The following is a 55,763-nucleotide window of genomic DNA, read 5'->3' on the forward strand; positions in this document are numbered from 1 at the left end:
TACACCGGCAGCGGCGTGCTCGGCTCGGCGCTCGGGCTCGACAAGTTCCGCACCAAGCTGGTGTGGCAGCAGACCGGCGTGCCGACGCCGCCGTTCGAGACGGTGCTGCGCGGCGATGCCTACGATGCGCGCGCGCAGGAGATCGTCGCGAAGCTGGGCCTGCCCTTGTTCGTGAAGCCGGCGAGCGAAGGCTCGAGCGTCGCGGTGCTGAAGGTGAAGGACGCCGCTGCGTTGCCTGTCGCACTGGCCGAAGCGGCGCAACACGACAAAATCGTGATCGTCGAGAAGAGCATCGAAGGCGGCGGCGAGTACACCGCGTGCATCGCGGCGGATCTCGACCTGCCGCTGATCCGCATCGTGCCGGCGGGCGAGTTCTATGACTATCACGCGAAGTACGTCGCCGACGACACGCAGTATCTGATCCCGTGTGGCCTCGGCGAGGCGCGCGAGGCGGAACTGAAGCGGCTCGCGCGGCGCGCGTTCGACGTGCTCGGCTGCACCGATTGGGGCCGCGCGGATTTCATGCTCGACGCGGCGGGCGACGCGTATTTCCTCGAAGTGAACACGGCGCCGGGGATGACCGATCATTCGCTGCCGCCGAAGGCGGCGCGCGCGGTCGGCATCAGCTACTCGGCGCTGGTGGTGAAGATCCTGTCGTTGACCCTGGAAGACTGAAGCGGAACCGGATGTGAGTCATGTGGAATAACGTTCGCCAACTGAACCTTGCCGCCAGCGCGTTGTACGCGCTGTTGCTGCTCGCGTTGGCGGCCGCGGGGTGCTACTGGCTGATTCAGCGTCCGACTTTCGCGCTGCGCGCGATCCAGATCGACGGCGATACCGAGCACATCAACGCGCCGACGGTGCGCGCGGGCGTGGTGGGCCGGCTCAAGGGCAATTTCTTCACGGTCGACCTGGACACCGCGCGGGTGGCGTTCGAGCAGATGCCGTGGGTACGGCACGCGAGCGTGCGGCGAGTGTGGCCGAACGCGCTCGCTGTCACGCTCGAGGAGTACAAACCGTTGGGCACCTGGGGCAGCGATCAGCTGGTCAGCACCGACGGCGAGCTGTTTACCGCGAACCAGGGCGAGCTGGAGGAAGGCCTGCCCGCGTTCGACGGTCCGGAAGGCAGCGCGAAGGAGGTGGTCGCGCGCTATCGCGATTTCAAGAAGTGGTTCGCGCCGCTCAAGGCGACGCCGGAGGAGGTGACGCTGTCGCCGCGCTACGCGTGGACGGTCAAGTTGTCGAACGGCATGCAGGTGGAGCTGGGCAAGGAGCGCAACGGCGGGACGCTGTTCGACCGCACGCAGCGCCTCGTCGCCGCGTGGCCGGCCGTCACGCAGCGCTGGGGCGGCGACATCGAGTATGCGGACCTGCGTTACCCGAACGGGTTCGCGGTTCGTGCGGCGGGCATGCGCTTCCTGAGCGAACCCGACAAGGGCAAGAAGTAACAGGACATCACACGCAAGAGCACTTTATGAGCAAAGACTACAAGGATCTGCTGGTTGCCCTCGACATCGGCACGTCGAAGGTGGTGGCCGTCGTCGCGGAACTGAAGGGCGAGGGGCACTACGAGGTCATCGGCCTCGGCCAGAGCGAGTCGAAGGGCTTGAAGAAAGGCGTGGTGGTGAACATCGAGGCCACCGTGCAGTCGATCCAGCGCGCGCTCGAGGAAGCCGAGCTGATGGCCGACTGCAAGATCACCAACGTCTTCACCGGGATCGCCGGCAGCCACATCCGCAGCTTCAATTCGAGCGGGATGGTCGCGATCAAGGAAAAGGAAGTCACCCAGACCGACGTCGCGCGCGTGATCGAGACCGCCAAGGCGATCAACATCCCGACCGACCAGCAGGTGCTGCACATCCTCACGCAGGAATTCATCATCGACGGCCAGGAGGACGTGCGCGAGCCGATCGGCATGAGCGGCATCCGCCTCGAGGTGAAGGTGCATATCGTGACGGGCGCGGTCAGCGCCGCGCAGAACATCGTGAAGTGCGTGCGCCGCTGCGGGCTCGAGGTGAACGACCTGATCCTGCAGCCGCTCGCGTCGTCGCTCGCGGTGCTGACCGAGGACGAGAAGGACCTCGGCGTGGTGCTGGTCGACATCGGCGGCGGCACGACCGACATCGCGATCTTCGCGGAAGGCGCGATCCGCCACACGGCCGTGATCCCGATCGCGGGCGACCAGATCACGAGCGACATCGCGATGGCGCTGCGCACGCCGACGCCGGATGCGGAAGACATCAAGGTGGGCTACGGCATCGCGAAGCAGGCGCTGGCCGATCCGGACGAGATGGTCGAGGTGCCGGGGCTGGGCGAGCGCGGTCCGCGCACGCTGTCGCGGCAGGCGCTTGCCGCGGTGATCGAGCCGCGCGTCGAGGAGCTGTTCTCGCTCGTTCAACAGGTCGTGCGCGAATCCGGTTACGAAGAGTTACTCAGTTCCGGTGTTGTGCTGACTGGCGGCGCGGCGATGATGCCGGGAATGGTCGAACTCGGCGAAGACATTTTCCTCAAACCGGTGCGCATCGGCGCGCCGGAATACGCGGGCGGTCTCGCGGACGTGGTGCGCAATCCGCGCTACTCGACCGCGATGGGGCTGCTCGTCGAAGGCAGCGCACAGCGCACGCGCGGCCGCAAGGTCGCGGTGCAGTCCGGCTCGGCCGGCCAGATCTTCACGCGGATGAAGGACTGGTTCCTGAGCAACTTCTAATCGATTTGAAACTCGCGCCGGTACTGGTGGCCGGCGCGCGACAGAGGGTTGCCCGATCTTCTGCCGAATAACGCCAGAGTTTTTTTCTTGACGGAGGCAACAATGGAATTCGAAATGCTGGAAACCGAAACCAACGGCACGGTCATCAAGGTGATCGGCGTTGGCGGCGCTGGCGGCAATGCCGTGCAGCACATGATCAACCGCGGAGTGCAGGGCGTCGACTTCGTCGTGATGAACACGGATGCGCAGGCGCTGTCGCGTTCGCGCGCGCCGAACGTGATCCAGCTCGGCGGCACCGGCCTCGGCGCCGGCGCGAAGCCGGAGATGGGCCGTGCGTCGGCGGAAGAGGCGCGCGAGCGCATCGCCGATTCGCTGCGCGGCGCGCACATGGTGTTCATCACCGCAGGCATGGGCGGCGGCACGGGCACGGGCGCGGCGCCCGTGGTCGCGCAGATCGCGAAGGAAATGGGCATCCTGACGGTGGGTGTCGTGAGCAAGCCGTTCGAATTCGAAGGCGGCAAGCGGATGCGCGTGGCGGAAGCCGGCGCGCAGCAACTGGAGGATCACGTCGACTCGCTGATCGTCGTGCTGAACGACAAGCTGTTCGAGGTGATGGGCGACGACGCCGAGATGGACAAGTGCTTCCAGTGCGCTGACGACGTGCTCAACAACGCCGTGGCCGGCATCGCCGAGATCATCAATGTCGATGGTCTGGTGAACGTCGACTTCGAGGACGTGAAGACGGTGATGGGCGAGCAGGGCAAGGCGATGATGGGCACGGCGACGGTCGCCGGCGTCGATCGCGCGCGCCTCGCCGCCGAGCAGGCGGTCGCGAGCCCGCTGCTCGAGGGCGTCGACCTGTCGGGCGCGCGCGGCGTGCTGGTGAACATCACGTCGAGCCGTTCGCTGCGCCTGTCGGAAACCCGCGAAGTGATGAACACCATCAAGAGCTACGCGGCCGACGACGCCACGGTGATCTTCGGTGCGGTGTACGACGACGCGATGGGCGATGCGCTGCGCGTGACGGTGGTCGCGACGGGCCTCGGCCGCGCGGCGAAGAAGCAGCAGTCGGCGCCGATGACGCTGCTGCGCACCGGCACCGACAACCAGCCGATCAGCGCGGTGGCGCACAGCTACGCGCCGGCGCACGTGAGCGCGGCCGACTACGGCGCGCTCGACACGCCGGCCGTGTGGCGCAATTCGCGCGAGACGGCGGCGTCGCACGTGCAGGCGCTGCAGGAAAAGGGCGTCGACACGTACGACATCCCGGCCTTCCTGCGCAAGCAGGCGGACTGACGCACGGGCAGGCCGGGCCGCCTCGCGGCCGGGCCGACGTGACGGATGGAAACGGCGCATGACAGGCCGCGTCGCATGCGACGCCGGGCCGGGCATCGTGCCCTCTTCGCGGCTGCGAAGCGGGCAGGCGTCGTGCCGTCTGTCGCGGTTGATCAAGGTATCGCCATGAAGGACCAGGCATGATTCAAGTGGGCGACACGCTGCCCGACGCGCAGCTCTTCGAGTTCATCGACGAAGCGCGCGCAGGGTGCACGCTGGGGCCGAACGCCTGCAGCGTGCGCGAGCAGACGGCGGGCAGGCGCGTGGTGATCTTCGGATTGCCGGGCGCGTTCACGCCGACCTGTTCGGCGCAGCATGTACCGGGCTATCTCGAGCACGCCGACGCGCTGCGCGCGGCGGGCATCGACGAGGTCTGGTGCGTGGCCGTCAACGACGCATTCGTGATGGGCGCTTGGGGACGCGATCTGCACACCGCGGGCAAGGTGCGCATGATGGCGGACGGCAGCGCGGCTTTCACTCATGCGCTGGGACTTACGCAGGATTTGTCCGCGCGTGGCATGGGGGTTCGATCCCTGCGCTATGCGATGGTGATCGACGACGGCGTGGTCAAGACGCTGGCGATCGAAGCGCCGGGCAAGTTCGAAGTCAGCGATGCAGCCAGCGTGCTGGCAGGCATGATGCGGTGAAATCGGGGCCGGCGTTGCTCGACGGCAACGCCCGGGCTCCCCGACAACGTGGCTTTATTACGGGCCGATGACCGGAAACGCCTCCGTTCCGGGCATCGGCCCGTCCCGCATCCGCGCGGGTAACGTGTCGAAACAGTTTGATACGGCGATGCAGCCGACGTGAAATAGGGAATTACGCTATACTCTCGTCTATTGAATAAAACTCCCGATTGAAATCTTCAATCGCGAAGAAGATCACCATGTTGAAGCAGCGCACCATCAAGTCGATCGTCAAGACCGTAGGCATCGGTCTTCACTCCGGTCGCAAAATCGAACTCACGCTCCGCCCCGCTGCCGCCGGCACGGGCATCGTGTTTTCGCGCATCGATCTGCCGACGCCCGTGGACATCCCGGCCTCGGCGATGTCGATCGGCGATACGCGGCTCGCGTCGGTGTTGCAGAAGGATGGCGCGCGCGTGTCGACGGTCGAGCACCTGATGTCCGCGTGCGCGGGCCTCGGGATCGACAACCTGTACGTCGACGTGACGGCCGAGGAAATCCCGATCATGGACGGCAGCGCCGCCTCGTTCGTGTTCCTGATCCAGTCCGCCGGCATCGAGGAACAGAACGCGCCGAAGCGCTTCATCCAGGTGAAGAAGCCGGTCGAGATCCGCGACGGCGACAAGTTCGCGCGCCTCGACCCGTACTTCGGCTTCAAGCTCAAGTTCACGATCGATTTCCGCCATCCGGCCGTCGACAAGACGGGGCAGGAGCTGGAAGTCGATTTCGCGAACACGTCGTACGTGCGCGAGATCGCGCGTGCGCGCACCTTCGGCTTCGCGCACGAGGGCGAGATGCTGCGCGAGCTGGGCCTCGCGCGCGGCGCCACGATGGACAACACGATCGTGCTCGACGAGTACCGGATCCTGAACAACGACAACCTGCGCTACGACGACGAGTTCGTGAAGCACAAGATGCTCGATGCGATCGGCGACCTGTACGTGGTCGGTCATCCGCTCCTCGCGTCGTACACCGCGTACAAGTCGGGCCACGGCCTGAACAACCAGCTGCTGCGCGCACTGCTCGCGGACGAAAGCGCCTACGAGATCGTGTCGTTCGACGATCCGAAGGCCGCGCCGCGCGGCTTCGGCTTCGACGCGCAGGCTGCGTTCGCGTGACGCGCGCCGCGCCATGGCGCCGCGCCATGAAAAAAAGCGACCCGAGGGTCGCTTTTTTTTTGTCCCGGCGGCGCTCAGCGCGGCGGTTTCGCGTGCCGGGCGGCCATGCGCGCGAGCGCGATCTGCAGCGGCGACGGTTCGAGCGCGTCGGCGAGCGTGCGCAGCGCATCGGCGCCCGCCGCCGACAGGCGCGCCTCCTTGATGCGTGGCGGTTCGGGCGCGTGCTGCGGGCGCACCCGCAGTTTCAGCGCCGTGACCGGCCAGCCGCGCGCCTGCAGGTCGCCGAGCAGGCGCGGCTCGACTTGCCGCAGGCGCGCGGCGAGCGCGTTGTGCGCGGCGAACAGCGTGAGCACGCCTTCCTTGATGAAGCCGGGTTCGATATTGTTCGCGAGGTAGTCCGGCAGCAGGCTGGCCAGATCGCGACGCAGCGCGGCCACCTGCTCGACGCCCGCGCGCAGCGCCGCATAGGCGTCGCTGCGGTTCAGCACGTCGGCTGCGGCCTGCGGGCGCGAGAAGCTCGACGGGAAGCGCGACGAGGAACGGTTCATGGACTCGGTGACGGCGTGGAGCGGCAAAGATGACGCGATTGTACCGCGCGAGGCAGGCGTCGGCGGAGGACCGCGGCGCGGGCGGGCGCGCGTGCTAAAATTCCTCGTTTGAATTCACTCATACGTTAAGCCGCCGAGGCTCGGCGCGCCGGGGGAGGTCAGCCGTACTCCGGGGCCGTTGCAGCGACGCACACCCGATCCGATGACAACCGGTTTTCTCCAGAAGATTTTTGGCAGCCGCAACCAGCGGCTCGTCAAGCAATACCAAAAGACCGTCGCTACGATCAATGCGTTGGAAACGCAGATCGAGCAGCTGACGGACGACCAGTTGCGCGGCAAGACGGATGAGTTCCGCCAGCGTGTCGCGGGCGGCGAGTCGCTCGACAAGCTGCTGCCCGAGGCGTTCGCCGTGTGCCGCGAGGCGAGCCGGCGGGTGCTGAAGATGCGGCACTTCGACGTGCAGCTGATCGGCGGCATGGTGCTGCACTACGGCAAGATCGCGGAAATGCGCACCGGCGAGGGCAAGACGCTCGTCGCGACGCTCGCGGCCTACCTGAACGCGCTGTCCGGGCGCGGCGTGCACGTCGTCACCGTGAACGACTACCTCGCGCAGCGTGACGCCGAGTGGATGGGGCGGCTCTACAACTTCCTCGGGCTCTCGGTCGGCATCAACCTGTCGCAGATGGAGCACGACCAGAAGCAGCAGGCCTACGCGGCCGACATCACCTACGGCACCAACAACGAATTCGGCTTCGACTACCTGCGCGACAACATGGTCTACGAGACCGAGGCGCGGGTGCAGCGGCCGCTCAATTTCGCGATCGTCGACGAGGTCGACTCGATCCTGATCGACGAGGCGCGCACGCCGCTCATCATCTCGGGCCAGGCGGAAGACCACACCGAGCTGTACGTGCGCATGAACGCGCTGCCGCCGCTGCTCGAGCGCCAGATCGGCGAGGAGAAGGCCGACGGCACGGGCGTCGAGAAGCCCGGCGACTACACGCTCGATGAAAAGGCCCGCCAGGTGTTCCTGACGGAATCGGGCCACGAGAAGGCCGAGCGCCTGCTTTCCGAATGGGGCCTGATCGGCGAGGGCGAGAGCCTGTACGCACCGCAGAACATCACGCTGATGCACCACGTGTACGCGGCGCTGCGCGCGCACACGCTGTTCCACCGCGACCAGCATTACGTGGTGCAGAACGGCGAGGTGATCATCGTCGACGAATTCACGGGCCGCCTGATGGCGGGCCGCCGCTGGTCCGATGGTTTGCACCAGGCGGTCGAGGCGAAGGAACACGCGAAGATCCAGAGCGAGAACCAGACGCTCGCGTCGATCACGTTCCAGAACTACTTCCGGATGTACGTCAAGCTGTCCGGGATGACCGGGACGGCGGACACCGAGGCGTTCGAGTTCAACGAGATCTACGGCCTCGAGACGGTCGTGATCCCGACCAACCGCGTGCCGAAGCGGATCGATCGCCAGGACCAGATCTACAAGACCGCGAAGGAGCGCTACGACGCGGTGATCCGCGACATCCACGAGTGCTACGAGCGCGGCCAGCCGGTGCTGGTCGGCACGACCTCGATCGAGAACTCCGAGCTGCTGTCGCACCTGCTCAAGCAGGCCGGGCTGCCGCACGAGGTGCTGAACGCGAAGCAGCACGCGCGCGAGGCGGCGATCGTCGCCGAGGCCGGCCGGCCGAAGCGCATCACGATCGCAACCAACATGGCGGGCCGCGGCACCGACATCGTGCTGGGCGGCAATGCCGAGAAGCAGGCGAGCCTGATCGATGCCGACGACGCGATCCCGGCCGACGAGAAGGCGCGCCGGATCCAGCAGCTGCACGACGAATGGGAAGCGCTGCACGAGCAGGTGAAGACCGCAGGCGGCCTGCACATCATCGGCACCGAGCGCCACGAATCGCGCCGGATCGACAACCAGCTGCGCGGCCGCGCCGGCCGCCAGGGCGACCCGGGTTCGTCGCGCTTCTACCTGTCGCTCGAGGATCCGCTCCTGCGCATCTTCGCGGGCGACCGCGTGCGCGCGATCATGGATCGCCTCAAGATGCCGGAAGGCGAGGCGATCGAAGCCGGCATCGTGACCCGTTCGATCGAATCCGCGCAGCGCAAGGTCGAGGCGCGCAACTTCGATATCCGCAAGCAGCTGCTCGAATACGACGACGTGTCGAACGACCAGCGCAAGGTGATCTACCAGCAGCGCAACGAACTGCTCGAGGCGCACGACATCGCCGAGACCATCGGCGCGATGCGTCATGGCGTGGTCACCGAGGTGGTGCGCCAGTTCGTGCCGGCGGGCAGCATCGAGGAACAGTGGGACCTGCCCGAGCTGGAAGAGGCGCTGCGCAACGACTGGCAGCTCGATCTCGCGATTCAGGAAATGGTGAACGAATCGTCGTCGATCAGCGCGGACGAGATCCTCGACGCGGTCACGACGGCCGCCGACGAGCACTACGAGGCGAAGGTCGCGCTGGTCGGCCGTGAATCGTTCAGCGCGTTCGAGCGCTCGATCATGCTGCAGACGCTCGATCGCCTGTGGCGCGAGCACCTGGCGGCGCTCGACCACCTGCGCCAGGGCATCCACCTGCGCGGCTACGCGCAGAAGAACCCCAAGCAGGAATATAAGCGCGAGGCGTTCGAACTGTTCGCCGCGATGCTCGATGCGGTCAAGCAGGAAGTCACGCGGGTCGTGATGAACGTGCAGATCCAGTCGCCGGAGCAACTCGAGGAGGCGGCCGAGCAGCTCGAGGAGCAGGGCGGCCATCTCGAGAACGTCGAGTTCCGGCACGCCGACTATGCGGATACCGGCGCGGCTGCTGCTGCGGTCGGCGGCATCGCGGTGGCCGAGATCGCGGCGGCGGTGGGCGGCGCGGCGGCGGTGGACGGCGACGTGCCGAAGGTCGGGCGCAACGATCCGTGCCCGTGCGGCAGCGGCAAGAAGTACAAGCACTGTCACGGCAAGCTGTCATGATCGTGGGCGGCGCGCCGTGCGTGCGTCCGCCATCCGAAGTATGAGCGGCGGCCCGCCCAGGCGGGCCGCCGGTCCGTTCAATCCTGCGATGCCGGCCCGGGCCGGCATCGCGCTTTCCGGCAGGTGTTTCACATGGCTGTGAACTTCCCCCCGATCGATCCCGCGCAACTGCATCCCGTCGCCGGCGTCACGCTGGGCTGGGCCGAGGCCCGGATCCGCAAGCCGAATCGCAAGGATGTCCTCGTCGTGTCCGTCGAAGACGGCGCGACCGTCGCGGGCGTGTTCACCGAGAATCGCTTCTGCGCCGCGCCGGTGACGGTCTGCCGCGAGCACCTGGCCAAGGTGCGCGCCGGCGGCGCCGGCATCCGCGCGCTCGTCGTCAATACCGGCAACGCGAATGCGGGCACGGGCGAGCCGGGTCTCGCGCATGCCCGCGAGACCTGCGAGGAACTCGCGCGGCTCGCCGGCCTCGAGCCGGCGCAGGTGCTGCCGTTCTCGACCGGTGTGATTCTCGAGCCGCTGCCGATCGAGCGCCTGATGGCGGGCCTGCCCGCCGCGCTGGGCAGCCGGGCGGGCGCGCACTGGTATGAAGCCGCGCAGGCGATCATGACCACCGACACGCTGCCGAAAGCCGCGTCGCGGCAGGTGACGATCGACGGCCACACGGTCACGCTGACGGGCATCAGCAAGGGCGCCGGGATGATCAAGCCGAACATGGCGACGATGCTCGGCTTTCTCGCCTTCGATGCGGCGGTCGCGCAGCCGGTGCTCGATACGCTCGTGAAGGAAGTGGCGGACCGTTCGTTCAACTGCATCACGATCGACGGCGATACCTCGACCAACGACTCGTTCATCCTGCTGGCGTCGGGCAAGTCGAGCCTGCCCGCGATCACCTCGACCGCGTCGCCCGCCTATGCGGCGCTGCGCGACGCCGTCACCGAGGTCGCGCAGACGCTGTCGCAGCTGATCGTGCGCGACGGCGAGGGCGCGACCAAGTTCATGACCGTGCAGGTCGAGGGCGGCCGCGACGTCGCCGAATGCCGGCAGATCGCCTACGCGATCGGCCACTCGCCGCTCGTGAAGACCGCGTTCTACGCGTCGGACCCGAATCTGGGCCGGATCCTCGCGGCGATCGGCTACGCGGGCGTGACGGATCTCGACGTCGGCACGATCGACCTGTATCTCGACGACGTGCTCGTCGCCAAGGCGGGCGGGCGCAACCCGGCCTACCAGGAAGAAGACGGCCAGCGCGTGATGAAGCAGAGCGAGATCACGATCCGGGTGCTGCTCGGTCGCGGCGACGCGCAGGCGACCGTGTGGACCTGCGATCTGTCGCACGACTACGTGAGCATCAACGCCGACTATCGCTCGTAAGCGTCGCGAGGACCCCCGGATGGACAAGCTCGATCAATTCCTGGCGCGCGCGGACGCGCTCCTCGCCCGCGTGGAGGCGCTGTTGCCGCCGTCGCCCGCCACGATCGACTGGAGCGCGGCCCACGCGTTCCGCTGGCGCAAGCGCCAGGGGCGCGGCTATCTCCAGCCGGTGCCGGCGGTGTCGGCGATCGCGCTCGACGACCTGCAGAACATCGATCGCCAGAAGGGCCTGATCGAGCGGAACACGCGCCAGTTCGTGCAGCGCAAGCCCGCGAACAACGTATTGCTGACGGGCGCGCGCGGCACCGGCAAGTCGTCGCTGATCAAGGCCTGCCTGAACGCCTATGCGGGCGACGGCCTGCGCCTCATCGAAGTCGACAAGGACGACCTGCACGACCTCGGCGACATCGTCGACCTGATCTCGGCGCGTCCGGAACGCTTCATCGTGTTCTGCGACGACCTGTCGTTCGAGGAAGGCGAGTCGGGCTACAAGGCGCTCAAGGTCGCGCTCGACGGCTCGGTGGCCGCGCAGTCGGACAACGTGCTGATCTACGCGACCTCGAATCGCCGGCACCTGCTGCCCGAGTACATGAGCGACAACGAGACCTACAAGCACCTGCCCGACGGCGAGATCCATCCGGGCGAGGTGGTCGAGGAGAAGATCTCGCTGTCGGAGCGTTTCGGGCTGTGGGTGAGCTTCTACCCGTTCAAGCAGGACGATTACCTGGCGATCGTCGGCCATTGGCTGCGCCATTTCGGCTGCGGCGGCGACGAAGTCGAGGCGGCGCGCGGCGATGCGCTCGTGTGGGCGCTGGAGCGCGGGTCGCGTTCGGGGCGCGTGGCATGGCAATTCGCCCGCGACTGGTCGGGCCGCAAGGAGAATGCATGACCGAAGGATCGAAGCCGGCCGCGCCGGACGGCCGCAAGGTGACCGAGGTGGCGGTGGGCGTGCTGGTGCAGCCGGACGGCCGCTACCTGCTCGCGCAGCGGCTCAAGGGCAAGCCGTATGAAGGCTACTGGGAATTCCCGGGCGGCAAGCTCGAAGCGGGAGAAAGCGTCGAGGAGGCGCTCGCGCGCGAGCTGCACGAGGAACTGGGCATCGTCGTGACCGAGAGCGCGCGCTGGCACACGCTCGAACACGATTATCCGCACGCGTACGTGCGGCTCTACTTCTGCAAGGTGACGGGCTGGACGGGCGAACCGCACAGCCGCGAAGGGCAGGCGTTCGTCTGGCAGCGGCTGCCGGTCGAGGTCGCGCCGCTGCTGCCGGCGGCCCTGCCGGTGCTCGAACGGCTCGCGCAGGACGAGGCGCGCCGGTAAGCGGCGCCGCGCCGCCGCGCGATGCGGCGGCGTCAGTTGTGCCGGTCGTCCGGTTCGGACGACGGCGTTTCCTCGGACGACGGCTCGTCGTCCGTCGTCCCGATCCGGTACTTTTCCGCGGCCCAGGCGCCGAGGTCGAGCTGCTTGCAGCGGGCCGAACAGAAGGGACGGAAGCGATTCTCGGGCGTCCAGCGCACTTCGGCGCCGCAGGACGGACATTTCACGACGGTAGTCATACGAAAGAAAAACGGTCGGTGCGGCGCGAGGCCGCTACAGGTTGCAAAGCGTGAGCTGGAACGGCACGTCGATATCGACCGCGCGCGGCCGGACGTCGCCATCCTGCACGGTGAAGCGCACCCACAGCATGTATTTGTTCGCGCTGGCCTCGGGAATCACGCGCAGCTCGGATGGCACCCTGACCTGCATGAGCTGGTAGGAGCGGCCGGACAGCATCTGCTGATAGCTGCCCTGCATCGCCATCACCTTCGACGCCTGGCCGGATTCGCGCGCGAGGCGCAGCACGATCGTCGCGGCGTCGCGCAGCGGCAGGAGCGGCATCGCCCATTTCGCGATGTCGTGGCGGCGCTGCTCGGCCGGCCATTGCTGCCATGCGTAATAGGACGGGAGGTCGAACTTGCAGGTGCCGCCGGGAATCACCGCGCGGCTGCGAATGCTGGCGAGCCATTCGTTGTCGGTCAGATGCTGGCCGGTCTTGCCCTGCATCTGCGCGAGATGCGCGAGCGTCTGCTCGATCTCGCCCAGCACGGCTTCGAGTGCGTTCTGCTCGATGCCGGGATTGCCGCGAAACGGCGTGAGTGTCTGGCGCTGGCGTTCGAGTTCCTTCATCAGATCCGATTTCAGATCCGCGCGGCCGGCGACCTCGGCGATTTCGAACAGCGTCGTCAGCGCGACATGGTGCTCTCTCGCGTCTTCTTGTGCCATGAAGAACGCGAAGCGCTCGAACAAATCTTCGAGACGCAGCAGCGTGCGGATTCGTTCGTTGAACGGATACTCGTAAAGGATCAAGCGCGCATGCCTCTCGCGATGGGGGTGACGGAACTGCAGGACATTCTAATGCCCGCGACCTACCCTAGCAATCGCGCCTTTTCGGGCCGCATGCGCCGCATGGCGCGCAACAAGCTGACGGCCGCGTCAGTTTGTGGCGGCGGCGTACGCGAGATAGCGCTGGTGCAATGCCGCGACGCGCGCCGCGAGTTGCGCGCGCGGCGCGTCCTCGTTGACGATCACGTCATCGGCCGCGGCGAGCCGCGCGGCGCGCGTCGCCTGGCGTGCGACGATCGCTTCCACCTGCGCGCGCGCGAAGCCGTTGCGCTGCATCACGCGGCGGATCTGGGTCTCGACTTCGCAATCGACGACGAGCACGCGCGCGACGCGCGCCCGCCATGCACCGGATTCGATCAGCAGCGGCACCACATAAACGAGATAGGGCCCCTGCGCTGCGCGCGCCGCGTCGTCGGTGGCGGCGCGGATCAGCGGGTGCGTGATCGCTTCGAGCCGGCGGCGCGCGGGTTCGTCGCTGAACACGAGTGCGCGCATCTTCGCGCGATCGAGCGCGCCGTCGGGCGTCACGAAGCCGGGCCCGAACTCGCGCGCGATGTGCGGCATCGCAGCGCCGTGCGGCGCGGTGATCCGGTGCGCGATCTCGTCGGTATCGACGAGCGAGGCGCCCTGTTCGCCGAACAGGTCGGCGACGGTCGTCTTGCCGCTGCCGATGCCGCCTGTCAGTCCGATCGAATACATGCGGTCAGCCTCCGAGCACGAGATAGAACGGGGTGCCGGCGAACAGCGTGGCCACGCCGCCGAGCGCGAGGAACGGGCCGAACGGCAGCGGTTCCTCGAAACGCATCCGGCCGCGCCAGGTGGCGATGAGCCCGATGGCCGCGCCCGCGACCGCGGAGATCAGCACCACCTGCGGCAGCGCTTCCCAGCCGAGCCAGGCGCCCAGCGCGGCGAGGAGCTTCAGGTCGCCGTAGCCGATGCCCTCGATGCCGCGCAGCCATTTGAACAGCCAGAAGATGCCCCACAGGAACAGATAGCCCGCGATCGCGCCGATCACGGCTGCGTGCAGGTTCGCGAAGGTGCCCCACAGATTGACGGTGAGCCCGGCCCACAGCAGCGGCAGCGTCAGCGAGTCGGGCAGGAAGCCGGTCTGGATGTCGATCGCGCTCATCGCGAGCAGCGTCGCGCACAGACCGAACGCGGCGAGCGCCGCGCCGCCCGGGCCGAACACCGCGAGCGACCCGGCCGCGAGCGCGCCGCTCGCCAGCTCGACGAGCGGGTAGCGCGCCCCGATCGGCGCGCGGCATTGCGCGCAGCGGCCGCGCAGCGCCAGGTAGCCGAGCACCGGCACGTTCTCCCATGCGCGCAGCACATGGCCGCAATGCGGGCACGCGCTGCGCGGCACCCACAGGTTGTAGCGCGCGGGCAGGCCGTCGTCGGGCTCGACGGGCTCGCCGGTCGCCTCGCCGATTTCGGCCTGCCAGGCGCGCTTCATCATGATCGGCAGGCGGTGCGCGACGACATTGATGAAGCTGCCGATCACGAGCCCGAGCATGATCGCGAAGCCGTAGCGGAATCCGGCCGGCAGCGCGGCGAAGGCGGCCAACGGCCCGCTGGCGGGCGCGAACGGGTCGGCGTAGAGCGGCGTGAAGATCATCGATGAAAGGGCCATGGCAAATAGGAGACAGATTCGGCTGCGATGCTACACCACGTTGCCGAGCTGGACGATCGGCAGGTACATCGCGATCACGAGCGCGCCGACCAGCGCGCCCAGCACCACGATCACGAGCGGCTCGCACACGCTCGCGAGCAGGTCGATGCGCTCGTCGACCTGACGATCGCACAGGGTCGAGATATCGACCAGCATTGCATCGAGCGTGCCGGTTTCCTCGGCCACGCCGATCGGCTGGACCACCGGATCGGGAAAGCAGGCCGCGGCGCGCATCGCATTCGCGAGTCGTTCGCCGCGCTGCAGCCGCCGCGCGATATCGGCCGTGGCCTGATCGAAGACCGGATTGCCGCTCGCCTGCGCGAGCGACGCGAAGGCGTCGACGAGCGGCGTGCCGGCGCCGAGCAGGGTGCCGAGCGCGCGGCTCCAGCGGGCGGCGGCGAGGGTGCGCAGCAGCGGCCCCGCGAGCGGAATCCGCAGGGCGAGCCGGGCCGCGGCGAGCCGCGCGGCGGCCGAGCGCCGCCGTGCGTGACCGGCGGCGACGACGGTGAGCGCCGCCCCGAGCGCGGCGGGCGGGCCCCAGCGCGCGAGCCCGCCCGACAGCGCGAGGACGATGCGTGTCGGCGCGGGCAAGGTGGCGCCGAAACCTTCGAAGATCTGTGCGAAGGTTGGCACGACCCACAGCAGCAGCGCGGCGGTGAGCGCGCACGCGAACGACAGGACCGCGCCGGGGTAGGCGAGCGCCGCGCGCACCCGGCTGCGTTGGGCCGCTGCGCGTTCGCGGTCGTCGGCGAGGCGCGCGAGCACGGTGGCGAGCGTGCCCGATTGCTCGCCGATCAGGATCAGTTGCCGGAACAGGGGGCCGAATTGCCGCGGATAGCGGCGCAGCGCGTCCGACAGCGGGCGGCCCGCGACGATGTCGCGCCCGAGCCCGTCCGCGATGCGCGCGATGCCGTCGCGCGCGGTGGCCTGCGCGAACAGGTCGAGCGCCGGCGCGAGCGGCAGGCCCGCCTGCAGCAGGCTCGCGAGCTGGCGCGCGAAGCGGGTGACGTCGTGTGCGCGCACGCGCGGGGGCGGCGCGGCCCCGCGCGCTTCCAGCGCGACCACGGTGATGCCGTCGCGCCGCAGCGCGGCGCGCGCGCTGCCCGGCGTCGCGGCGATCAGGGTGCCGCGTCGCCGTGCGCCATCGACGCCGAAGCCCGACCAGCGAAAGCGCGATTCGAGCGGGGGCGGCTCGGGCGCGCTCATGGCGCCGCCGTGGCCGCAAGCGCTTCGCTGAGGCTCGTCGAGCCGTCGGCGACGCGCGCGAGCGCCGCGTCGCGCAGCGAGCGCATGCCGTCGTCGCGGGCCTGGCGGGCGAGCGCGTGATGGCTCGCGCGCGCGACGATCAACTCGCGCAGCGCGGGCGACAGCGGCATCACTTGATGGATGCCGATGCGTCCCCGGTAGCCGATGCCGTGACAGGCCGCACAGCCGACCGCGCGGAACGGCCGCCAGCCGGCCGCCAGCGCGGCGGCGTCGAGGCCGGCTTCGCGCAGCGCGGCGGGCGGGGCGTCGGATGGCGTGCGGCAGCCGGTGCAGAGCTGCCGCAGGAGCCGCTGGGCGGTGGCGAGGTGCAGGGCGGCGGCGAGGTTGTAGGGCGCGACGCCGATGTCGAGCAGGCGGGTGATCGCGGCGGGCGCGTCGTGCGTGTGCAGCGTCGAGAGGACGAGGTGGCCGGTTTGCGCGGCCTTGAGCGCGACGTCGGCGGTTTCGAAGTCGCGGATCTCGCCGACCATGATCACGTCGGGATCCTGGCGCAGCAGCGCGCGCAGCGCGACGGCGAAGGTGAGCCCGGCCTTGTCGCGCACGCCGACCTGGTTGACGCCGTCGAGCTGGATCTCGGCCGGGTCCTCGACCGTGCAGAGGTTGCGCGAGGTGTGGTTGAGCCGCTGCAGGAAGCTGTAGAGCGACCGTGTTTTGCCGCTGCCGGTCGGCCCGGTGACGAGGACGAGCCCGTGCGGCGCATCGAGCGCGGCCTCGATCGCGCGTGCGCCGGCCGGCGCGATGCCCAGCGCGGGCAGCGACAGGACGGCGGGCAGCGTGTCGAGACGGCGCAGCACGAGCTTTTCGCCGTACAGCGTCGGCAGCGAGCTGACGCGGTAGTCGCCGCGCTGCCCGGGCGCGAGCGCGAGACGCAGGCGGCCGTCCTGGGGCACGCGGCGCTCCGCGATGTCCATGCGCGCGAGCACCTTGACGCGCGTGACGACTGCGTCGCGCAGGTGCGCGGGCGGATGCGCGAACTCGTGCAGCACGCCGTCGATGCGGAGCCGCACGCGCCAGGCGTGCTCGGACGGTTCGAGATGGAGATCGGATGCGTTGCGCTGGTGCGCGGCCTGCAGCAGGCCGGCCAGCAGCGCGACCGCCGGCGCGTCGTCGGCGCGCGCGGCGGCGGCCTGAACCGGATGGAGGGAGGGCGTGGCCGGCGAGGCGGCCGGCGCGAACGGAATGGACGACATCGGAACCGGCCTCGCGGCCGCCTGCTGGGGGCGATGCGTCGATCATCGCGCGCGTGCGCCGCGCGCGGCAGTCGGCCGTTCGGTCAGGCGCGCAGCGTGCGGCCGGCGCGCGGCGCGCGCGGCTTGAAGAGCTTGACCGTGCGCACGGCCTGGTCGTCGCTGCGCATCACCTCGAGCATCACGTCGCCGATCTTCAGGCATACGTCGTCGTCCGGGATCTCCTCGAGCACTTCGAGGATCAGGCCGTTGAGCGTCTTCGGGCCGTCGGTGGGCAGGCTCAGGCCCAGCCAGCGGTTCAGCTCGCGCAGCGGCATGCTGCCGGACACGATGCATTCGCCGTCGGCGTTCCAGCCGCCGTTCGCGCCTTCGGTGCGCGGCATCGACGTGGTGAACTCGCCGATCAGTTCCTCGATGATGTCCTCGGGCGTGACGAGCCCTTCCAGTTCGCCGTACTCGTTGACGACGAGGGCGGTGCGCTGGCGGCTTTCCTGGAAGTACTTGAGCTGCTGGAACACCGGCGTGCCGGACGGCACGTAGTATGGCTCGGCGAGCAGCTCGCGCAGCGTCTCGCGGTCGAAGTCCTGGTTGTGCAGCGCGGTCAGCGTCTTGCGCACGTGCAGCACGCCGAGCACCTTGTCGATGTCGCCTTCGTAGACCACGAGGCGGTTGTGATAACAGGTCTCGAGCTGGTGCAGGACGTCGTCGAGCGGCGCGTAGAAGTTGAGCGACTCGATCTGACGGCGCGGGATCATCACGTCGTCGACGGTGATGTTCTCGAGGTCGAACAGGTTCAGCAGGATGCTGCGGTGCTGGGTCGGCATGAAGCTGCCCGACTCCAGCACGACGGTGCGCAGCTCCTCGGCCGACAGCCGCTGGTCGCGGGCGCCCTTGGTATTGATGTGCAGCAGCGCGAGGATCGCGCCGGCGAGCGCATTGACGAACCACACGAGCGGCATCAGGAGGCGCATCAGCGGCGCGATCACGACGCTGGCGGGCAGCGCGATCCGCTCGGGAAAGCTCGCGCCGACGATCTTCGGGGTGATTTCCGCGAACACGATGATCAGGAACGCAACGAGGCCGGTCGCGATCGACAGCACGAAGTTGTCGCGGCCGAAGGTATGCAGCGCGATCGAGGTGGTCAGGACCGGGATGATCGTGTTGAGCAGGTTGTTGCCGATCAGGATCACGCTCAGCAGCTGGTCGGTGCGCGCGAGCAGCCGCTGCGTCGTCTTGGCGCCGAGTGCGCCCTGGCTCGCGAGATGTTTCAGCCGATGGCGGTTGAGCGCCATCATCGCCGTTTCAGAGATGGAGAAGAAGCTGGAGCAGAGGAGAAGCAGGAAGACGGCGCTGATTTGCGCCCATAAGGGAATTTGGTCCACGCGTCAGGTCAGTGCAGGCAGTGAAGGGCAGGAATGGAAAGGAACTATAGCAGAGGGGCGGGAGTGGATTGTGTCACGCGGGCCACGTCCCCTGAGCACCGGAAACAAAAAAGCCGTCCAGATCGCTGGACGGCTTTTTCAAGGCCGGATGGGCTAAGCCGCAATTATAACACTCGGCGAACGAAGCGTGCGATTGGCCGGCGTTGGGGGGCGTTGACCACTGTTGTGGTAAAAGGGGATGGATGGCCATGTTGCTGCCGCGTGATCAGGCTTCAGTTCGTCATATCGCCTAGCTGCGATGTTGATCTACAGGTTGTTCAGATTTCCGACTGCCATAGGCAATTCGCTTCTCGTTCAGTTCTGCATGCTTGAAGCTCCGGAAGCCGGTTCGGCAGATGTGGAGCGACGGTCATGTCGGGTTGCGGCGTAGCCGTGCCTTCATCAATCAGGTATCTATTGTCGAGGGCCAACAGTGACGACTTTCCAAGAACTACAAAACCAGATCCGGCAATTGCAGCAACAGGCGGAGACGATGCGGAGGGAGCAGGCAAGCGTGGTCATTGCCGAACTTCGCGCTGCCATCCTCGAATTCGGCATTACGCCCGACGACGTATTCGGCGCACGGGCAAAACTGGTCCGGCGCTCTACGAGAGGTCGCGCCATTCAGAAGTACCGTGATCCATTGTCAGGAGCGACATGGAGCGGGCGCGGGCGAGTGCCCCGATGGATTGCCGGCCGTAACCGTGAGGACTTCCTCATTGCCCCCGGGCCCAGTAGCCGGCTCGCTCATTGCCGCTACATGCCGCAGCGAACTCAAAGCGCGGCAGCCCGGAGATACTCCGATGAGCGGGTCTTCGGGCATTCATGCGTGTACTGACCTCTCGGTAGACCAGATCAATGGTTGCAGATCACATCAGCCGGTGTCGATCCGGACTAGATGGCCTAGGAGCGCGAAGGAGATCGAGGTGTCAGGGCGTTCCCACGGAAAATCTAAACACGTTTCCACTGTCCGGGGCCTCGAAGAGTAGGCGCGTGGCCTCGCCTGTCGGCACGAACACCCCGTCGGCTATTTTGTAGTAGCGCGAAATCACTCCGATTCGGCTCTTGTCAGTGGCGTTGGTCAGATAATCATTGGCCGGAAACGCAATGCCATTGCTGCCAGTGCGGACCAGCGCCTTGCAAGATGCGAACAAGCTCGCCAAGTGGTACACCGCCGCTCTCTTCGGGGCAGTTGGATTGACGATTAGGTACACCTGCTTGTAGCGGTCGTACTCTCCGGACCCATTGGCGACACCTTCGAGGCAAATAAGCGGCTTCGCATCCCTCTGTTTGACCGAGATATAGACGTTGAAGCCGGTGGGTGGGATGGTGCCCGAGCTGGATTCGCCCTGAAACGTCACCGCATCCTTGAATGCATGTCTGACGCCATTCAGTTCGAAGAAGCCATCCCCAATGACGATGGACATCTTTCTGCCGCCCACGGTCGTATCCAACTCGACCTCCAGGCCATCCTTCTCGTCATAAAACGAAGACTCGAAACCTTCCTTGGTGGCCTTGTGAAAGATCGCATTCGGAAGGGAGGTGTAGTACGAGTCGTAGCCATCAAATATCTTGGCGTCGCTGGCGCACGCGGCGGATGCCAAAAGCGTGAGAGCCGCAGCACAAAGAAGGGATCCAGTTCTCATTTGTAGGGTAGGCATCCAGTTGCCTTGACGTAATCGGGGTTGTGGGTCCAGAAACGGCACGATCGGGGCAGGTTGATCCTTCGCCCTGAGCGCATCGAATTTCCGTTGCCACTCCGCGATGATCTCGTGCGCCCGCGTGCCGGCTTCGGCGCGATTGCTCGTTCTGAGGCTCGCGCGGAAAGCGTCGGCCTTCGGCTTGCCGGTCTTCGGGTTGCGGAAGTGTTGCTGAAGGTCTTTGGGTACGCCGATCCGCAGTTGGAACACGGATGAGCCAGGGCGCAGATGGACGCCGGAGGGAAGGGATGCCAAGTCAGTCACTCCCCGCATTTTCGCACGGTGGAATTGACACACCAAACTGGCACACCCAGAAACGAGAAAGCCCGGAAAGCTTTGCCAGACAAGAGATCTCTTTATCTGACAGGCTTTCCGGGCCTTAAATCTGGTCGGGGTGAGAGGATTCGAACCTCCGGCCTCTACGTCCCGAACGTAGCGCTCTACCAGGCTAAGCTACACCCCGATTTGGACTCTTTCGTCGCTTCAGTCTCGTTCAAGACTGCCGTGACGTCGAGTAAGAGCATAATTCTAGCAGGCTATTTTTAAAGATGGAAGAGGGAAATGAAGAAATTGCTTCAGCGGCTGCCTGAGCCTCTTGCCGTGCGCATTCCAGCGTATGGTCGAGCGCGCCCGAACGCGTGATCGCGTCGAAGATCGTGTCGAAGCGGTCGGTGCCGCCCTGTTCGATCGCTTCGCGCGCGAGCGCCGCCTGTTCCGGCGTGCCGCGCTCGATCAGATAGATGAGCGGCAGGGTCGGCTTGCCTTCGCGCAGGTCGTCGCCGGCGTTCTTGCCCATCGATTCCGCGCTGCCCGTGTAGTCGAGCCAGTCGTCCATGATCTGAAAGGCGGTGCCGATGCGGCGGCCGTATTCGGCGGCCGCGGCCTCGGTCGGCGCGTCGGCGCCCGCGAGCACCGCGCCGAGCCGGGCCGAGGCCTCGAACAGCTTCGCGGTCTTGTAGCGGATCACCTGCATGTAGCGGGTCTCGTCGACGTCGGCGTCGTGCATGTTCAGCAACTGCAGCACCTCGCCCTCGGAAATGATCGTCGTGGCTTCCGACAGGATCTCCATGATGCGCATCTTGCCGACGCCGACCATCATCTCGAACGAGCGCGAATACAGGTAGTCGCCCACGAGCACGCTGGCCGCGTTGCCGAACAGCGCGTTCGCGGTCTTGCGGCCGCGCCGCAACTCCGATTCGTCGACGACGTCGTCATGCAGCAGCGTGGCGGTGTGGATGAACTCGACGACGGCCGCGAGCGTGTGGCGATGCGCCGTGCTGTCGCCAAGCGCGCCGGCCACGAGCAGCAGCAGCGCCGGACGCAGCCGCTTGCCGCCCGCTCCGATGATGTACTCGGCGATCTGGTTGATCAGCAGCACGTCGGACGCGAGGCTTTGCCGGATGACGCGATTCACCTGTTCCATATCGCTGGCGATCGGAGCGAGCAGGTGGGCGGCGCTGAGGGAAGGGGTGGCGGTCGACGACATGATGATGAAAATGGGTAGTGCGGCGGATTATAAGGCGAATCACCCGTTCACCGGGCTGTTGCGCGCGCGGCGCCCGCGCGCAGTCCCATTCCCCGGCCCCCGCCGAGGGCCGGGGAATGGGAGCCGTCGGCAGGTTTTGACCTCGGTGCTAACTCTATGTATAATCACGCGTTTTCCGTGCGTGGTGCGCGGAAAAATAGATCCAGAGTGAGGTTCTCAATGTACGCGGTCATAAAAACCGGCGGCAAGCAGTACAAGGTTGCCGTTGGCGAAAAATTGAAAGTAGAACAGATACCGGCAGACATTGACGCTGAAATCACGCTCGACCAGGTTCTCGCAGTGGGCGAAGGCGAATCGATTAAGTTCGGTACGCCGCTGGTCAGTGGGGCTTCCGTCAAGGCTACCGTCGTATCGCACGGTCGTCATGCCAAGGTCACCATCTTCAAGATGCGTCGCCGGAAGCACTACCAAAAGCACGCTGGCCACCGCCAGAACTACACCGAGCTGCGCATCGACGCGATCAACGCGTAAGCGCCTCGGGCAAGGAGCAAACAGATGGCACACAAAAAGGCAGGCGGCTCTTCCCGGAATGGCCGCGACTCCGAGTCGAAGCGTCTCGGCGTGAAGGTGTACGGCGGCCAGGCAATCAACGCCGGCGGCATCATCGTGCGTCAGCGCGGTACGCGCATGCATCCCGGCGACAACGTCGGCATGGGCAAGGACCACACGCTGTTCGCACTGGTCGATGGTCACGTGACGTTCGGGACCAAGGGCGCAGACAAGAAGCACATGGTCAACGTCGTTCCGGTCGCTGCCTAAGTCAGGCAGCCCGGGCTTCGAAGCCGAAAGGCCCCGCAGCTTTGGCGGGGCCTTTTTCATTGGCGCGCCCGCAGGCGCGCTTCCGCGACCGATTGGTCAAGCACGGCGGCTCGCGGCACAATATCTGGAAATACTGGACGGAGTAACGAATGAAGTTCATTGACGAAGCGCGAATCGAAGTCATCGCCGGCGACGGAGGCGATGGCAGCGCGTCGATGCGCCGCGAGAAATTCGTTCCGTTCGGCGGACCGGACGGCGGCGACGGCGGGCGCGGCGGCAGCGTGTACGCGATCGCCGATCGCAACATCAACACGCTGATCGACTACCGCTACGCGAAGAAGCACCTCGCGCGCAACGGCGAGAACGGCCGCGGTTCCGACTGCTACGGCAAGGGCGGCGACGACATCACGCTGCGCATGCCGGTCGGCACCGTGATCACCGACATGGACACGGGCGAGCTGATCGCCGACCTGACCGAGCACGAGCAGAAGGTGCAGGTCGCGCAGGGCGGCGCGGGCGGCCTCGGCAACCTGCACTTCAAGTCGAGCACGAACCGCGCGCCGCGCCAGAAGACCGAGGGCAAGCCCGGCGAACGCCGCATGCTGCGCCTCGAGCTGAAGGTGCTGGCCGACGTCGGCCTGCTCGGCATGCCGAACGCGGGCAAGTCGACCTTTATCTCGTCGGTGTCGAACGCGAAGCCGAAGATTGCCGATTATCCGTTTACGACCCTCGCGCCGAATCTCGGCGTGGTGCGCGTCGGTCCGAGCAAGAGCTTCGTGATCGCCGATATTCCGGGCCTGATCGAAGGCGCGGCGGAAGGCGCGGGGCTCGGTCACCAGTTCCTGCGTCACCTGCAGCGCACCGGCGTGCTGCTGCATCTGGTCGATCTCGCGCCGTTCGACGAGAGCGTCGACCCGGTCGCGGAGGCGAAGGCGATCGTCGGCGAGCTGCGCAAGTACGACGAGGCGCTGTATGAAAAGCCGCGCTGGCTGGTGTTGAACAAGCTCGACATGGTGCCCGAGGACGAGCGCCGCGCGCGGGTCGCCGATTTCGTCGAGCGCTTCGGCTGGCAAGGCCCGGTGTTCGAGATCTCGGCGCTGACCGGGCAGGGCTGCGAGAACCTCGTCTACGCGGTGTACGACTACGTGGCGGCCCATTCCGACGCGCATCGCGCGGCGGAGGCGGAAGACCTCGCATCCGACGTGCGTTTCCGCGACGAGCCGGGCGCGGCCAAGCCCGATGCGGAGCCGGACGCCTCCTGACCCGATCGTCCGCGGCACGTCCTGACGGCCCGCGCCGGCCAGGCGGGCGGTTGCCCGATTCAATCGCGCATCATCCAAGGAGACCAAGCACGATGCGTTCGATCATTGCCGATTCGAAGCGGCTGGTAGTGAAAGTGGGGTCCAGTCTCGTCACCAACGACGGACGGGGGCTCGACCATGCCGCGATCGGCCGCTGGGCCGCTCAGATCGCCGCGTTGCGCGCGAACGGCAAGGAAGTCGTGCTGGTGAGTTCGGGGGCGATCGCCGAGGGGATGCAGCGTCTCGGCTGGAGCAAGCGGCCGCGCGAGATCGACGAATTGCAGGCGGCGGCGGCCGTCGGGCAGATGGGGCTCGCGCAGGTCTACGAGAGCCGTTTTGCCGAGCACGGCATCCGCACCGCGCAGATCCTGCTCACGCACGCCGACCTGGCCGACCGCGAACGCTACCTGAACGCACGCTCGACGCTGCTGACGCTGTTGCGGCTGGGCGTCGTGCCGATCATCAACGAGAACGACACGGTCGTCACCGACGAAATCAAGTTCGGCGACAACGACACGCTGGGCGCGCTCGTCGCGAACCTGATCGAAGGCGACGCGCTCGTGATCCTCACCGATCAGTCGGGTTTGTTCACCGCGGATCCGCGCAAGGATCCGGCCGCGACGCTGGTCGCCGAGGCGAGCGCGGGCGCGCCGGAACTCGAGGCGATGGCGGGCGGCGCCGGTTCGAGCCTGGGCCGGGGCGGGATGCTGACCAAGATCCTCGCCGCGAAGCGCGCGGCGCACAGCGGCGCGAACACCGTGATCGCGAGCGGCCGCGAGGCGGACGTGCTGGTGCGGCTCGCGGGCGGCGAGGCGATCGGCACGCAGCTGATCGCGCGCACGGCGCGGCTCGCGGCGCGCAAGCAGTGGATGGCCGATCACCTGCAGGTGCGCGGCCACGTCGTGATCGATGCGGGCGCGGTCGACAAGCTGACGGCGGGCGGCAAGAGCCTGCTGCCGATCGGCGTGGTGGCGGTGCAGGGCGTGTTCGCGCGCGGCGAGGTGATCGCCTGCGTCGACGATGCCGGCCGCGAGGTCGCGCGCGGGCTCACCAATTACAGCAGCGCCGAGGCCAAGCTGATCCAGCGCAGGCCGAGCGGCGAGATCGAGTCGGTGCTGGGCTACATGCTCGAACCCGAGCTGATCCATCGCGACAACCTCGTGCTCGTCTAGCGGCGCGCAGGCGAGCGTCGGCGCGACACGAAAAAAAGCCCGCATGCTAGTGCGGGCTTTTTGCTGGCGCAGCCGGTTTTGCGCTTCAGCGGATCTGGTTCAGCGCGGTGCGGTGATAGCGGATGTTCTCGATGATCGTCGCGGTCTTGCCGAGCGGCATCTTGTTCGCGCAGAAGTAATCCTGGTAGAGCGCCGCGTGGTACGCGTTCAGCTCGCCGTTCTCGATGCGCCGCCAGTCGTTCTCGACGGTGCGGTCCCAGCCGTCGTGGTCGGCGTTCAGGCTCGCGTACTGGCGCCATTCGTAGGTGTCGCAGCGAATCCCTTCGTAGTTCACGTTGCGCGCGCCGGCCGGGCTCGTGACGACCACCGTGTAGCGCACCACGCCGTCGGTGCCGACCTCGAGCGACTTCGCGTCGACGGCGAACGCGAGCGGGGTGTTCTGCGAGACGTTGAAAGGCAGCAGATTGCCGTTCTGCGGCAGGGGCGGGAGGGAGTCGACCTTGTTCTCGGTCCACTGGGGCTGGCGGTCGAGAAGGTAGACGAACGCGCTGTCATCCTTGTTGGACGGGGTGTTCGAGTGCGCGCAGCCGGCCAGAACCGCGACCGCGGCGACCGACGCCACGGCGAGAGCCATCGCTTTCAATATGCATTCCTCGTAAAAAAGGGCGCGGCATTGGCGCCGCGCCCGGTCATGCAGGTTCAACTCGATTGGGCCCGCGCGTCAGTCGCGCAGGGTCAGCCGGGGCGGTTCGTCCAGCGTGTTCGCGCCGATCTCGACTTCGGAACAGATCACCGTCGTGTCGATCACGGTCACGCTCACATCGACCGCCAACGCATCCGCATCGTGCGGCGCATGGGAGCCGCGCGGATGGCGCGGCTTGTCGGGCCGCTGCGCCGGTCGGCGCAGAAAACGCGACAGTTCCGTCAACGCCAGCTGATACACATCCCGCTTGAACTCGATCACCGCGTCAAGGGGTACCCAGTACTCGTTCCAGCGCCATGCATCGAACTCCGGATGATCCGTCGCCCGCAGGCAGATGTCGCAATCGCGGCCAACCATGCGCAGCAGGAACCAGATCTGTTTCTGCCCGCGATAATGGCCGCGCACCTCGCGCTTGATGAACTTGTCAGGCACCTCATAACGCAACCAGTCGCGTGTGCGGCCGATCACCTTGACGTGTTCCGGATGCAGCCCGGTTTCCTCGTGCAATTCCCGGTACATCGCCTGCATGGGGGTCTCGCCATACTTGATCCCCCCTTGAGGAAACTGCCAGGAATGCTCGCGGAGCCGCTTGCCCCAAAACACCTCGTTGCGCGCGTTCAAGAGGATGATGCCGACGTTCGGGCGAAAGCCTTCACGATCCAGCATACAACCACCTTCGAATCCTTTAAAATTGCTTTGATTATAAACAGATAACGGGCGCCGCGCACCGGAACGGAGCGATTCCGGGCGGGGTGCGTCAACTAAACTGTCCCCGAATTGTCTGTCAGTCGTCTGCGCCATCGTCGTTCGTCGCGCGCAGCCTTTAATCCTTCTTGGCCTTTTTCGGGCGGCTCCCGTGGAGCCGCCGTTTTTGGAACCCTTCGCATGAAAGCTTCCCGTTTCTTCATCGGCACCCTGAAAGAAGCACCCGCCGACGCCGAGATCGTCAGTCACAAGCTGATGATGCGCGCCGGCATGATCCGCCGCGTCGCCGGCGGCATCTATAACTACCTGCCGGTCGGCCTGCGTTCGATTCGCAAGGTCGAGGCGATCGTGCGTGAAGAAATGAACCGGGCCGGGGCGATCGAGCTTCTGATGCCCGCCGTGCAGCCCGCGGAGTTGTGGCAGGAGTCGGGCCGCTGGGAGCAGTACGGCCCCGAGCTGCTGCGTTTCAAGGATCGCAAGCAGAACGATTTCGTGATTGGGCCGACGCACGAGGAAGTGGTCACCGATATCGCGCGCAACCAGATCAAGAGCTACCGGCAGATGCCGGTGAACTTCTATCAGATCCAGACCAAGTTTCGCGACGAGATCCGGCCGCGCTTCGGCGTGATGCGTGGCCGCGAGTTCATCATGAAGGACGCGTACTCGTTCGACAAGGACAGCGACGGCCTGAAGGCCTCGTACCAGAAGATGTACGACGCCTACGTGCGGATCTTCACCCGCCTCGGCCTCGAGTTCCGCGCGGTGGCGGCCGACAACGGCTCGATCGGCGGCAGCGGCTCGCATGAATTCCACGTGATCGCCGAGACCGGCGAGGACGCGATCGCCTACTGCCCGACCTCCGCGTTCGCCGCGAACGTCGAGGCGGCCGAGGCGCTGCCGCTGCTCGCGAGCCGCGCGGCGCCCGCCGAGGCGATGCGCAAGGTCGCGACGCCCGGCAAGGCGAAGTGCGAGGCGGTGGCCGACCTGCTGGAGATCCCGCTCGATCGCACCATCAAGTCGATCGTGCTCGCGACCGACAACGAAGGCGCCGAGCCGACGATCTGGCTGCTGATGCTGCGCGGCGACCACGAGCTCAACGAGATCAAGGCGGGCAAGCAGCCCGGCCTCGCGGGCTTCCGGTTCGCGACCGAGCAGGAGATCGTCGAGTGGTTCGGCACGCCGCCGGGCTACCTGGGGCCGGTCGGCACGAAGAAGCCGGTGCGCGTGATCGCCGACAGCACGGTCGCGAACATGGCCGACTTCGTGGTCGGCGCGAACGAGGTGGATTACCACATCGCGGGCGTGAACTGGGGCCGCGATCTGCCCGAGCCGACCGTCGCCGACCTGCGCAACGTGCGCAAGGGCGATGCGTCGCCCGACGGGCAGGGCGTGCTCGACATCTGCCGCGGGATCGAGGTGGGCCACGTGTTCCAGCTCGGTACCAAGTATTCGAAGGCGATGAACGCGACCTTCCTCGACGAGTCGGGCAAGCCGCAGCCGATGGAGATGGGCTGCTACGGGATCGGCGTGTCGCGGATCCTCGGCGCGGCGATCGAGCAGAACTTCGACGAGCGCGGGATCATCTGGCCGGAGGCGATCGCGCCGTTCGAGGTCGTGCTGTGCCCGATGGGCTACGATCGCAGCGACGCGGTGCGCGAAGCAGCCGACGCGCTCTACGCGGCGCTGGCGGCGGCCGGCGTCGACGTGATCCTCGACGATCGCGGCGAGCGCCCGGGCGTGATGTTCGCCGATTGGGAGCTGATCGGCGTGCCGCACCGTCTCGTGATCGGCGAGCGCGGCCTGAAGGACGGCAAGCTCGAGTACCAGGGCCGCCGCGACGCGGAAGCGACGCTGCTGCCGGCCGAGACCGCCGCGGCCGCGGTCATCGACAAGGTGCGCGCGGCGCTCGCGCACTGAGCGTCAGCGGCGCTCGCGACCCGGAGGCGGGATGGAATACAACTTCGTGTCGGCGACGGTGCTGCTGCTCCTCATCACCGATCCGCTCGGCAACATCCCGCTGTTCATCGCGGCGTTGCGGCAGGTGCCGGCCGAGCGGCGGGTGCGGGTGATCCTGCGGGAAGTGGCGATCGCGTTCGTGATCCTGCTGTTCTTCATGCTGATCGGCGATCGCTTCCTGCGGATGATGAGCCTCACCGACCTGTCGCTGCGGCTCGGCGGTGGCATCGTGCTGTTCCTGATCGCGCTGCGGATGATCTTTCCCCATCCGGACGGCGCGCTCGGCAACGATCCGCGCGCGGGCGGCGAGCCGTTCATCGTGCCGCTCGCGATTCCCGCGCTGGCCGGCCCGTCCGCGCTCGCGACGGTGATGCTGCTGACCTCGCAGGCGCCCGGCAAGACGCTCGAATGGGCGGGCGCGCTGACCGTGACGATGGCGGCCTGCGCGATCGTGCTGGTGCTCGCGGAGCGGATCCAGACGTGGCTCGGCGAGCGGACGGTGATGGCCTTCGAACGCCTGATGGGGCTCGTGCTGGTGGCGATCTCGGTCGAGATGCTGCTGGCCGGGATCCGCGCGTTCGTGCATCAGCTGTAGCGTTCCCGGTGCGGTTTCCATGCAAGAACGGCTCGCGCAGGCGAGCCGTTCTGTTTTCGGGCGTGGGCCGGTCGGGTGCCGGCCGCGTGGCGCGTCAGGCGCCCGCGGTCAGCGCGCGGATCGTCGGCAGGTTGCGCCAGTAGCCCTTCGCGTCCATCCCGCAGCCGAATACGTAGCGGTCCGGCACGGCGAAGCCGCAGAAGTCCGGATGCAGCGGCTTCGATTTCGCGAGGGTCTTCTCGCACAGCACGGCCGACAGGAAGCGCTTCGCGCCCATGTCGAGGATCCGGTCGCGGATCGCGGCCATGGTCTCGCCTTCGTCGAGGATGTCGTCCAGCACGAGCACGATGCGGTCCTTGACCGATTCGCGCGGCGCGACGCGCCACTGCATCTCCGGGCTGCCCTGCGTGGTGTTGCGATAGCGGGTCAGATGGATGTAGTCGAACTCGAGCGGGAAGTCGAGGTGGGGCAGCAGCATGCCGGTGAAGACCGCCGCGCCGCCCATCACCGACAGCACGAGCGGGAATTCCTCACCGACCTGGCCGCGGATTTCCTCGGCCATCTTGCCGATCGACGCGTTGACTTCGTCGGCGGAGACGATCTCTTCGGAATGTTTGAAAATGTGGAGGGCTTCTTCGCGATTCATGGTTCTGGCGAGCAGTCTGGGTACAAATAAGAATGAAACAAAAACGGCGGCGCGCGGCCTAGCATAAACCCGCGCGCCGGGTCGGTGGCGCTCAGCGCATGCCGGGCATCATGCCTTTCAGGCCGCGCATCATTTTCTGCAGGTTGCCGCCCTTCAGCTTCTTCATCATCGTACGCATCTGGTCGTACTGGTTCAGCATCCGGTTGACTTCCTGCACCGGCACGCCGGCACCCGCGGCGATGCGGCGCTTGCGGGTCGCCTTGATCAGTTCCGGCTTCGCGCGCTCGGTGGGCGTCATCGAGTTGATGATCCCCTCCATGCGGCGCATCTGCTTTTCGGCCTGGCCCATGTCGGCGCCCGACGCGGCCTGCTGGAACTGGGCCGGCAGCTTGTCCATCAGCGACGACAGCCCGCCCATGTTCTTCATCTGGGAGATCTGGGCGCGGAAGTCGTTCAGGTCGAAGTCGCCGCCCTTCTTGACCTTGTCGGCGAGCTTCTGCGCGGCCTGCACGTCGACGCCGCGCTGCGCTTCCTCGACCAGCGCGAGGATGTCGCCCATGCCGAGGATCCGGTTCGCCATCCGGTCCGGGTGGAACACCTCGAGGCCGTCGAGCTTCTCGGCGACGCCGACGAACTTGATCGGCCTGCCGGTGATGTGCCGCACCGACAGCGCCGCGCCGCCGCGCGAATCACCGTCGAGCTTGGTCAGCACGACGCCCGTGAGCGGCAGTGCGTCGTTGAAGGCCTTGGCGGTATTGACGGCGTCCTGGCCCAGCATCGCGTCGACCACGAACAGCGTCTCGGCGGGCTTCAGCAGCGCGTGGAGGGCGCTGATCTCCTGCATCATCGCTTCGTCGATGCCGAGCCGGCCGGCGGTGTCGACGATCAGCACGTCGTGGTAGTGGCGCTTCGCCCAGTCGACCGCGGCGTGCGCGATGTCGACGGGCTTCTGGTCGGGTTCGGACGGGAAGAAGTCGGCGCCGACCTGCTCGCTCACCGTCTTCAGCTGCGCGATCGCGGCCGGGCGGTAGACGTCGCAGGAGACGGTCAGCACCTTCTTCTTGTACTTCTCGCGCAGCAGCTTCGCGAGCTTGCCGACCGTGGTGGTCTTGCCCGCGCCCTGCAGGCCGGCCATCAGGATGATCGCGGGCGGCGTGACGGCGAGGTTCAGCTCGACGGCCTTGCCTTCGTAGTCGCCGCCGATCACCGCGGTCAGTTCCTTCTGGACCACGCCGACGAGGGCCTGGCCCGGCGACAGGCTGCCGACCACGTCCTCGCCGAGCGCCTTTTCCTTGACCTTCGCGATGAATTCGCGGACCACGGGCAGCGCGACGTCGGCTTCGAGCAGGGCGAGCCGCACTTCGCGGAGCATCTCCTGGGTGTTCGCCTCGGTGAGGCGGGCTTCGCCGCGCAGCGTCTTGACGACGCGCGCCATCCGTTGGGTGAGATTGTCGAGCATGGGGAGCGATGGACAGTGGGGCCCGAAGGCGCGAGCGGGGCGCAAGGCGAGCCGTCGCGGGCAGGGGGCCTAGTGTAAACTTCGAACATGGATATTGTACTGTATGCCCTCACTGCGTTCCTCTATGGCGGCCTGGCCGTGGCCGGCTGGCGCGCCCACCGCCAGGACGGCGGGTCGCCGCTCGTCGCGAACGGGCCGGCCGGCGCGCAGGCGGCGCGCGTGTCCGCCGCCTCGGGCATGAGCGGCGCCGGGCGCGCGCTCCTGTTCGTCGCGCTGGTCGCGCACGGCGTGCTGCTGCACACGACGATCTTCCCGCGCGACGCGATGGTGTTCGGTTTCGCGTTCGCGCTGTCGGCGATGTTCTGGCTCGGCGCGGGGATCTACTGGATCGAGAGCTTTTTCTTCCCGCTCGACGGGCTGCGGCTTCTCGTGATGCCGCTTGCCTGCGCCGCGTCGCTGCTGCCGCTCGTGTTCGGCGGCGTGCGCGTGCTGCCGTACGCGGCCGCGCCGCTCTTCAAGACGCACTTCCTGATCGCCAACATCGCCTACGGGCTGTTCGCGATCGCGGCGCTGCACGCGGTGCTGATGCTGATGGTCGAGCGCCGCCTGCATGCGCCGCGCCGCGACCAGCTTGGCGACGGCGGCTGGCTGGCCGGCTGGCTCGAGACGCTGCCGCCGCTCCTGACGCTCGAGAAGCTGCTGTTCCGCCTGATCGGCGCGGGTTTCGTGCTGCTCACGCTGACCCTCGCGTCGGGCATCCTGTTCAGCGAGCAGCTCGAGGCGCGCGCGCTCAAGCTCGATCACAAGACGGTGTTCGCGCTGCTGTCGTGGCTGATGTTCGGCGGGCTTCTGGTCGCGCGCAAGCTGTCCGGCTGGCGCGGCCGCGGGGCCGCGCGCTGGGTGCTCGTTTCGTTTGCCGCGCTGCTGCTCGCGTATGTCGGCAGCCGGTTCGTGTTCGAGGTGCTGCTGCACCGCTCCGTGGTTTGATGGTTTGATTGCGATGCGACAAATTTTCCTGCTGATACTCCTGTTCTTCGCGAGCACCTGGGTGGCGCGCAAGATCCGCCAGGCCCAGGCGCGCGGTGAGCGTGCCGGGCCGTTCCCCGGCGCCGGCCGCCCCGAGGGCGCGCCCGGCGAGCGCGAGGCCGGCGCCGCGCGCGCCGGCACGGCGCTCGCCGAACCGATGGTCCGCTGCGCGGAGTGCGGCGTGCACGCGCCCAAGGGCGACGCGGTGGCCGCGGGCGGCGCGTTCTATTGCAGCGCGGAACACGCCGCCCGCCATGCGGCGCGCACGGGCCGCGACGCGCGATGAGCGCGGCGCCGAGTCTAGCGGTTGACGCCGACGGTTGGGTAAACGGCGCGCAGCGCGTGCCGTCGCCCAATTTCGAGGCGCGCCCGGAAGGCGCGGTGCCGAGCCTCGTGGTGATCCACAACATCAGCCTGCCGCCCGGCGAATTCAACGGCGATGCGATCGTCGACCTGTTCCTGAACCGGCTCGACTGCGACGTGCACCCGTATTTCGACGCGCATCTGCGCGGCGTCAGGGTTTCCTCGCACTTCCTGATCCGCCGCGACGGCGCGCTGCTGCAGTTCGTGTCGTGCGACGAGCGCGCGTGGCATGCGGGAACGTCGAATTTCTTCGGCCGCGTGCGCTGCAATGATTTCTCGATCGGCATCGAACTCGAGGGCGCCGACGACATCGCGTTCGAAACGCCGCAATACGAGACGCTCGCGCGGCTCGCGCGCGGCCTCGCGGCCCGCTATCCGGTCGATGCGTTCGCCGGCCACGCCGACATCGCGCCCGAGCGCAAGACCGACCCCGGGCCGCACTTCGATTGGCAACGTTTCGCTGGCGATGCCGGCTTCGCGGCCGGATACTTTCCCTATCGGAAGGATTGAGCGAGCGGCTTTTTGACGCGCGTCGGCCGCTTTCCCAGGCCCTGCCTTGCCGCGTCCGAGCGTGTGCGATGTCAATAGGTCCGGCGCAAATATTTCCTTTTGAGATGCCGGGAAGCTCCACTATACTTGGTGTGAGTTGAGCGGTTTCTCACTAGATATAGTGTACGGCGCAGGAAGCATTTACCGCTTCCGCGCAGCACCCGGCAGGCCTTGCCGGTGCGGAAATTCCTCAGAGTGCGACGCATTCGGCCGGCGGCCGGTGACGTCGCGATCAAGCGCGGAAGAGCAGCAGGGGGCGCGACGTGAAGCAGCACCGTGTCGAATCGATTGTGTCGCAGCGGTCCACCCAACCCCGCCGCTTTTCCCGTATCCAATTGTCCGCGCCATCCCTGGCGCGGCGTTCGTGTTAATCCGCGGTACCTCCCGCATCATCTTCACCAGGAGCTTTGCACATGCAAACCACCGACAACGCGACGTCCCAATTCGAGAGCGCATCCGGCGGCCCTCTCGGCGGGACCGCACAGGGCGCGCAGGCGCTCGCGCCGCAGGCGACCCTCGTCGACTACAAGGTGATCCGCCGCAATGGCAGCGTGGTGTCCTTCGAACCGTCGAAGATCGCGATCGCGGTGACGAAGGCGTTCCTGGCCGTCAATGGCGGGCAAGGTGCGGCGTCGGCGCGGGTGCGCGAACTGGTCGAACAACTGACGCAGAACGTGGTGCGCGCGCTCGTGCGCAGCCGCCCGACGGGCGGCACGTTCCATATTGAAGACATTCAGGATCAGGTCGAGCTGGCGCTGATGCGCACCGGCGAGCACAACGTCGCCCGCGCATACGTGCTGTACCGCGAGAAGCGCCACCTCGAGCGCAGCCACGTCGCCGAGGCGCCCGCCCCGGATACGTCGAGCGGCCTCAACGTGATCGACAACGGCGTTTCGCGTCCGCTCGACCTGAACGCGCTGCGCGCGCTGATCGTGTCGGCCTGCGAGGGCCTCGGCAGTGCGGTCAACCCGGCGCCGATCGTCGAGGAGACGGTGAAGAACCTGTACGACGGCGTGCCGATGACGCAGGTCTACGACTCGGCGATCCTGGCCGCGCGCACGATGATCGAGAAGGACCCGGCGTACAGCCAGGTCACGTCCCGCATCCTGCTGCACACGATCCGCCGCGAAATCCTCGGCGGGGAAGTGACCCAGGCGCAGATGCAGACGCGCTACGCCGAGTATTTCCCGCAGTTCCTGACGCGCGGCGTCGAGGCCGAGCTGCTCGACGACAAGCTGCTCACCTTCGACCTGGCGCGCCTGGGCGCCGCGCTCGACGCGGGCCGCGACCTGCAGTTCGGCTACCTCGGCCTGCAAACCCTGTACGACCGCTACTTCCTGCACGTCGACGGCACCCGCATCGAGATGCCGCAGGCATTCTTCATGCGCGTCGCGATGGGCCTCGCGCTCAACGAAGCCGACCGTGAGGCGCGCGCGATCGAGTTTTACAACGTGCTGTCGAGCTTCGACTTCATGAGCTCCACGCCGACGCTGTTCAATTCCGGCACGCGCCGCTCGCAGCTGTCGTCGTGCTACCTGACGACGGTCGCGGACGACCTCGACGGAATCTATGAAGCGCTCAAGGAAAACGCGCTGCTGTCGAAGTTCGCGGGCGGTCTCGGCAACGACTGGACCCGGGTGCGCGCGCTCGGCTCGCACATCAAGGGCACGAACGGCAAGTCGCAGGGCGTGGTGCCGTTCCTGAAGGTCGTCAACGACACGGCGGTCGCGGTGAACCAGGGCGGCAAGCGCAAGGGCGCGGTGTGCGCGTACCTGGAATCCTGGCACCTCGATATCGAGGAATTCCTGGAGCTGCGCAAGAACACCGGCGACGACCGCCGCCGCACCCACGACATGAACACGGCGAACTGGATTCCCGACCTGTTCATGAAGCGCGTGATGGAAGGCACCGACTGGACGCTGTTCTCGCCGTCGACCTGCCCGGACCTGCACGACAAGTTCGGCGCCGAGTTCGAGGCGGCCTACACGGCTTACGAGGACAAGGTCGCGCGCGGCGAGATCAAGCTGTTCAAGAAGATCCCGGCGCAGCAGCTGTGGCGCAAGATGCTCGGCATGCTGTTCGAGACCGGCCACCCGTGGGTCACGTTCAAGGATCCGTGCAATGTGCGTTCGCCGCAACAGCACGTCGGCGTCGTCCACTCGTCGAACCTGTGCACGGAAATCACGCTGAACACGAGCGACAGCGAAATCGCGGTCTGCAACCTGGGCTCGGTGAACCTGGTCGCCCACCTGGTCAAGCAGGCCGACGGCAGCTACGCGCTCGACCACGCCAAGCTCAAGCGCACCGTCAGCGTGGCGATGCGGATGCTCGACAACGTCATCGACATCAATTACTACGCGGTCGAGAAGGCGCGCAACTCGAACCTGAAGCACCGTCCGGTCGGTCTCGGCATCATGGGCTTCCAGGACTGCCTGCACCTGCTGCGCACGCCGTACGCGTCGGAGGCGGCGGTCGAGTTCGCCGATCGCTCGATGGAAGCGGTTTGCTACTACGCGTATTACGCATCGACTGAACTCGCGGAAGAGCGCGGCCGCTACTCGAGCTACCAGGGCTCGCTGTGGGACCGCGGGATCCTGCCGCAGGACACCCTGAAGCTGCTCGCGGAAGCACGCGGCGGCTACGTCGAGGTCGATACCAGCGCGTCGCTCGACTGGTCGACGCTGCGCGGCCGGATCGGCGCGCACGGGATGCGCAACTCGAACTGCGTCGCGATCGCCCCGACCGCGACGATCTCGAACATCATCGGCGTGTCGGCGTGCATCGAGCCGACCTTCCAGAACCTGTACGTGAAGTCGAACCTGTCGGGCGAGTTCACGGTGGTTAACGAGTACCTGGTGCGCGACCTGAAGGAGCGCGGCCTGTGGGACGAGGTGATGGTCGCCGACCTCAAGTACTTCGACGGCATGCTGTCGCGCATCGACCGGGTGCCGGCCGACCTGCGCGCGATCTACGCGACCGCGTTCGAAGTCGACCCGAAGTGGCTGGTCGAGGCGGCGTCGCGCCGTCAGAAGTGGATCGACCAGGCGCAGTCGCTCAACATCTACATGGCGGGCGCATCGGGCAAGAAGCTCGACGAGGTCTACAAGCTGGCGTGGCTGCGCGGCCTGAAGACCACCTACTATCTGCGCACGATGGCGGCGACGCACGTCGAGAAGTCGACGGTCGCGCACGGCGCGCTGAACGCGGTGCCCACGGGCGGCGGCTCGGCGGGCGGTGCGCAGGGCGCGGCGGGCGGCTTCGGTGCAGCGGGCGGCGACGCCGGTTCGGGTGCGCTGAACGCGGCGCCGCTCGAGGCCGACGGTCCGGTGTGCACGATGCGTCCGGGCGACGCGGGCTTCGACGAGTGCGAGGCTTGCCAGTAACACGGCGCGCCTGAACTGAGCATCACGCGGCGCGCGCCGGCAACCGATCGAGGTTGAAGTGCGCGCCGCGCTCGACTAAAAAAATGATAAGGATTCTGTAACGCACGCCTGCGTTGCAGACGACCACAAGAAGCGATCGAAACTTCCCCGACGACGTCGCGTTTCGATCCGCGTTCGATGCGTCGAGCGCACCTCGCGACACAGATGCGGCGCATGCCGCGCGCTTCATGAACGACGATGCGTTGCTCAAAGTGTTGTATCGAGGTCGCAACGCGAATCGAAAAAAGGATTTTTCGTGAGCGAACCCTTTTATCGCTCGGGAAAAGATGGTACAAACCGATCTAAATCGATGGTGAGAATTTATGCTCAATTGGGATGACGAGAAGACTGCCGCGACTCCCGCGACCGGCGCACAGCAAAACGCGATGCGCAGTTCCGCAGGAGAGGCCGTCGGAATGCAGGCCGAAGGGTCTGCCGTTCATCAGGCTTCGTCGGTCCGCGATATTTTCGCGGGTGATTTCGCCGTCGCGCCGGATCTCCCGGCGGATGCCCCTGCGGGCAGCGAGACGCGCGTCAATGTCGCCGACAAGCGCATCATCAACGGCCAGACCGATGTCAATCAGCTGGTGCCGTTCAAGTACAAGTGGGCGTGGGAAAAATACCTGGCGGGCTGTGCGAACCACTGGATGCCGCAGGAAATCAACATGTCCCGCGACATCGCGCTGTGGAAGGATCCGAACGGCCTTACCGAGGACGAGCGCCGGGTCGTCAAGCGCAACCTCGGTTTCTTCGTGACCGCCGACTCGCTGGCCGCGAACAACATCGTGCTGGGCACCTACCGCCACATCACGGCGCCCGAGTGCCGGCAGTTCCTGCTGCGCCAGGCGTTCGAAGAGGCGATCCACACGCACGCGTACCAATATATTGTCGAATCGCTCGGCCTCGATGAAGGCGAGATCTTCAACGCGTATCACGAAGTGGCGTCGATCCGCGCGAAGGACGAGTTCCTGATTCCGTTCATCCATACGCTGACCGACCCGGCCTTCAAGACCGGCACGCTCGACGCCGACCAGAAGCTGCTGAAGTCGCTGATCGTGTTCGCGTGCATCATGGAAGGGCTGTTCTTCTACGTCGGCTTCACCCAGATTCTCGCGCTCGGCCGCCAGAACAAGATGACGGGCGCCGCCGAGCAGTACCAGTACATCCTGCGCGACGAGTCGATGCACTGCAACTTCGGCATCGACCTGATCAACCAGATCAAGCTGGAGAATCCGCACCTGTGGACCCCCGAGTTCCGTACGGAGATCCGCGAACTGTTCAAGCAGGCGGTCGATCTCGAGTATCGCTACGCGGAGGACACGATGCCGCGCGGCGTGCTGGGCCTGAATGCATCGATGTTCAAGGGCTACCTGCGCTTCATCTGCAATCGCCGGTGTCAGCAGATCGGCCTCGATCCGCTGTACCCGAACGAGGAAAACCCGTTCCCGTGGATGAGCGAGATGATCGACCTGAAGAAGGAACGCAACTTCTTCGAAACGCGTGTGATCGAGTATCAGACGGGTGGCGCCCTGTCCTGGGAATAACCCTGCGGCGCTGTCGAGTCACGACGATGAACAGGCCGGGCGACTTGCCCGGCACAAGGTTTTAGGAGCAAGAACGCCTGATGCAAAGCATGCCCGGTGCCTTAACGGCCCACAAACATGATAGGCACTTTGCGAACCCTTCAGTGGGATGGGCAAACTTCCCTCCGGAAAAAGCCGGCTGCCACGTGGCCCCCGGCTTGATCAAGCGATTAGGGGCGGCGGCGCGACACGCGCCGGCCGCCGACTTGATTTGGCGCTCCGTGCCGTTGAGCACGGCGCGCCATACCGTATTCATTAGCGTAAGCGCGCAGCACCTGCGTACGCCGATGAATAGCCCGCTTCGTAGCGCACGTCCTGATAAACGTCCGCGGGAAGCGGGTTTTGACGAAGGGTGTAGTTTGAACTGACTCTCATCTGAACCTGAAGGAGAACATGATGGCACTCGCCAAGAAGAAACCGGTTGCCAAGAAGGCAGCGGCAAAGAAGGTTGTGGCAAAGAAGGCAGCACCGGCAAAGAAGGTCGCCGCTAAGAAGGTCGCCGTGAAGAAGGTTGCGGTGAAGAAGGTTGCAGCCAAGAAGGTCGCGGTGAAGAAGGTTGCTGCGAAGAAGGCAGCGCCGGCCAAGAAGGCGGCGGCGAAGAAGGTTGCAGCCAAGAAGGTCGCGGTGAAGAAGGTTGCCGCGAAGAAGGCAGCGCCGGCCAAGAAGGCGGCGGCGAAGAAGGTTGCAGCCAAGAAGGTCGCGGTGAAGAAGGTTGCCGCGAAGAAGGCAGCGCCGGCCAAGAAGGCGGCGGCGAAGAAGGTTGCAGCCAAGAAGGTCGCGGTGAAGAAGGTTGCCGCGAAGAAGGCAGCGCCGGCCAAGAAGGCGGCAGCGAAGAAGGTTGCAGCCAAGAAGGCTGCGCCCGCGAAGAAGGCTGCGCCTGCTGCGAAGAAGGCCGCTCCCGCCGCGAAGAAGGCTGCGCCCGCGAAGAAGGCTGCCGCTCCGAAGAAGGCTGTCGTGAAGAAGGCTGCGCCGGCAACGACGGCGTCGACGGCATCGGTCGCACCGGCATCGGGCGTGAAGACCGCGCTGAACCCGGCTGCTGCATGGCCGTTCCCGACCGGCAGCCGTCCGTAATCGCTGTCCTGTCGGACGCTGCTATCTATATAGCGTGTCCGCGGATTGAGTAGGCCTACTCAAACCGAAATCCCGCCACGGCGTGCCGTCGGCGGGATTTTTTATGCCTGCGCGCAGGCGGGCGCGCTTCGCGCGCAGGCATAAAAAAACGCATGCGCGAGTTACGCGCATGCGTCGGATCGCGGCTCGCGCCGCGTGCTGAGGTCAGTCCGCTCAGTGCGTGACGCGGGTCACGCCGCCGCTCGACAGCAGTCGCACGCGTTCGCCCGCGCGGAATACTTCCGCCGTCGCCGCTTGCGTGATCGAGCGCAGGTCGCCGTTGTCGAGACGCACCGTGATTTCGACACCGTTGGCATTGCTCAAACCCTGGCCGAGCGCATTGCCCGCGACTGCGCCGGCGAGGCCGCCCGCGATCGCGGTCAGGATCGAGCCCTTGCCGCCGCCGATCGCGCTGCCGGCCACCGCGCCGAGCGCGCCGCCGCCGAGCGTGCCGATCGCCGCGCCGCCGCCTTCGCCTTCGATCTTCACCGCGCGCACGCTTTCGACCGTGCCGAGGCGCACGGTTTGTTCGCGCTGCGCCTGGCCGACGCTATAGACGTCGGCCGACCCCGGCGGGGTGAAGCAGCCGGTCAGCGTTACCGATGCGACCAGCATGGCCGCGAGCGTCAGGGTTTTCTTGTTCAACATGTGTCGTGCTCTCCAACTCTTTCAGTTCATTTGAGACTGTAACCGAACGCGGTTTCAAAGCGAGCGTTGATTTCCGCGCGGCTCGGTGCATAGGTTTGCGGCCCTTGGGCCGCGATCTTGAGTGAGCCCATCAGGCTGGCGAGGCGGCCGGTGGTCGCCCAGTCCAGCCCGTGCTCGATGCCGTACAGCAGACCACCGCGGAAGGCGTCGCCGCATCCGGTCGGATCGACGATGCGCTCGGCCGGAACGACCGGAATCTGCTCGTCGCCGCCCTTGAGGCGGATGGTCGCGCCGTGCTCGCCGCGCGTGATGATGAGGGCCTGAACCCGGCCGGCGATTTCGTCTTCGGACCAACCCGTTTTGTCGCTCACCAGCTTGGCTTCGTAATCGTTGACAGCAACGTAAGACGCAAGTTCAATGCTGCGGCGCAATGTAGCACCGTCGAACAGCGGCAGGCCCTGGCCCGGATCGAAGATGAACGGCACGCCGGCAGCCGCGAGTTCCTCGGTGTGCTGGACCATGCCCTGGAACCCGTCCGGGCCGACGATCGCGAGCTTGATGTCCTTCGCCTCGCCCGCATGGTTCAGGTGGGACTGCATCATCGCGCCCGGGTGGAATGCGGCGAGCTGGTTGTTGTCGAGGTCGGTCGTGATCATCGCCTGCGCCGAGTGCATCTCGGGCAGTACGCGCACGTGTTCCTTCGACATGCCGAGCTGGTCGAGGCGATCGAGGTAGGGCTGCGCGTCGACCGCGCCGAGCGTGCCCATGATGCGCGCGTCGCCGCCCAGCAGGTGCAGCGCGTAGCCGATGTTGCCCGCGCAGCCGCCGAATTCGCGCCGCATCGTCGGCACGAGGAAGCTCAGGTTGATCATGTGCACCTGGTCGGGCAGGATGTGCTCCCGAAAGCGCCCTTCGAACGTCATGATGCTGTCGTAGGCGATCGAACCGCAGATAAGCGTAGCCAAGATAGCGTCCTTAGATATCAGTAGTTTTTTGTCGGCCCGGATGCGCGTACGCCGCGCACGGATGCGCGGCGTACGGCGGTCGCTCGGAGTGGATGGGGGTCAGTTCAGTGCGGCGAGCGCAGCCTCGTAGTTCGGCTCGTCCTTGATCTCGCCCACGAGTTCAGCGTGCGCGACCTTGTCGTGCTCGTCGAGCACCACCACGGCGCGCGCGGTCAGCCCATTGAGCGGGCCGCTCGTCACGTCGACGCCGTAGGCGCCGGCGAAGGCCCGGCCGGCGCGGAAGGTCGACGCGGTGACGACGTTCGCGAGGCCTTCGGTCGTGCAGAAGCGGGTGGCCGCGAACGGCAGGTCGCCCGACACCACGATCACCACCGTGTTCGCGAGCTTGCTCGCCGCTTCGTTGAACTTGCGGGTCGAGGTGGCGCAGGTCGGCGTGTCCAGGCTCGGCACGATGTTCAGCACCTTGCGCTTGCCCGCGAAGCTGGCGAGCGACAGGTCGGCGAGATCCTTGCCGACCAGCTTGAAATCGGGGGCTTGTGAACCGACGGTCGGGAAGGTGCCGGCGATCTCGATCGGGTTGCCACCCAGCGTGACTTTGCTCATGTTCGTGCTCCGGAATGATGCGTCGACGTGACGCACGGGTTGAAGGCTGGCGCGCGAAGGCGCGCCGTTTTACGGATAAAAGATCTGGACGCGGAAATTCGAGGCGGTGACGTCACCCGTCTCGATCCGGACGACCATGGTCTGCGTCGCGCCGGCCGGAATGCCCGCGTCGACCGACGCGCCGGGGCGGACATAATCACGCGGCGCGAGTACGCGGCGCACCGCCACGCGGTTGGCCTCGTCGAGCAGCGTCAGTTCGATCGCGGGATAGGCGAGCGCGACCGAATAATGATTGGTGAGCGGCACCTTCAGCTCCAGCACGTGCGGCCCGTCGAGCTGGCGCAGGTCGGACGCGTCGAGCCGCAGCCCGTCGATCGCGCGCGGCGGCGCGACGTGGCAGCCGAGCGTCGCGCAGGCCCGCGCGAACAGCGTCTGGCTGGTCGGCCAGTAGACCATCGCCTTTTCACGCTGCCACCACGCGAGCTGCACGATCAGCAGCAGCGCGAGCGTCAGCGCCAGCCCGATCACGAAGCCGCCCAGCACCCGCAGGAAGCCGCCGCGACGCTGCGGCGCGCGGGTCTCGCGCGTCATCGCGAAGTGTTCGCGCGCATCGTCGGCGGGCGCGGTTGCGAACGGAACCTCCGGCGGCGACGTGAAGTGCGGCTCGCGGTGATCGCGATCGCCGTCGGGCGTGACCATTGCAGCGGCGCCGGCCGCGAGGGTCGGTTCCAGCGCGGCGGGCGAGGCGTCGTGCCCAGCCGCAGGCGGGGCCGATTCGGAGGAACGCTGCCGTCCGGCCGCGGCCGGAAGCGGATCGGGTTCGGCGTGTGCCGGTTCGGCGACGAGCGGCACCGGCGCGCCGGAGAAGCGTGCAACGGCGCTCGCGCCGTCGGCGCCGGGGCCGCTGCGGTCCGGCAGCGCAAGCGGCACGAGCGGCGTGGTGCTGACGTTCGCGCCGCTGTGCTGGAGGGCCGGGTCGATGCCGCCGTCGAGCCAGGGCGCCCACATGTCCCACGCGCCGGGCGCGAAATCCTGCTCGTGAGTGGGCGAGGCGGTCGACTCGGTCGTCGCGAACGTGTGATTCGGGATGACCACGGGGGGCACGGCAGGCCGCGCAGCATGCGTTGGTTCGTGTTCGGCCGGCGGCGCTGCGTCGGGCGCGAGCGGGTGTTGCGTGGCGGGCGGGACGTCGGACGCCGCCGTATGCTCGACGGCCAGGGTGTCATGTGGCGTCGGCGTCTCGGGCGATGCGTCGGCGTCGGGTGTGTGTGCCGCAGGCGTGTCGGTTGCCGCAGCGATCTCGCCGCGCGCTGCTTCGACGCCGGGCGCGGACGCTTCATCGAAGGCGGATCGTGCCGTGGCCGAATCGTGAGCGTGTGCGGTTGCTACGGGCGCATCGGCAACGGGCGCGGGAATCTCGTCGTGCGTTGCCGCGATGTCGGGCGCGGCCGCTTCATCGGAGGCGGACTTTGCCGTGGCCGAATCGTGAGCGTGTGCGATTGCTACGGGCGCATCGGCAACGGGCGCGGGAATCTCGTCGTGCGTTGCCGCGATGTCGGGCGCGGACGCTTCATCGAAGGCGGACTTTGCCGTGGCCGAATCGTGAGCGTGTGCGGTTGCTACGGGCGCATCGGCAACCGGCGCGGCGATCTCGTCGTGCGTTGCCGCGATACCGGCGGGCGTCTCGATCTCATCGGCGGCGGTGCGTGTCGCGGCCGGATCGTGCGCGGGCGTGGCGTTATCGTGCGTTTCGGCCGGCGCAGCAGGCGCAACGTGCGTGGGCGGTTCCGAGGCAGGCGAGTGGCGGCCTGTCGCGTCGTCGGCGGCGGCGCCCTCGGCGGAGGGCGACCCGGCCGGCCGCGGCGCATCGCGCGGCAGCGCGACCTCGTGCGCGATCGGCGACGGGGTGGACGACGGGATCGGCGCGGCCGGGCTGTCCGCCGCGCGCGCGGCGGCGTCGAGCAGCGGCCCGGGCTCGACGAGCGAACTGGCCGCGTCGAATACCTGCTGGCATTGGCCGCAGCGCACGAGCCCGCCGTGCAGCGTCAGGTGATCCTGCCGCAGCCGGAAGACGGTTTCACAATGAGGACAGCGCGTCGCGAGGAGCATGGGTAGCCGGGCGGCCAGCTGGGCCTGAGTGAAAGACAGCGCTTATTCTAATGGCTTTCGCGTCGCGTTCCGGCCAGACAGACCCAACCTTCGTGTTCGCGCCACACGGCAATGTCGATATAGCGCGCATAGACGCTCGCGACTTCCTCCGCCTGGCGCGCCAGCACGCCCGACAGCGCGAGGCGCCCGCCCGGTTTCACCTTCGACGCGAGCATCGACGCCATCAGCTTGAGCGGGTTCGACAGGATGTTCGCCACCACGATGTCGAATTCTCCCGCCGGGCAATCGTCCGGCAGCCCGTAGGTCACGTCGGCGTGGTTGCGCGCGCTGTTCTGGCGCGCCGATTCGACGGCCTGCGGGTCGATGTCGATGCCGGTCACCGGCTGCGCGCCGCATTTGCGCGCGAGAATCGCGAGGATCCCCGAGCCGCAGCCGTAGTCGAGCACCGACTGGCCGGGCCGCACCGTCTGCTCGAGCCATTCCATGCAGAGCCGCGTGGTCGGATGGCTGCCCGTGCCGAAAGCCAGGCCCGGATCGAGTTCGAGTACGAGCGCGTCGGGATCCGGCGCCGCGTGCCACGACGGCACCACCCAGATCCGCTCGCCGATGGGGATCGGCTCGAATTGCGACTGGGTGAGCCGCACCCAATCCTGCTCCGCGACTTCGCGCACGCTGAAGGCGGGCGTATCCGCCAGCCCCAGCGCATTGGCGGCGGCGGCGAGCAGCACCGCCGGCTCGCGCTGCGCATCGAGCAGCGCGACCACGCGCGAACGCTGCCATGCGGTGCGTTCGGGCGTGAGGCCGGGCTCGCCGAAGAGCGGCTGCTCGTCCGGCGTGTCCGCGTCGGCGTCCTCGACGGACACCGACAGCGCGCCGAGGTCGAGCAGCGCGTCCGACAGGGCTTCCGCGTGCTCGCGCGCGAGTTCGACGACGAGTTCCCGATAGCTCATGGCTTACGCTTCGTCCCGTGCGACCTGCTGGCGTTCCGCCAGACGGTTTTCGAGGTAGTGGATGCTGGTGCCGCCCTCGACGAACTTCGCGTCGAGCATCAGCTCGCGGTGCAGCGGGATGTTGGTCAGGATGCCTTCGACCACCATTTCCGACAGCGCGATGCGCATGCGCTGGATCGCCTGGTCGCGGGTCGCGCCGTAGGAGATCAGCTTGCCGATCATCGAATCATAGTTCGGCGGCACGAAATAGCCGTTGTACGCGTGCGAATCGACGCGGATCCCGGGGCCGCCCGGCGTATGCCACGACGTGATCCGGCCCGGCGACGGCGTGAACTTGAACGGATCTTCCGCGTTGATCCGGCACTCGATCGCGTGACCGCGGAACTGGATGTCGCGCTGGCGGAAGCCGAGCTTCTCGCCGGCCGCGATGCGGATCTGTTCCTGCACGATATCGACGCCGGTGATCAGCTCCGTCACCGGGTGCTCGACCTGCACGCGCGTGTTCATCTCGATGAAGTAGAACTCGTTGTTCTCGTACAGGAACTCGAAGGTGCCCGCGCCGAGGTAGCCCATCTTCTTGCAGGCGTCCGCGCAGCGATCGCCGATCCGGTCGATCAGGCGGCGCGCGATGCCGGGCGCCGGCGCTTCCTCGATCACCTTCTGGTGGCGGCGCTGCATCGAGCAGTCGCGCTCGCCGAGCCAGACGGCGTTCTTGTGCGAATCCGAGAGCACCTGGATTTCGATGTGGCGCGGATTCTCGAGGAACTTCTCCATATAGACCTGTGGATTGCCGAACGCACGGCCGGCTTCCTCGCGGGTCATGTTGACCGCATTCACGAGCGCGGCCTCGGTGTGCACGACGCGCATCCCGCGCCCGCCGCCGCCGCCCGCCGCCTTGATGATGACGGGATAGCCGACCGCACGCGCAATTTTCACGATCTCCTTCGGATCGTCCGGCAACGCGCCGTCCGAACCCGGCACGCAGGGCACGCCGGTGCGCATCATGGTCTGCTTCGCGGTGACCTTGTCACCCATCATGCGGATCGTGTCGGGACGCGGCCCGATGAAGGTGAAGCCCGATTGCTCGACGCGCTCGGCGAAGTCGGCGTTCTCGGACAGGAAGCCGTAGCCCGGGTGGATCGCCTCGGCATCGGTGACTTCGGCCGCGCTGATCAGCGCCGGCATGTTCAGGTAGCTGAGGTTCGACGGCGCCGGGCCGATACAGACGGCTTCGTCGGCGAGCCGCACGTATTTCGCTTCCTTGTCGGCTTCCGAATAGACGACGACCGTCTTGACGCCCAGCTCGCGGCACGCGCGCTGGATGCGCAGTGCGATTTCGCCGCGATTGGCAATGAGGATTTTTTCAAACATAACGAGTATTCGTCTCTTCAAGGGGCGCGCGCGAGGCGCGCCTTAAGAGGATCGGCGTCGCGCAGCGCGAGGGCGCGCGGCGGTCCGCGAGGCTGTTCGCACGACGGCTCGTCAGCCGATCACGAACAGCGGCTGGCCGTACTCGACCGCCTGGCCGTTGTCGACGAGGATTTCCTTGATGACGCCTGCCTTGTCCGATTCGATCTCGTTGAGCAGCTTCATCGCTTCGATGATGCAGAGGGTCTGGCCTTCCTTCACGGTGTCGCCGATCTGGGCGAACGGATCGGCGCCCGGCGACGGTGCGCGGTAGAAGGTGCCGACCATCGGCGAGGTGACCACGTGGCCCTGCGGCGCGCTGGCCGCGGGGGCCGCGCCGGCCGCGGCCGGTGCGCCGGCTTCGGCGGCGAGAGGCGCGGCGGCCGGGGCCATGCTGACTTGCGGGGCGAAACCGCTCGATTGCTGGACATAGACCGGCGGCGCGTTCTTGACGATGCGCACCTTGCCTTCGCCTTCGGTGACTTCCAGCTCGGAGATGCCGGATTCGGAGACGAGGTCGATCAGAGTTTTCAGCTTACGAAGATCCATCGGGAGTTCCCCTTTTCAATACGTGAAACGCCGGTTTGAACCGGCGTTGAATCGAGTTCTTGATCAATCAGCCGCGCGACGCGCCTTGCAGCTTGTCGAGCGCGTAGTCGAGCGCGTAGAGGTAACCGCGCCAGCCGAGGCCGCAGATCACGCCGTCGGCGAGATCTGACAAATAGGAGTGTTGCCGGAACGGTTCGCGACGGTGCACGTTCGACAGATGCACTTCCACGAACGGTATCCCGACGCCCGCGAGCGCGTCGCGGATCGCGATGCTCGTGTGCGTGTACGCGGCCGGATTGATCAGGATGAAGTCGGTCTGCTCATTCCGGGCCGCCTGGATCCGATCCACGAGCGCGCCTTCATGATTGCTCTGGAACGACGCCAGTTCGGCGCCGGCCTGCTGCGCCCGCTCGGTCAGCGCCTGATCGATCTGCGCAAGCGTCACGCGGCCGTACACCTCCGGTTCCCGGGTGCCGAGAAGGTTCAGGTTGGGGCCGTGCAGCACCAGCAATCGTGTCATGGTCGCTTCTTTTTCTGCGGAATTGCGCGAACTTTAGCGCTGATTAGAGAAATTTGTCTAGTTTTGCCGAATGGTCCGCGGCGCGCGACCAGCGTGGCGCATCGTTTCGCGATTTAACAATCAGCTAACTGCATTGATTTTGATGTCAATCAGGCTGGTTCTGCGCATAACGCGCAGAACCAAAATTCACGCGATCAGAGCGCGTCGAGCGTGCGTTTCAGGGCATCCGGCTGAATTTGCCCCAATTTTGTCTCACGAACCTTGCCGGTTTCGTCGATGACGACCGTGAAGGGCAGCGCGCCCGCGCTGTTGCCGAACTGGCGGGCGAGGTCCGCGCCCGCGTAGCCGCTGACGAACACCGGGTAGTCGACCTTCACCTTCTGCAGGAAGGCCTTCACGTTCTTCTCGGAATCGACCCCGATCCCGATGAAACGGATGCCCTTCTTGCGGTATTCGTGCGACAGGCGCACGAGTTCCGGCATTTCCTCGACGCACGGGCCGCACCACGAGGCCCAGAAATTGACGACGACCTTCTGGCCCTTGAAAGCGGTCAGCACTTGCGGTTTGCCGTCGGCGTCGGTCATCGGCGCGGCCCACAGCATGTCGACCGCGTTGCCTTTCGCGGGCGCGGCCTCGGCCGTGTTCTCGAGCGAGCCGCCGCGCACCCAGTGACCGGCGGCAAAGCCGCCGACGATGGCGATCGCCGCGACCGCGGCGCCCGCCAGGATTCGTTTGGTATTCATCATCCGTTCAATTCCGCGTTCAAAGGAGTGCCGGCGCCGCCGAGCAGCGCGCGCAGCGCGTTCGCGTCGGCCCGCGCGAGCCGGCCGCGCGCGTCGGCCCGGACCGCGCCGCGCAGGTCGTCGCTTGTATACAGTGAGACATGCAGGCCGACGGGCTCCGCGGCGCGGCGCTCGCGCCACAGGAAGCTCAGCGTCTCGACTTCGCCGCGCCCCGCGAAGTGGCGGGTCTCGGATACGTCGTACTGGATGTTCTCGTTCAGCAGATAGATCGCCACGTCCTTCTGGCTGTCGGAGAAGGTCTGCAGATGGATGTCCGAGTGTGCGTTCGCGGTGCCATTCAGCACGGCGCCCGTGACATACGGATTGAATTGCGCGAGCCGTGCCATCCAGGCAAGCGCGATCTCGCGCAGGCGCAGCAGCTCGGCCGGCTGCGTGTCCGACTGGAACAGCGCCAGGTATTCGTGCAGTTCCGCCTCGATCTGGTCGTTATCCGGCAGCCATTCGCCCGCAATCCGCGTATCGCCGATCAGCTGGCGCGCGGCCTTGCGCTTGGCGCCCGCGTAATCGAGCCCATCTTCGGCGATCAGGCGAGCCGCGGCCAGGGCGATTTCCTCGCGCACGCGACGCGGATCGAGTAAGGGTTTTCGAGACATGATGCGCCCATCATACTAGATCGGCCCGCCGCAACCCGCGCGGCGGCAAGCCGCGGCAGCGAGGTCGGTGCGGCGGGCCCGTTGCGGCAAGGCCGGCACGGCGGGACCGGCTCGGCGGGACCGTCAGTTACAATAACGGCCTTCGCGCGGCGGCAGGCGCGCCACCCATGCGGGCGGCGCGCGCCGTTGCCGGGCCTACGTCTTCGACTCTACGCCGATGCGGCGCGACTGTTCTATGCATATCCACATTCTTGGCATCTGCGGCACCTTCATGGGCGGTCTCGCCGTGCTCGCGCGCGAGGCCGGCCATACGGTCACGGGGTGCGACGCGGGCGTCTATCCGCCGATGAGCACCCAGCTCGAGGCGCAGGGCATCCAGTTGATCGAAGGATACGGCGTCGAGCAGCTCGACCTGAAGCCGGACCTGTTCGTGATCGGCAACGTGGTGTCGCGCGGCAATCCGCTGATGGAGGCGATCCTCGACCGCGGGCTGCCGTATACGTCCGGTCCGCAGTGGCTCGGCGGGCACGTGCTCGCCGGCAAATGGGTGCTGGCCGTCGCGGGCACCCACGGCAAGACCACCACCAGCTCGATGCTCGCCTGGCTGCTCGAGGACGCCGGCCTCAACCCCGGCTTCCTGATCGGCGGCGTGCCGCTGAACTTCGGCGTGTCGGCGCGGCTCACCGATTCGAGCTTCTTCGTGATCGAGGCCGACGAATACGACACCGCCTTCTTCGACAAGCGCTCGAAGTTCGTCCACTATCGGCCGCGGACCGCGATCCTGAACAACCTGGAATTCGATCACGCCGACATCTTCCCCGATCTCGCCGCGATCGAGACGCAATTCCATCACCTGGTCCGCACCGTGCCGGGCCTGGGCCGGCTCGTGAGCAACGGCCGCGAGGCCGCGCTCGACCGGGTGCTCGCGCGCGGTTGCTGGAGCGAGGTCGAGCGCTTCGGCGTCGACGGCGGCTGGCAGGCGCTGCCTGTCGAGGACGGCGTGCCGGTCGACGCGCGCTTCGCCGTGTATGCGCGCGGCGAACGGGTCGGCGAGGTCGACTGGGCGGTGCAGGGCGAACACAACCGCCAGAACGCGCTGGCCGCGATCGCGGCCGCGCGCCACGTCGGCGTGCCGCCTGCGCAGGCGGCGGCGTCGCTGTCGACGTTCCGCAACGTGAAGCGTCGGATGGAGGTGCGCGGCAGCGTCGACGGCGTGACGGTCTACGACGACTTCGCGCATCACCCCACCGCGATCGAAACCACGATCGCCGGGCTTCGCGCGCGGATCGGCAGCGAAAACACCCGGATCCTTGCGGTGCTCGAGCCGCGTTCGAACACCATGAAGCTCGGCGTGATGAAGGCGCAGCTGCCCGCGAGCCTTGCCGACGCCGATCTGGTGTTCGGCTACGGCGCGCCCGGCAGCGGCCGCGACGCGCTCGGCTGGAGTCTCGCCGACGCGCTCGCGCCGCTGGGGGCGAAGGCGCATGCGTTCGACGACCTGCACGCGCTGGTGAAGGCGGTGACGGCGGCCGCGCGTCCCGGCGACCAGGTGCTCGTGATGAGCAACGGCGGGTTCGGCGGCGTGCATCAGCTGCTGCTCGATGCGCTGTCGGCGCGCGGGAGCGCCGCGTGATCCTGTATCTGCACGGGTTCCGCTCGTCGCCGCAGTCCTTCAAGGCGCAACTGCTGGCCGCACGGCTCGCGGAACGGGGGCGCGCGGACATCTGGCGCTGCCCGGCGCTGCCGGTGTCGCCGCTCGACGCCGTGGCGGCCGCCGAGGCGGCCGTGGCCGGCGCGGCGGCGGACGAGGTGACGGTGATTGGCAGCTCGCTCGGCGGCTACTACGCGACCTGGCTCGCGGAGCGCCACGGCTGGCGCGCGGTCCTGCTGAATCCGGCCACCACGCCGCAGCGCGACCTCAGTCACCACCTGGGCGAGCAGCCGTTGTGGCACGGCGGCGGCAGCATCGTCGTCGAGCCGCGGCATCTCGACGAACTGGACGCGCTGCGCGTCGCGGCGATCACGCGGCCCGAGCGCTACTATCTGATCGCGGCGACGGGCGACGAAGTGCTCGATTACCGCCAGATGCTCGCGCACTATCCCGGCGCGCGCACCCGGGTGATCGAAGGCAGCGATCACGGCATCAGCGAATTCGCCGACTATCTCGACGACGTGCTCGCTTTCTGCGACGTCCGCTAGTCGGTCAGTCGGCCGGGGCGGCCCGGCCAACCGCACACACCATCCAACGCGGCGCGGCGTCTCCCTCGCGGGAGGCGCGGCGCCCTGAAGTCTGAACGAGAGTACTGAGTGAACGTTTTCTTCGAGGAATCGGGCAGTTTCAAGGCGGGCAGCGTGCTGTCCCGCCAGGGCGACGCCTTTCAGGTCGAATTGCCGGGCGGCCGGCGCGCGAAGGTCCGCGCGAAGGACGTGCTGATCGAATTCGAAAAACCCGCCGCGGGCGAACTGATGCAGCAGGCGGACGCCGCCGCGCAGCAGATCGATCTCGATTTTCTGTGGGAATGCGCGCCGGAGGAGGAGTTCGCCTATGGCGCGCTCGCCGACGACTACTACGGCGCGGGCTACGGCGCGGTCGAGCGCGCGGCGCTGGTGCTGCGCCTGCACGCCTCGCCCGTCTATTTCCGCCGCAAGGGCCGCGGCCAGTATCAGCGCGCGCCCGAGGAGCAGCTCAAGATGGCGCTCGCCGCGCTCGAACGCAAGCGTCAGCAGGCGCTCGTGCAGGCGGGCTACGAGGAGGAACTGAAGGCGGGCCGGCTGCCCGAGGCATTCGCGGGCAAGGCGCTCGCGCTGCTCACGCGGCCGGACAAGAATTCGATCGAATACAAGGCGCTCGAATCGGCGGCCGGCGCGCGCGGCGAATCGGCCGCGCGGCTGATGCTCGAATGCGGCGGCATTCCGTCCGCGCGCGCGCTGCACGAGGCGCGCTTCCTCGCGGAATTCTTCCCGCACGGCACGGGCTTCCCGCCCGTCACGGTCGGCGCGCTGCCTGATGACCTGCCGCGCGCGAACGTCGAGGCGTTCTCGATCGACGACGTGACCACCACCGAGATCGACGATGCGTTCTCGGTCGAACACCTGTCCGACGGCCGGATCCGGGTCGGCGTGCACATCGCGGCGCCCGCGCTCGGCGTGACGCGCGGCGACGCGGTCGACGCGATCGCGCGCGCGCGGCTGTCGACCGTCTACATGCCCGGCGACAAGATCACGATGCTGCCGGACGACGTCGTCGAGGTGTTCACGCTGAAGGAGGGCGACTACCGTCCGGCGCTGTCGCTCTACATCATCGTCAATCGCGAGACGCAGGAGATCGTCGCGAACGAGACCCGCGCCGAACGGGTGTTCATCAAGCACAACCTGCGCCACAACACGCTCGACGAGCTGGTGACCGAGGATTCCCTCGCGGCCGGCAGCGGCGAGTATCCGCACAAGGATGACATCGCGGTGCTGTGGCCGCTCGCGCAGGCGCTGTTCGAGAAGCGCCAGGTCGCGCGCGCCGGCTACGGGCTGAAGCGCGAGGTGCAGCGCAACACCGACTTCAACTTCTACGTCGAAGGCGAGCACGTGACGATCACGCCGCGCCGGCGCGGCTCGCCGCTCGACCTGATCGTGTCCGAGCTGGCGATTCTCGCGAACTCGACCTGGGGTGCGTTCCTGCACGACCACAGCGTGCCCGGCATCTACCGCTCGCAGCGCGCGTTCGGCATGCCGAGCGGCCCGAAGCGCACCCGCATGCAGACCAGCGCCGCGCCGCACGAAGGGTTGGGCGTCGCGCAGTATGCGTGGAGCACCTCGCCGCTGCGCCGCTACGTCGACCTCGTCAACCAATGGCAGCTGCTCGCGTGCGTGCAGCATGGCGTGACGGCGAAGCTCGCCGCGCCGTTCAAGCCGAAGGACGCCGATCTCTATGCCGTCGTGCAGGGCTTCGACGACACCTATGGCGCGTACGCCGACCACCAGCGCCGCATGGAGTATTTCTGGTGTCTGCGCTGGATCACGCAGGAGGGCCGCAAGCAGGTGGCCGCGACCGTCGTGAAGGGCGACCTGGTGCGCCTCGAGGAAGTGCCGCTGCTGCTGCACGTGCCCGCGCTCGGCGTGCATGCGCGCGGCACGCGCGTGCTGCTCGACGTGATGTCGATCGACGAACTGACGGTCGAGGCATCGGTGCGGCTCGTGAGCGTGCTTGACGCGCCGGTCGTGTCGGGCGGCGAGCCGGCCGACGATGAGGACGAGGCGGGCGACGAAACGCCGGGCGACGATTCGCCGGGCGACGACTCGCCGGGCGACGACTCGCCGGGCGACGAAACCCTGCTCGACGCCGCCGACGCATCGGCCGAGAGCGAAGCGGAAGCGCTTGCCGAGGCGCCGGAGGCCGACGCAACGCCGGCGGACGAGCCCGCGGCGGACGGCAACCCGGAGCGGGCGGCATGAACGCCGTGCGCGACCAGTACGCGGTGATCGGCAATCCGGTCGCGCACAGCAAGTCGCCGTTCATCCATGCCCGCTTCGCCGAGCAGACGGGCGAGGCGCTCGACTACACGCACCGGCTCGCGCCGCTTGACGGCTTCGTCGAGTCGGTGCGCGCGTTCGCCGCCGCCGGCGGCCGCGGACTCAACGTCACGGTGCCGTTCAAGCTCGAAGCGCATGCGCTTGCCGACACGCTGTCGCCGCGCGCGGCCGCGGCGGGCGCGGTCAACACACTGCGCATCGATGCGGCGGGCATCCACGGCGACAACACCGACGGCGTCGGGCTGGTGCGCGACATCGAAGCGAACCTCGGCGTGCGTCTCGCCGGCGCGCGGATCCTGCTGCTCGGCGCGGGCGGGGCGGCGCGCGGCGTGGTGCTGCCGATGCTCGAACGCGCGCCGCTGTCGCTGACGATCGTCAATCGCACGGCGAGCAAGGCGGAGCAACTGGCCGGCCAGTTCTCGCAGGCTGCGCACGAGGCGGGCTGCACGCTCGCGGGCGGCGGGGCCGAGCGGGTCGGGCGCGCGCCCTACGACGTGATCGTCAACGCGACGGCGGGCAGCCTCGACGCGGCGCTGCCCGAGTGCGACCCGGCCGCGTTCGGCGCAGCGACGCTCGCCTACGACATGATGTACGGCGCGCAGCCGACGGTGTTCATGCAGCACGCGACGGCGCTCGGCGCGCGCGCGGCCGACGGGCTGGGCATGCTGGTCGAGCAGGCGGCCGAATCGTTCCGGATCTGGCGCGGCGTGCGCCCCGACAGCGCGCCGGTGCTGGCCGCCCTGCGCGCGGCCCTGAGCCGGTCTTGAGCGTGCTGCCGCGACACGGCGGCGCGGCCGGCGTCGGGGTGGCCCGGCGCGCGGGTCCGCTGCGCTGGCTGGTCTACGCGTCGCTCGTGCTGGCCGGCGCGTGGGCCGCGACCCAACTCTATTATTTCGCGCAGATCGGCCTGTGGGCGGTGCTCAATCCGTCGTCGACCGCCTTCATGCGCGCCGACGCGTGGCGCCTGTCCGCCGCGCAACCGCCCGTCGCGATCCAGCACCAGTGGGTACCCTACGAGCAGATCTCGCGCAACCTGAAGCGCGCGATCATCGCGTCGGAAGACGCCGACTTCGCGAACAACAACGGCTATGAAGTCGACGCGATCCTGCAGGCGTGGGAGCGCAACAAGGCAAAGGGGCGGATCGTCTCCGGCGGTTCGACGATCAGCCAGCAGCTCGCCCGCAACCTGTTCCTGTCGAGCCAGAAGAGCTACGTCCGCAAAGGCCAGGAACTGATCATCACCTGGATGCTCGAGACCTTGCTGGACAAGGAGCGCATCTTCGAGATCTATCTGAATTCCGTCGAGTTCGGCAAGGGCGTGTACGGCGCCGAGGCCGCCGCGCGCTACTACTACCGGGTGCCCGCGAGCCGCCTGAGCGCATGGCAGGCGGCCCGGCTCGCGGTGATGCTGCCGAGTCCGAAATATTTCGACGCGCATCGAGGTTCGCCCTATCTCTCGCAGCGCGCGGGCGTCATCACCCGGCGCATGGGCGCGGCCGAGCTGCCGGCCTCGCAGTAAGCCGGGCGCGCGCTCGCGCATCCCCGTTTCCCCCTCAGGTTTTCTTCGCCTTCGTGAAGCGTCGCGGAAAGCGGCTTTCAAAACGGCTACGCGTCGTCTGTTTCGATTACTTCATCTATTTCAGGCTCCTGATCAATGGTTGGCCGCGGTCGGCCATTGGTAACCAAAGTGTGCGCGGGATTGTCGGTTTGAGCGCCGTCGACAGCACTGCCAATGAAATAGTCAGCTGAATGAATGGTGTTGGTCTGAATCAAAAACATGCAATTGAAAGGACAAAATTCCACCTGTTTCTTTCAAATGTTTCCGTATTTTTCAAAACGAATGGCCTCGCGTATATTGGCCCTCGCCTTGGCTTATCGGCCGATCGAGCAAGGTGGGGGGCCGCCTGACCGGCAGCTCGGCACGACAACACGAAAAGAAGGAAAACGACTATGCCAGCGAGTAAAACGAAGCTGTTATTAGGAATGGTTTTCTCTTCGCTGCTTCTGGCGGCATGCAACGGCGACGACGGTGGTCCAGTCGCGAGCGCCGCCAGCGTGAGCAGCACGGTGAACAACAGCGCGGCATCCGCCGACCAGCCTTACGCCGATCCCAATCGTTATTCGTCCAGCCCCCGCGCGTCGTTGAGCGCGGCGGCGGCCACCGAGAAGGCGGCCGTCACGCACCACCAGATCACGCTGAACGGCAAGACCATCAGCTACACCGCCACCACCGGGCATCTGGTCGCGCGCAATCCGCAAACCGGCCAGCCCGAGGCCTCGTTCTTCTACATCGCGTACACCGCCGACAACCAGCCGGCCGCGCAGCGCCCGGTCACGTTCTTCTACAACGGCGGCCCGGGTTCGTCGACGGTCTGGCTGCACCTCGGCTCGTTCGGACCGAAGCGGATCGAGACGAGCGACCCGAACACGCCCTCGCAATTCCCGTTCGTCGACAACGCGGAGAGCCTGCTCGACACGACCGACCTCGTGTTCGTCGACGCGGTCGGCACGGGCTACTCGGAAGCGGTCGCGCCGAACACCAACCAGACCTTCTGGGGCGTCGACGAGGATGCCGGCGTGTTCCGCGATTTCGTGGTCCGCTATCTGGCCGCGAACCAGCGCGGCGCGTCGCCGAAGTATCTGTTCGGCGAGTCCTACGGCACGCCGCGCACCGACGTGCTCGCGAACCTGCTCGAGACGGCCGGCGTGAAGCTCGACGGCGTCGTGCTGCAATCGTCGATCCTCAACTACAACAGCAACTGCGACATGGCGAGCAGCGGCGTGGGCAACGGCAACGACGGCACGAGCGCGG

55 protein-coding genes and 1 tRNA gene (2 of these 56 running past the window's edge) are annotated in these 55,763 nt (G+C 67.1%); 30 read left to right on the forward strand and 26 right to left on the reverse strand.

The window, feature by feature from the left end; translation table 11 throughout:
• The 6 genes from Bsp3421_RS32325 to lpxC form a co-directional block, all read left to right on the forward strand.
• Positions 1 to 675: the 3' portion of a D-alanine--D-alanine ligase gene (locus Bsp3421_RS32325; RefSeq protein ID WP_274001025.1), read on the forward strand. 267 nt of this gene lie to the left of the window's left edge; the window shows 675 of its 942 coding nt (coding positions 268-942); its start codon lies beyond the left edge, outside the window; its stop codon occupies positions 673 to 675.
• Positions 676 to 695: 20 nt separating this feature from the next.
• The gene (locus tag Bsp3421_RS32330) at positions 696 to 1,448 is read left to right on the forward strand and encodes a cell division protein FtsQ/DivIB (RefSeq protein ID WP_274001027.1); all 753 of its coding nucleotides are present in this window, start codon (positions 696 to 698) and stop codon (positions 1,446 to 1,448) included.
• Positions 1,449 to 1,474: 26 nt separating this feature from the next.
• Entirely contained in the window at positions 1,475 to 2,707 is a 1,233-nt protein-coding gene (ftsA, locus tag Bsp3421_RS32335) for a cell division protein FtsA (protein WP_274001029.1), read from the forward strand.
• Positions 2,708 to 2,809: 102 nt separating this feature from the next.
• A complete protein-coding gene (gene ftsZ / locus Bsp3421_RS32340; RefSeq protein ID WP_274001030.1) occupies positions 2,810 to 4,003 on the forward strand; it encodes a cell division protein FtsZ in 1,194 nt (397 codons plus the stop codon).
• Between the two features lie 179 nt (positions 4,004 to 4,182).
• Positions 4,183 to 4,689 carry a peroxiredoxin gene (locus tag Bsp3421_RS32345; RefSeq protein WP_274001031.1) on the forward strand — a complete coding sequence of 169 codons (507 nt, stop codon included), beginning with the start codon at positions 4,183 to 4,185 and terminating at the stop codon, positions 4,687 to 4,689.
• Between the two features lie 239 nt (positions 4,690 to 4,928).
• Complete coding sequence (lpxC, locus tag Bsp3421_RS32350; RefSeq protein WP_274001033.1) at positions 4,929 to 5,846, forward strand: UDP-3-O-acyl-N-acetylglucosamine deacetylase; 918 nt, start codon at positions 4,929 to 4,931, stop codon at positions 5,844 to 5,846.
• Between the two features lie 74 nt (positions 5,847 to 5,920).
• Here lpxC and Bsp3421_RS32355 read toward each other — a convergent pair whose 3' ends face one another.
• A complete protein-coding gene (locus Bsp3421_RS32355) occupies positions 5,921 to 6,394 on the reverse strand; it encodes a DciA family protein (protein WP_274001035.1) in 474 nt (157 codons plus the stop codon).
• Between the two features lie 202 nt (positions 6,395 to 6,596).
• Here Bsp3421_RS32355 and secA point away from each other — a divergent pair, with 202 nt between their 5' ends.
• The 4 genes from secA (at position 6,597) to Bsp3421_RS32375 (ending at position 12,077) form a co-directional block, all read left to right on the forward strand.
• Entirely contained in the window at positions 6,597 to 9,383 is a 2,787-nt protein-coding gene (gene secA, locus Bsp3421_RS32360) for a preprotein translocase subunit SecA (RefSeq protein WP_274001037.1), read from the forward strand.
• 132 nt (positions 9,384 to 9,515) lie between these two features.
• Positions 9,516 to 10,757 carry a bifunctional glutamate N-acetyltransferase/amino-acid acetyltransferase ArgJ gene (gene argJ / locus Bsp3421_RS32365; RefSeq protein ID WP_274001038.1) on the forward strand — a complete coding sequence of 414 codons (1,242 nt, stop codon included), beginning with the start codon at positions 9,516 to 9,518 and terminating at the stop codon, positions 10,755 to 10,757.
• Between the two features lie 19 nt (positions 10,758 to 10,776).
• The gene (locus tag Bsp3421_RS32370) at positions 10,777 to 11,646 is read left to right on the forward strand and encodes an ATP-binding protein (protein ID WP_274001040.1); all 870 of its coding nucleotides are present in this window, start codon (positions 10,777 to 10,779) and stop codon (positions 11,644 to 11,646) included.
• Positions 11,643 to 12,077, forward strand: coding sequence for an NUDIX domain-containing protein (locus Bsp3421_RS32375; protein ID WP_274001041.1), 435 nt, complete (start codon positions 11,643 to 11,645; stop codon positions 12,075 to 12,077). The genes Bsp3421_RS32370 and Bsp3421_RS32375 overlap by 4 nt, the downstream gene beginning before the upstream one ends.
• Before the next feature lie 32 nt (positions 12,078 to 12,109).
• Here Bsp3421_RS32375 and Bsp3421_RS32380 read toward each other — a convergent pair whose 3' ends face one another.
• The 7 genes from Bsp3421_RS32380 to Bsp3421_RS32410 form a co-directional block, all read right to left on the reverse strand.
• Positions 12,110 to 12,313, reverse strand: a complete 204-nt coding sequence (locus Bsp3421_RS32380; protein ID WP_252984390.1) for a DNA gyrase inhibitor YacG — start codon at positions 12,311 to 12,313, stop codon at positions 12,110 to 12,112.
• Positions 12,314 to 12,347: 34 nt separating this feature from the next.
• Positions 12,348 to 13,103, reverse strand: coding sequence for a cell division protein ZapD (gene zapD, locus Bsp3421_RS32385; RefSeq protein WP_274001042.1), 756 nt, complete (start codon positions 13,101 to 13,103; stop codon positions 12,348 to 12,350).
• 126 nt (positions 13,104 to 13,229) lie between these two features.
• Positions 13,230 to 13,838, reverse strand: a complete 609-nt coding sequence (coaE, locus tag Bsp3421_RS32390) for a dephospho-CoA kinase (protein ID WP_274001043.1) — start codon at positions 13,836 to 13,838, stop codon at positions 13,230 to 13,232.
• A gap of 4 nt (positions 13,839 to 13,842) precedes the next feature.
• Positions 13,843 to 14,754, reverse strand: coding sequence for a prepilin peptidase (locus Bsp3421_RS32395; protein ID WP_274004433.1), 912 nt, complete (start codon positions 14,752 to 14,754; stop codon positions 13,843 to 13,845).
• 45 nt (positions 14,755 to 14,799) lie between these two features.
• Positions 14,800 to 16,014, reverse strand: coding sequence for a type II secretion system F family protein (locus Bsp3421_RS32400; RefSeq protein ID WP_274001045.1), 1,215 nt, complete (start codon positions 16,012 to 16,014; stop codon positions 14,800 to 14,802).
• Complete coding sequence (locus Bsp3421_RS32405) at positions 16,011 to 17,264, reverse strand: GspE/PulE family protein (RefSeq protein WP_274001046.1); 1,254 nt, start codon at positions 17,262 to 17,264, stop codon at positions 16,011 to 16,013. Before Bsp3421_RS32405 ends, Bsp3421_RS32400 begins: the two co-directional genes overlap by 4 nt.
• A gap of 83 nt (positions 17,265 to 17,347) precedes the next feature.
• On the reverse strand, positions 17,348 to 18,643 hold the full coding sequence (locus tag Bsp3421_RS32410) for an HlyC/CorC family transporter (RefSeq protein ID WP_274001047.1): 1,296 nt from the start codon (positions 18,641 to 18,643) through the stop codon (positions 17,348 to 17,350).
• 532 nt (positions 18,644 to 19,175) lie between these two features.
• Here Bsp3421_RS32410 and Bsp3421_RS32415 point away from each other — a divergent pair.
• On the forward strand, positions 19,176 to 19,520 hold the full coding sequence (locus Bsp3421_RS32415) for an H-NS histone family protein (RefSeq protein WP_274004434.1): 345 nt from the start codon (positions 19,176 to 19,178) through the stop codon (positions 19,518 to 19,520).
• Between the two features lie 91 nt (positions 19,521 to 19,611).
• Here Bsp3421_RS32415 and Bsp3421_RS32420 read toward each other — a convergent pair whose 3' ends face one another.
• The 3 genes from Bsp3421_RS32420 to Bsp3421_RS32430 all read right to left on the reverse strand — a co-directional run bounded on the left by Bsp3421_RS32420 (position 19,612) and on the right by Bsp3421_RS32430 (position 21,868).
• Entirely contained in the window at positions 19,612 to 20,637 is a 1,026-nt protein-coding gene (locus Bsp3421_RS32420) for a DUF6538 domain-containing protein (protein ID WP_274001048.1), read from the reverse strand.
• 131 nt (positions 20,638 to 20,768) lie between these two features.
• A tRNA-Pro gene (locus tag Bsp3421_RS32425) sits at positions 20,769 to 20,845 on the reverse strand.
• A 30-nt stretch (positions 20,846 to 20,875) separates the two neighbouring features.
• Entirely contained in the window at positions 20,876 to 21,868 is a 993-nt protein-coding gene (locus Bsp3421_RS32430; protein ID WP_274001050.1) for a polyprenyl synthetase family protein, read from the reverse strand.
• 219 nt (positions 21,869 to 22,087) lie between these two features.
• Between Bsp3421_RS32430 and rplU the strand changes: the two genes are divergently transcribed.
• The 4 genes from rplU (at position 22,088) to proB (ending at position 25,160) form a co-directional block, all read left to right on the forward strand.
• Entirely contained in the window at positions 22,088 to 22,399 is a 312-nt protein-coding gene (gene rplU, locus Bsp3421_RS32435; protein ID WP_111484783.1) for a 50S ribosomal protein L21, read from the forward strand.
• Positions 22,400 to 22,423: 24 nt separating this feature from the next.
• Positions 22,424 to 22,687, forward strand: coding sequence for a 50S ribosomal protein L27 (gene rpmA, locus Bsp3421_RS32440; RefSeq protein ID WP_274001052.1), 264 nt, complete (start codon positions 22,424 to 22,426; stop codon positions 22,685 to 22,687).
• A gap of 149 nt (positions 22,688 to 22,836) precedes the next feature.
• Positions 22,837 to 23,949 carry an Obg family GTPase CgtA gene (cgtA, locus tag Bsp3421_RS32445; RefSeq protein ID WP_274001054.1) on the forward strand — a complete coding sequence of 371 codons (1,113 nt, stop codon included), beginning with the start codon at positions 22,837 to 22,839 and terminating at the stop codon, positions 23,947 to 23,949.
• 92 nt (positions 23,950 to 24,041) lie between these two features.
• A complete protein-coding gene (gene proB, locus Bsp3421_RS32450; protein WP_274001055.1) occupies positions 24,042 to 25,160 on the forward strand; it encodes a glutamate 5-kinase in 1,119 nt (372 codons plus the stop codon).
• A gap of 85 nt (positions 25,161 to 25,245) precedes the next feature.
• Here the strand turns inward: proB and Bsp3421_RS32455 are convergent, their stop codons facing one another.
• Complete coding sequence (locus tag Bsp3421_RS32455; protein ID WP_274001057.1) at positions 25,246 to 25,803, reverse strand: CNP1-like family protein; 558 nt, start codon at positions 25,801 to 25,803, stop codon at positions 25,246 to 25,248.
• Positions 25,804 to 25,881: 78 nt separating this feature from the next.
• Positions 25,882 to 26,529 carry an RNA pyrophosphohydrolase gene (locus tag Bsp3421_RS32460; protein ID WP_274001058.1) on the reverse strand — a complete coding sequence of 216 codons (648 nt, stop codon included), beginning with the start codon at positions 26,527 to 26,529 and terminating at the stop codon, positions 25,882 to 25,884.
• 219 nt (positions 26,530 to 26,748) lie between these two features.
• On the opposite strand from Bsp3421_RS32460, the gene Bsp3421_RS32465 reads away from it, so the two are divergent.
• The gene (locus Bsp3421_RS32465; RefSeq protein ID WP_274001059.1) at positions 26,749 to 28,485 is read left to right on the forward strand and encodes a proline--tRNA ligase; all 1,737 of its coding nucleotides are present in this window, start codon (positions 26,749 to 26,751) and stop codon (positions 28,483 to 28,485) included.
• Positions 28,486 to 28,516: 31 nt separating this feature from the next.
• Entirely contained in the window at positions 28,517 to 29,119 is a 603-nt protein-coding gene (locus tag Bsp3421_RS32470; RefSeq protein WP_274001061.1) for a MarC family protein, read from the forward strand.
• Positions 29,120 to 29,213: 94 nt separating this feature from the next.
• Here the strand turns inward: Bsp3421_RS32470 and Bsp3421_RS32475 are convergent, their stop codons facing one another.
• On the reverse strand, positions 29,214 to 29,765 hold the full coding sequence (locus Bsp3421_RS32475) for a hypoxanthine-guanine phosphoribosyltransferase (protein WP_274001062.1): 552 nt from the start codon (positions 29,763 to 29,765) through the stop codon (positions 29,214 to 29,216).
• A gap of 91 nt (positions 29,766 to 29,856) precedes the next feature.
• The gene (ffh, locus tag Bsp3421_RS32480) at positions 29,857 to 31,224 is read right to left on the reverse strand and encodes a signal recognition particle protein (protein ID WP_274001063.1); all 1,368 of its coding nucleotides are present in this window, start codon (positions 31,222 to 31,224) and stop codon (positions 29,857 to 29,859) included.
• Between the two features lie 87 nt (positions 31,225 to 31,311).
• Here ffh and Bsp3421_RS32485 point away from each other — a divergent pair, with 87 nt between their 5' ends.
• The 4 genes from Bsp3421_RS32485 to Bsp3421_RS32500 all read left to right on the forward strand — a co-directional run bounded on the left by Bsp3421_RS32485 (position 31,312) and on the right by Bsp3421_RS32500 (position 36,545).
• Complete coding sequence (locus tag Bsp3421_RS32485; protein ID WP_274001064.1) at positions 31,312 to 32,211, forward strand: cytochrome C assembly family protein; 900 nt, start codon at positions 31,312 to 31,314, stop codon at positions 32,209 to 32,211.
• Between the two features lie 13 nt (positions 32,212 to 32,224).
• Complete coding sequence (locus Bsp3421_RS32490) at positions 32,225 to 32,536, forward strand: PP0621 family protein (RefSeq protein ID WP_274001065.1); 312 nt, start codon at positions 32,225 to 32,227, stop codon at positions 32,534 to 32,536.
• Complete coding sequence (gene ampD, locus Bsp3421_RS32495) at positions 32,533 to 33,123, forward strand: 1,6-anhydro-N-acetylmuramyl-L-alanine amidase AmpD (RefSeq protein ID WP_274001066.1); 591 nt, start codon at positions 32,533 to 32,535, stop codon at positions 33,121 to 33,123. The genes Bsp3421_RS32490 and ampD overlap by 4 nt, the downstream gene beginning before the upstream one ends.
• 452 nt (positions 33,124 to 33,575) lie before the next feature.
• Entirely contained in the window at positions 33,576 to 36,545 is a 2,970-nt protein-coding gene (locus tag Bsp3421_RS32500) for a ribonucleoside-diphosphate reductase subunit alpha (protein ID WP_274001068.1), read from the forward strand.
• A gap of 22 nt (positions 36,546 to 36,567) precedes the next feature.
• Here Bsp3421_RS32500 and Bsp3421_RS32505 read toward each other — a convergent pair whose 3' ends face one another.
• Positions 36,568 to 36,795, reverse strand: a complete 228-nt coding sequence (locus tag Bsp3421_RS32505; RefSeq protein WP_274001069.1) for a hypothetical protein — start codon at positions 36,793 to 36,795, stop codon at positions 36,568 to 36,570.
• A 112-nt stretch (positions 36,796 to 36,907) separates the two neighbouring features.
• Between Bsp3421_RS32505 and Bsp3421_RS32510 the strand changes: the two genes are divergently transcribed.
• The 3 genes from Bsp3421_RS32510 to Bsp3421_RS32520 all read left to right on the forward strand — a co-directional run bounded on the left by Bsp3421_RS32510 (position 36,908) and on the right by Bsp3421_RS32520 (position 39,241).
• Positions 36,908 to 38,128: a ribonucleotide-diphosphate reductase subunit beta gene (locus Bsp3421_RS32510; RefSeq protein WP_274001070.1), complete on the forward strand. Its 1,221-nt coding sequence runs from the start codon at positions 36,908 to 36,910 to the stop codon at positions 38,126 to 38,128.
• 80 nt (positions 38,129 to 38,208) lie between these two features.
• On the forward strand, positions 38,209 to 38,535 hold the full coding sequence (locus Bsp3421_RS32515) for a hypothetical protein (RefSeq protein WP_274001071.1): 327 nt from the start codon (positions 38,209 to 38,211) through the stop codon (positions 38,533 to 38,535).
• Positions 38,536 to 38,563: 28 nt separating this feature from the next.
• Entirely contained in the window at positions 38,564 to 39,241 is a 678-nt protein-coding gene (locus tag Bsp3421_RS32520) for a histone H1-like DNA-binding protein (RefSeq protein ID WP_274001072.1), read from the forward strand.
• A 213-nt stretch (positions 39,242 to 39,454) separates the two neighbouring features.
• Here the strand turns inward: Bsp3421_RS32520 and Bsp3421_RS32525 are convergent, their stop codons facing one another.
• The 10 genes from Bsp3421_RS32525 to Bsp3421_RS32575 form a co-directional block, all read right to left on the reverse strand.
• Positions 39,455 to 39,928 (reverse strand): glycine zipper 2TM domain-containing protein, encoded by a 474-nt coding sequence (locus tag Bsp3421_RS32525; protein ID WP_274001073.1) that lies wholly within the window; start codon positions 39,926 to 39,928, stop codon positions 39,455 to 39,457.
• 26 nt (positions 39,929 to 39,954) lie between these two features.
• Positions 39,955 to 40,893 carry a carbohydrate kinase family protein gene (locus Bsp3421_RS32530; RefSeq protein WP_274001074.1) on the reverse strand — a complete coding sequence of 313 codons (939 nt, stop codon included), beginning with the start codon at positions 40,891 to 40,893 and terminating at the stop codon, positions 39,955 to 39,957.
• Between the two features lie 99 nt (positions 40,894 to 40,992).
• Positions 40,993 to 41,496, reverse strand: a complete 504-nt coding sequence (gene tpx / locus Bsp3421_RS32535; protein WP_274001075.1) for a thiol peroxidase — start codon at positions 41,494 to 41,496, stop codon at positions 40,993 to 40,995.
• A gap of 69 nt (positions 41,497 to 41,565) precedes the next feature.
• Complete coding sequence (locus Bsp3421_RS34545) at positions 41,566 to 43,605, reverse strand: DUF3426 domain-containing protein (RefSeq protein ID WP_443111552.1); 2,040 nt, start codon at positions 43,603 to 43,605, stop codon at positions 41,566 to 41,568.
• Positions 43,606 to 43,652: 47 nt separating this feature from the next.
• Positions 43,653 to 44,555: a 50S ribosomal protein L11 methyltransferase gene (prmA, locus tag Bsp3421_RS32550; protein ID WP_274001076.1), complete on the reverse strand. Its 903-nt coding sequence runs from the start codon at positions 44,553 to 44,555 to the stop codon at positions 43,653 to 43,655.
• Between the two features lie 3 nt (positions 44,556 to 44,558).
• Positions 44,559 to 45,926: an acetyl-CoA carboxylase biotin carboxylase subunit gene (gene accC / locus Bsp3421_RS32555; RefSeq protein ID WP_274001077.1), complete on the reverse strand. Its 1,368-nt coding sequence runs from the start codon at positions 45,924 to 45,926 to the stop codon at positions 44,559 to 44,561.
• A gap of 111 nt (positions 45,927 to 46,037) precedes the next feature.
• On the reverse strand, positions 46,038 to 46,511 hold the full coding sequence (accB, locus tag Bsp3421_RS32560) for an acetyl-CoA carboxylase biotin carboxyl carrier protein (RefSeq protein WP_274001078.1): 474 nt from the start codon (positions 46,509 to 46,511) through the stop codon (positions 46,038 to 46,040).
• Between the two features lie 67 nt (positions 46,512 to 46,578).
• On the reverse strand, positions 46,579 to 47,031 hold the full coding sequence (aroQ, locus tag Bsp3421_RS32565) for a type II 3-dehydroquinate dehydratase (protein ID WP_274001079.1): 453 nt from the start codon (positions 47,029 to 47,031) through the stop codon (positions 46,579 to 46,581).
• Positions 47,032 to 47,225: 194 nt separating this feature from the next.
• On the reverse strand, positions 47,226 to 47,774 hold the full coding sequence (locus tag Bsp3421_RS32570; protein ID WP_274001080.1) for a TlpA family protein disulfide reductase: 549 nt from the start codon (positions 47,772 to 47,774) through the stop codon (positions 47,226 to 47,228).
• Entirely contained in the window at positions 47,774 to 48,427 is a 654-nt protein-coding gene (locus tag Bsp3421_RS32575) for a UDP-N-acetylmuramate--alanine ligase (protein WP_274001081.1), read from the reverse strand. Before Bsp3421_RS32575 ends, Bsp3421_RS32570 begins: the two co-directional genes overlap by 1 nt.
• A 217-nt stretch (positions 48,428 to 48,644) precedes the next feature.
• Here Bsp3421_RS32575 and mpl point away from each other — a divergent pair, with 217 nt between their 5' ends.
• From mpl to Bsp3421_RS32605, 6 genes are all read left to right on the forward strand, one after another.
• Positions 48,645 to 50,060: a UDP-N-acetylmuramate:L-alanyl-gamma-D-glutamyl-meso-diaminopimelate ligase gene (gene mpl, locus Bsp3421_RS32580; RefSeq protein WP_443111553.1), complete on the forward strand. Its 1,416-nt coding sequence runs from the start codon at positions 48,645 to 48,647 to the stop codon at positions 50,058 to 50,060.
• Positions 50,057 to 50,626 (forward strand): YqiA/YcfP family alpha/beta fold hydrolase, encoded by a 570-nt coding sequence (locus Bsp3421_RS32585; protein ID WP_274001083.1) that lies wholly within the window; start codon positions 50,057 to 50,059, stop codon positions 50,624 to 50,626. The genes mpl and Bsp3421_RS32585 overlap by 4 nt, the downstream gene beginning before the upstream one ends.
• A 108-nt stretch (positions 50,627 to 50,734) precedes the next feature.
• Complete coding sequence (locus tag Bsp3421_RS32590) at positions 50,735 to 52,873, forward strand: ribonuclease catalytic domain-containing protein (protein ID WP_274001084.1); 2,139 nt, start codon at positions 50,735 to 50,737, stop codon at positions 52,871 to 52,873.
• Positions 52,870 to 53,718, forward strand: coding sequence for a shikimate dehydrogenase (gene aroE, locus Bsp3421_RS32595; protein WP_274001086.1), 849 nt, complete (start codon positions 52,870 to 52,872; stop codon positions 53,716 to 53,718). The genes Bsp3421_RS32590 and aroE overlap by 4 nt, the downstream gene beginning before the upstream one ends.
• A gap of 38 nt (positions 53,719 to 53,756) precedes the next feature.
• Positions 53,757 to 54,470 (forward strand): monofunctional biosynthetic peptidoglycan transglycosylase, encoded by a 714-nt coding sequence (mtgA, locus tag Bsp3421_RS32600; RefSeq protein ID WP_443111608.1) that lies wholly within the window; start codon positions 53,757 to 53,759, stop codon positions 54,468 to 54,470.
• 431 nt (positions 54,471 to 54,901) lie between these two features.
• Positions 54,902 to 55,763, forward strand: the 5' portion of a protein-coding gene (locus Bsp3421_RS32605; protein WP_274001087.1) for a S10 family peptidase. Its footprint extends 761 nt past the window's final position; the window shows 862 of its 1,623 coding nt (coding positions 1-862); it begins with the start codon at positions 54,902 to 54,904; the stop codon falls past the right edge of the window.

The sequence above is a fragment of the Burkholderia sp. FERM BP-3421 genome, assembly GCF_028657905.1.
GTDB lineage: Bacteria > Pseudomonadota > Gammaproteobacteria > Burkholderiales > Burkholderiaceae > Burkholderia.

Coding starts and splice junctions, on each gene's coding strand:
- Bsp3421_RS32330 (WP_274001027.1), top strand. CDS start 696: ATGTGGAATAACGTTCGCCAACTGAACCTTGCCGCCAGCGCGTTGTAC.
- ftsA (WP_274001029.1), top strand. CDS start 1,475: ATGAGCAAAGACTACAAGGATCTGCTGGTTGCCCTCGACATCGGCACG.
- ftsZ (WP_274001030.1), top strand. CDS start 2,810: ATGGAATTCGAAATGCTGGAAACCGAAACCAACGGCACGGTCATCAAG.
- Bsp3421_RS32345 (WP_274001031.1), top strand. CDS start 4,183: ATGATTCAAGTGGGCGACACGCTGCCCGACGCGCAGCTCTTCGAGTTC.
- lpxC (WP_274001033.1), top strand. CDS start 4,929: ATGTTGAAGCAGCGCACCATCAAGTCGATCGTCAAGACCGTAGGCATC.
- Bsp3421_RS32355 (WP_274001035.1), bottom strand. CDS start 6,394: ATGAACCGTTCCTCGTCGCGCTTCCCGTCGAGCTTCTCGCGCCCGCAG.
- secA (WP_274001037.1), top strand. CDS start 6,597: ATGACAACCGGTTTTCTCCAGAAGATTTTTGGCAGCCGCAACCAGCGG.
- argJ (WP_274001038.1), top strand. CDS start 9,516: ATGGCTGTGAACTTCCCCCCGATCGATCCCGCGCAACTGCATCCCGTC.
- Bsp3421_RS32370 (WP_274001040.1), top strand. CDS start 10,777: ATGGACAAGCTCGATCAATTCCTGGCGCGCGCGGACGCGCTCCTCGCC.
- Bsp3421_RS32375 (WP_274001041.1), top strand. CDS start 11,643: ATGACCGAAGGATCGAAGCCGGCCGCGCCGGACGGCCGCAAGGTGACC.
- Bsp3421_RS32380 (WP_252984390.1), bottom strand. CDS start 12,313: ATGACTACCGTCGTGAAATGTCCGTCCTGCGGCGCCGAAGTGCGCTGG.
- coaE (WP_274001043.1), bottom strand. CDS start 13,838: ATGTATTCGATCGGACTGACAGGCGGCATCGGCAGCGGCAAGACGACC.
- Bsp3421_RS32395 (WP_274004433.1), bottom strand. CDS start 14,754: ATGATCTTCACGCCGCTCTACGCCGACCCGTTCGCGCCCGCCAGCGGG.
- Bsp3421_RS32400 (WP_274001045.1), bottom strand. CDS start 16,014: ATGAGCGCGCCCGAGCCGCCCCCGCTCGAATCGCGCTTTCGCTGGTCG.
- Bsp3421_RS32405 (WP_274001046.1), bottom strand. CDS start 17,264: ATGTCGTCCATTCCGTTCGCGCCGGCCGCCTCGCCGGCCACGCCCTCC.
- Bsp3421_RS32415 (WP_274004434.1), top strand. CDS start 19,176: ATGCGGAGGGAGCAGGCAAGCGTGGTCATTGCCGAACTTCGCGCTGCC.
- Bsp3421_RS32430 (WP_274001050.1), bottom strand. CDS start 21,868: ATGTCGTCGACCGCCACCCCTTCCCTCAGCGCCGCCCACCTGCTCGCT.
- rplU (WP_111484783.1), top strand. CDS start 22,088: ATGTACGCGGTCATAAAAACCGGCGGCAAGCAGTACAAGGTTGCCGTT.
- rpmA (WP_274001052.1), top strand. CDS start 22,424: ATGGCACACAAAAAGGCAGGCGGCTCTTCCCGGAATGGCCGCGACTCC.
- cgtA (WP_274001054.1), top strand. CDS start 22,837: ATGAAGTTCATTGACGAAGCGCGAATCGAAGTCATCGCCGGCGACGGA.
- proB (WP_274001055.1), top strand. CDS start 24,042: ATGCGTTCGATCATTGCCGATTCGAAGCGGCTGGTAGTGAAAGTGGGG.
- Bsp3421_RS32460 (WP_274001058.1), bottom strand. CDS start 26,529: ATGCTGGATCGTGAAGGCTTTCGCCCGAACGTCGGCATCATCCTCTTG.
- Bsp3421_RS32465 (WP_274001059.1), top strand. CDS start 26,749: ATGAAAGCTTCCCGTTTCTTCATCGGCACCCTGAAAGAAGCACCCGCC.
- Bsp3421_RS32470 (WP_274001061.1), top strand. CDS start 28,517: ATGGAATACAACTTCGTGTCGGCGACGGTGCTGCTGCTCCTCATCACC.
- Bsp3421_RS32475 (WP_274001062.1), bottom strand. CDS start 29,765: ATGAATCGCGAAGAAGCCCTCCACATTTTCAAACATTCCGAAGAGATC.
- ffh (WP_274001063.1), bottom strand. CDS start 31,224: ATGCTCGACAATCTCACCCAACGGATGGCGCGCGTCGTCAAGACGCTG.
- Bsp3421_RS32485 (WP_274001064.1), top strand. CDS start 31,312: ATGGATATTGTACTGTATGCCCTCACTGCGTTCCTCTATGGCGGCCTG.
- Bsp3421_RS32490 (WP_274001065.1), top strand. CDS start 32,225: ATGCGACAAATTTTCCTGCTGATACTCCTGTTCTTCGCGAGCACCTGG.
- ampD (WP_274001066.1), top strand. CDS start 32,533: ATGAGCGCGGCGCCGAGTCTAGCGGTTGACGCCGACGGTTGGGTAAAC.
- Bsp3421_RS32500 (WP_274001068.1), top strand. CDS start 33,576: ATGCAAACCACCGACAACGCGACGTCCCAATTCGAGAGCGCATCCGGC.
- Bsp3421_RS32510 (WP_274001070.1), top strand. CDS start 36,908: ATGCTCAATTGGGATGACGAGAAGACTGCCGCGACTCCCGCGACCGGC.
- Bsp3421_RS32515 (WP_274001071.1), top strand. CDS start 38,209: ATGCAAAGCATGCCCGGTGCCTTAACGGCCCACAAACATGATAGGCAC.
- Bsp3421_RS32520 (WP_274001072.1), top strand. CDS start 38,564: ATGGCACTCGCCAAGAAGAAACCGGTTGCCAAGAAGGCAGCGGCAAAG.
- Bsp3421_RS32525 (WP_274001073.1), bottom strand. CDS start 39,928: ATGTTGAACAAGAAAACCCTGACGCTCGCGGCCATGCTGGTCGCATCG.
- tpx (WP_274001075.1), bottom strand. CDS start 41,496: ATGAGCAAAGTCACGCTGGGTGGCAACCCGATCGAGATCGCCGGCACC.
- Bsp3421_RS34545 (WP_443111552.1), bottom strand. CDS start 43,605: ATGCTCCTCGCGACGCGCTGTCCTCATTGTGAAACCGTCTTCCGGCTG.
- prmA (WP_274001076.1), bottom strand. CDS start 44,555: ATGAGCTATCGGGAACTCGTCGTCGAACTCGCGCGCGAGCACGCGGAA.
- accC (WP_274001077.1), bottom strand. CDS start 45,926: ATGTTTGAAAAAATCCTCATTGCCAATCGCGGCGAAATCGCACTGCGC.
- accB (WP_274001078.1), bottom strand. CDS start 46,511: ATGGATCTTCGTAAGCTGAAAACTCTGATCGACCTCGTCTCCGAATCC.
- aroQ (WP_274001079.1), bottom strand. CDS start 47,031: ATGACACGATTGCTGGTGCTGCACGGCCCCAACCTGAACCTTCTCGGC.
- Bsp3421_RS32570 (WP_274001080.1), bottom strand. CDS start 47,774: ATGAATACCAAACGAATCCTGGCGGGCGCCGCGGTCGCGGCGATCGCC.
- Bsp3421_RS32575 (WP_274001081.1), bottom strand. CDS start 48,427: ATGTCTCGAAAACCCTTACTCGATCCGCGTCGCGTGCGCGAGGAAATC.
- mpl (WP_443111553.1), top strand. CDS start 48,645: ATGCGGCGCGACTGTTCTATGCATATCCACATTCTTGGCATCTGCGGC.
- aroE (WP_274001086.1), top strand. CDS start 52,870: ATGAACGCCGTGCGCGACCAGTACGCGGTGATCGGCAATCCGGTCGCG.